General features: G+C 35.9%; 58 protein-coding genes, 1 tRNA gene and 1 riboswitch (1 of these 60 running past the window's edge). Of the genes, 33 read left to right on the forward strand and 26 right to left on the reverse strand.

Annotated features, from left to right (window positions below; translation table 11 throughout):
* Nucleotides 1-20: 20 nt before the first annotated feature.
* A tRNA-Lys gene (locus NQ163_RS15080) sits at nucleotides 21-93 on the reverse strand.
* Between the two features lie 528 nt (nucleotides 94-621).
* Between NQ163_RS15080 and NQ163_RS15085 the strand changes: the two genes are divergently transcribed.
* Complete coding sequence (locus NQ163_RS15085) at nucleotides 622-1,431, forward strand: SDR family oxidoreductase (RefSeq protein WP_268191154.1); 810 nt, start codon at nucleotides 622-624, stop codon at nucleotides 1,429-1,431.
* 124 nt (nucleotides 1,432-1,555) lie between these two features.
* On the forward strand, nucleotides 1,556-2,278 hold the full coding sequence (locus tag NQ163_RS15090; RefSeq protein ID WP_268191155.1) for a sigma factor-like helix-turn-helix DNA-binding protein: 723 nt from the start codon (nucleotides 1,556-1,558) through the stop codon (nucleotides 2,276-2,278).
* 57 nt (nucleotides 2,279-2,335) lie between these two features.
* On the opposite strand, the gene NQ163_RS15095 is transcribed toward NQ163_RS15090, so the two are convergent.
* Entirely contained in the window at nucleotides 2,336-3,346 is a 1,011-nt protein-coding gene (locus tag NQ163_RS15095; RefSeq protein WP_147375967.1) for a YitT family protein, read from the reverse strand.
* A gap of 183 nt (nucleotides 3,347-3,529) precedes the next feature.
* On the opposite strand from NQ163_RS15095, the gene NQ163_RS15100 reads away from it, so the two are divergent.
* The 7 genes from NQ163_RS15100 to NQ163_RS15130 all read left to right on the forward strand — a co-directional run bounded on the left by NQ163_RS15100 (nucleotide 3,530) and on the right by NQ163_RS15130 (nucleotide 9,720).
* Nucleotides 3,530-4,078, forward strand: a complete 549-nt coding sequence (locus NQ163_RS15100; protein WP_268191156.1) for a 1-acyl-sn-glycerol-3-phosphate acyltransferase — start codon at nucleotides 3,530-3,532, stop codon at nucleotides 4,076-4,078.
* Nucleotides 4,079-4,089: 11 nt separating this feature from the next.
* Nucleotides 4,090-4,872 (forward strand): amidohydrolase, encoded by a 783-nt coding sequence (locus tag NQ163_RS15105; protein WP_268191157.1) that lies wholly within the window; start codon nucleotides 4,090-4,092, stop codon nucleotides 4,870-4,872.
* 166 nt (nucleotides 4,873-5,038) lie between these two features.
* A complete protein-coding gene (locus NQ163_RS15110; protein ID WP_120239878.1) occupies nucleotides 5,039-5,413 on the forward strand; it encodes a BlaI/MecI/CopY family transcriptional regulator in 375 nt (124 codons plus the stop codon).
* A gap of 13 nt (nucleotides 5,414-5,426) precedes the next feature.
* Entirely contained in the window at nucleotides 5,427-7,241 is a 1,815-nt protein-coding gene (locus tag NQ163_RS15115) for a M56 family metallopeptidase (protein WP_268191158.1), read from the forward strand.
* 98 nt (nucleotides 7,242-7,339) lie between these two features.
* The gene (locus NQ163_RS15120) at nucleotides 7,340-8,044 is read left to right on the forward strand and encodes an energy transducer TonB (RefSeq protein ID WP_268191159.1); all 705 of its coding nucleotides are present in this window, start codon (nucleotides 7,340-7,342) and stop codon (nucleotides 8,042-8,044) included.
* Between the two features lie 66 nt (nucleotides 8,045-8,110).
* Complete coding sequence (locus NQ163_RS15125; RefSeq protein ID WP_268191160.1) at nucleotides 8,111-8,812, forward strand: energy transducer TonB; 702 nt, start codon at nucleotides 8,111-8,113, stop codon at nucleotides 8,810-8,812.
* Between the two features lie 188 nt (nucleotides 8,813-9,000).
* Complete coding sequence (locus tag NQ163_RS15130; protein WP_268191161.1) at nucleotides 9,001-9,720, forward strand: energy transducer TonB; 720 nt, start codon at nucleotides 9,001-9,003, stop codon at nucleotides 9,718-9,720.
* Nucleotides 9,721-9,798: 78 nt separating this feature from the next.
* Here the strand turns inward: NQ163_RS15130 and NQ163_RS15135 are convergent, their stop codons facing one another.
* Nucleotides 9,799-10,458, reverse strand: a complete 660-nt coding sequence (locus tag NQ163_RS15135) for a B3/B4 domain-containing protein (RefSeq protein ID WP_268191162.1) — start codon at nucleotides 10,456-10,458, stop codon at nucleotides 9,799-9,801.
* A 156-nt stretch (nucleotides 10,459-10,614) separates the two neighbouring features.
* On the opposite strand from NQ163_RS15135, the gene NQ163_RS15140 reads away from it, so the two are divergent.
* The 3 genes from NQ163_RS15140 to folK are packed head-to-tail and all read left to right on the forward strand — an operon-like array spanning nucleotide 10,615 to nucleotide 12,085.
* Complete coding sequence (locus NQ163_RS15140; RefSeq protein WP_268191164.1) at nucleotides 10,615-11,337, forward strand: SDR family oxidoreductase; 723 nt, start codon at nucleotides 10,615-10,617, stop codon at nucleotides 11,335-11,337.
* A gap of 9 nt (nucleotides 11,338-11,346) precedes the next feature.
* The gene (gene folX, locus NQ163_RS15145) at nucleotides 11,347-11,703 is read left to right on the forward strand and encodes a dihydroneopterin triphosphate 2'-epimerase (protein ID WP_268191165.1); all 357 of its coding nucleotides are present in this window, start codon (nucleotides 11,347-11,349) and stop codon (nucleotides 11,701-11,703) included.
* Nucleotides 11,704-11,713: 10 nt separating this feature from the next.
* On the forward strand, nucleotides 11,714-12,085 hold the full coding sequence (gene folK / locus NQ163_RS15150; RefSeq protein ID WP_120239870.1) for a 2-amino-4-hydroxy-6-hydroxymethyldihydropteridine diphosphokinase: 372 nt from the start codon (nucleotides 11,714-11,716) through the stop codon (nucleotides 12,083-12,085).
* Nucleotides 12,086-12,211: 126 nt separating this feature from the next.
* On the opposite strand, the gene NQ163_RS15155 is transcribed toward folK, so the two are convergent.
* Both NQ163_RS15155 and NQ163_RS15160 read right to left on the reverse strand, forming a co-directional pair.
* Nucleotides 12,212-12,472, reverse strand: a complete 261-nt coding sequence (locus NQ163_RS15155; protein WP_326493333.1) for an NUDIX domain-containing protein — start codon at nucleotides 12,470-12,472, stop codon at nucleotides 12,212-12,214.
* Nucleotides 12,469-12,852, reverse strand: a complete 384-nt coding sequence (locus NQ163_RS15160; RefSeq protein WP_268191166.1) for a C-GCAxxG-C-C family (seleno)protein — start codon at nucleotides 12,850-12,852, stop codon at nucleotides 12,469-12,471. Before NQ163_RS15160 ends, NQ163_RS15155 begins: the two co-directional genes overlap by 4 nt.
* 184 nt (nucleotides 12,853-13,036) lie before the next feature.
* Between NQ163_RS15160 and NQ163_RS15165 the strand changes: the two genes are divergently transcribed.
* Nucleotides 13,037-13,732 carry a hypothetical protein gene (locus NQ163_RS15165; RefSeq protein ID WP_268191167.1) on the forward strand — a complete coding sequence of 232 codons (696 nt, stop codon included), beginning with the start codon at nucleotides 13,037-13,039 and terminating at the stop codon, nucleotides 13,730-13,732.
* Here NQ163_RS15165 and NQ163_RS15170 read toward each other — a convergent pair.
* The 3 genes from NQ163_RS15170 to NQ163_RS15180 all read right to left on the reverse strand — a co-directional run bounded on the left by NQ163_RS15170 (nucleotide 13,720) and on the right by NQ163_RS15180 (nucleotide 19,210).
* Nucleotides 13,720-14,136 carry a hypothetical protein gene (locus tag NQ163_RS15170; RefSeq protein ID WP_268191168.1) on the reverse strand — a complete coding sequence of 139 codons (417 nt, stop codon included), beginning with the start codon at nucleotides 14,134-14,136 and terminating at the stop codon, nucleotides 13,720-13,722. The genes NQ163_RS15165 and NQ163_RS15170 overlap by 13 nt on opposite strands.
* A gap of 8 nt (nucleotides 14,137-14,144) precedes the next feature.
* Nucleotides 14,145-16,397 (reverse strand): ATP-dependent helicase, encoded by a 2,253-nt coding sequence (locus tag NQ163_RS15175; RefSeq protein WP_268191169.1) that lies wholly within the window; start codon nucleotides 16,395-16,397, stop codon nucleotides 14,145-14,147.
* A gap of 104 nt (nucleotides 16,398-16,501) precedes the next feature.
* On the reverse strand, nucleotides 16,502-19,210 hold the full coding sequence (locus NQ163_RS15180) for a DEAD/DEAH box helicase (RefSeq protein WP_268191170.1): 2,709 nt from the start codon (nucleotides 19,208-19,210) through the stop codon (nucleotides 16,502-16,504).
* Between the two features lie 138 nt (nucleotides 19,211-19,348).
* On the opposite strand from NQ163_RS15180, the gene NQ163_RS15185 reads away from it, so the two are divergent.
* The 9 genes from NQ163_RS15185 (at nucleotide 19,349) to NQ163_RS15225 (ending at nucleotide 25,276) form a co-directional block, all read left to right on the forward strand.
* Nucleotides 19,349-19,681, forward strand: coding sequence for a CGGC domain-containing protein (locus NQ163_RS15185; RefSeq protein ID WP_120240507.1), 333 nt, complete (start codon nucleotides 19,349-19,351; stop codon nucleotides 19,679-19,681).
* Nucleotides 19,682-19,744: 63 nt separating this feature from the next.
* Nucleotides 19,745-20,110 (forward strand): hypothetical protein, encoded by a 366-nt coding sequence (locus NQ163_RS15190; protein WP_268191171.1) that lies wholly within the window; start codon nucleotides 19,745-19,747, stop codon nucleotides 20,108-20,110.
* Nucleotides 20,111-20,121: 11 nt separating this feature from the next.
* Nucleotides 20,122-20,221, forward strand: a riboswitch (TPP riboswitch).
* Nucleotides 20,222-20,314: 93 nt separating this feature from the next.
* Nucleotides 20,315-21,025, forward strand: a complete 711-nt coding sequence (locus NQ163_RS15195; RefSeq protein ID WP_120239862.1) for a class I SAM-dependent DNA methyltransferase — start codon at nucleotides 20,315-20,317, stop codon at nucleotides 21,023-21,025.
* Entirely contained in the window at nucleotides 21,022-21,819 is a 798-nt protein-coding gene (gene thiM, locus NQ163_RS15200; protein ID WP_268191172.1) for a hydroxyethylthiazole kinase, read from the forward strand. Before NQ163_RS15195 ends, thiM begins: the two co-directional genes overlap by 4 nt.
* Nucleotides 21,816-22,469, forward strand: coding sequence for a thiamine phosphate synthase (thiE, locus tag NQ163_RS15205; protein ID WP_268191173.1), 654 nt, complete (start codon nucleotides 21,816-21,818; stop codon nucleotides 22,467-22,469). Before thiM ends, thiE begins: the two co-directional genes overlap by 4 nt.
* Nucleotides 22,466-23,113, forward strand: a complete 648-nt coding sequence (tenA, locus tag NQ163_RS15210; RefSeq protein WP_268191174.1) for a thiaminase II — start codon at nucleotides 22,466-22,468, stop codon at nucleotides 23,111-23,113. Before thiE ends, tenA begins: the two co-directional genes overlap by 4 nt.
* A 12-nt stretch (nucleotides 23,114-23,125) precedes the next feature.
* The gene (gene thiD / locus NQ163_RS15215) at nucleotides 23,126-23,944 is read left to right on the forward strand and encodes a bifunctional hydroxymethylpyrimidine kinase/phosphomethylpyrimidine kinase (protein WP_268191176.1); all 819 of its coding nucleotides are present in this window, start codon (nucleotides 23,126-23,128) and stop codon (nucleotides 23,942-23,944) included.
* Entirely contained in the window at nucleotides 23,932-24,585 is a 654-nt protein-coding gene (locus tag NQ163_RS15220) for a TenA family protein (RefSeq protein ID WP_268191177.1), read from the forward strand. Before thiD ends, NQ163_RS15220 begins: the two co-directional genes overlap by 13 nt.
* A 124-nt stretch (nucleotides 24,586-24,709) precedes the next feature.
* Nucleotides 24,710-25,276 carry a cysteine hydrolase family protein gene (locus NQ163_RS15225; RefSeq protein WP_268191178.1) on the forward strand — a complete coding sequence of 189 codons (567 nt, stop codon included), beginning with the start codon at nucleotides 24,710-24,712 and terminating at the stop codon, nucleotides 25,274-25,276.
* Nucleotides 25,277-25,400: 124 nt separating this feature from the next.
* Here the strand turns inward: NQ163_RS15225 and NQ163_RS15230 are convergent, their stop codons facing one another.
* Nucleotides 25,401-28,331, reverse strand: a complete 2,931-nt coding sequence (locus tag NQ163_RS15230) for an FAD-binding and (Fe-S)-binding domain-containing protein (protein WP_268191179.1) — start codon at nucleotides 28,329-28,331, stop codon at nucleotides 25,401-25,403.
* Nucleotides 28,332-28,550: 219 nt separating this feature from the next.
* On the opposite strand from NQ163_RS15230, the gene pta reads away from it, so the two are divergent.
* The 6 genes from pta to NQ163_RS15260 all read left to right on the forward strand — a co-directional run bounded on the left by pta (nucleotide 28,551) and on the right by NQ163_RS15260 (nucleotide 37,752).
* The gene (gene pta / locus NQ163_RS15235; RefSeq protein ID WP_120239851.1) at nucleotides 28,551-29,552 is read left to right on the forward strand and encodes a phosphate acetyltransferase; all 1,002 of its coding nucleotides are present in this window, start codon (nucleotides 28,551-28,553) and stop codon (nucleotides 29,550-29,552) included.
* A gap of 50 nt (nucleotides 29,553-29,602) precedes the next feature.
* Nucleotides 29,603-30,811, forward strand: a complete 1,209-nt coding sequence (locus NQ163_RS15240) for an acetate/propionate family kinase (RefSeq protein WP_120239850.1) — start codon at nucleotides 29,603-29,605, stop codon at nucleotides 30,809-30,811.
* Between the two features lie 316 nt (nucleotides 30,812-31,127).
* A complete protein-coding gene (locus NQ163_RS15245) occupies nucleotides 31,128-34,169 on the forward strand; it encodes a sensor histidine kinase (protein WP_268191180.1) in 3,042 nt (1,013 codons plus the stop codon).
* Nucleotides 34,170-34,428: 259 nt separating this feature from the next.
* Entirely contained in the window at nucleotides 34,429-35,334 is a 906-nt protein-coding gene (locus NQ163_RS15250; protein WP_110360079.1) for a bifunctional enoyl-CoA hydratase/phosphate acetyltransferase, read from the forward strand.
* Between the two features lie 57 nt (nucleotides 35,335-35,391).
* Nucleotides 35,392-36,303, forward strand: coding sequence for a phosphate acyltransferase (locus NQ163_RS15255; RefSeq protein ID WP_120239848.1), 912 nt, complete (start codon nucleotides 35,392-35,394; stop codon nucleotides 36,301-36,303).
* Nucleotides 36,304-36,612: 309 nt separating this feature from the next.
* Nucleotides 36,613-37,752 (forward strand): twitch domain-containing radical SAM protein, encoded by a 1,140-nt coding sequence (locus tag NQ163_RS15260; RefSeq protein WP_268191181.1) that lies wholly within the window; start codon nucleotides 36,613-36,615, stop codon nucleotides 37,750-37,752.
* Between the two features lie 32 nt (nucleotides 37,753-37,784).
* Here NQ163_RS15260 and NQ163_RS15265 read toward each other — a convergent pair whose 3' ends face one another.
* The 11 genes from NQ163_RS15265 to NQ163_RS15315 all read right to left on the reverse strand — a co-directional run bounded on the left by NQ163_RS15265 (nucleotide 37,785) and on the right by NQ163_RS15315 (nucleotide 44,809).
* Nucleotides 37,785-38,534, reverse strand: coding sequence for a hypothetical protein (locus NQ163_RS15265; RefSeq protein ID WP_268191182.1), 750 nt, complete (start codon nucleotides 38,532-38,534; stop codon nucleotides 37,785-37,787).
* A 28-nt stretch (nucleotides 38,535-38,562) separates the two neighbouring features.
* Nucleotides 38,563-39,147, reverse strand: a complete 585-nt coding sequence (locus NQ163_RS15270) for a hypothetical protein (protein ID WP_268191183.1) — start codon at nucleotides 39,145-39,147, stop codon at nucleotides 38,563-38,565.
* A 66-nt stretch (nucleotides 39,148-39,213) separates the two neighbouring features.
* Nucleotides 39,214-39,648, reverse strand: a complete 435-nt coding sequence (locus tag NQ163_RS15275) for a hypothetical protein (protein WP_268191184.1) — start codon at nucleotides 39,646-39,648, stop codon at nucleotides 39,214-39,216.
* Between the two features lie 62 nt (nucleotides 39,649-39,710).
* Nucleotides 39,711-40,124 (reverse strand): hypothetical protein, encoded by a 414-nt coding sequence (locus NQ163_RS15280; RefSeq protein WP_268191185.1) that lies wholly within the window; start codon nucleotides 40,122-40,124, stop codon nucleotides 39,711-39,713.
* Between the two features lie 47 nt (nucleotides 40,125-40,171).
* The gene (locus NQ163_RS15285; RefSeq protein ID WP_268191186.1) at nucleotides 40,172-40,753 is read right to left on the reverse strand and encodes a hypothetical protein; all 582 of its coding nucleotides are present in this window, start codon (nucleotides 40,751-40,753) and stop codon (nucleotides 40,172-40,174) included.
* Between the two features lie 30 nt (nucleotides 40,754-40,783).
* Entirely contained in the window at nucleotides 40,784-41,233 is a 450-nt protein-coding gene (locus NQ163_RS15290; RefSeq protein WP_268191188.1) for a hypothetical protein, read from the reverse strand.
* A 106-nt stretch (nucleotides 41,234-41,339) separates the two neighbouring features.
* Nucleotides 41,340-42,059, reverse strand: a complete 720-nt coding sequence (locus tag NQ163_RS15295) for an ABC transporter ATP-binding protein (protein ID WP_268191189.1) — start codon at nucleotides 42,057-42,059, stop codon at nucleotides 41,340-41,342.
* Between the two features lie 20 nt (nucleotides 42,060-42,079).
* The gene (locus NQ163_RS15300) at nucleotides 42,080-43,552 is read right to left on the reverse strand and encodes a DUF5687 family protein (protein WP_268191190.1); all 1,473 of its coding nucleotides are present in this window, start codon (nucleotides 43,550-43,552) and stop codon (nucleotides 42,080-42,082) included.
* Between the two features lie 75 nt (nucleotides 43,553-43,627).
* The gene (locus NQ163_RS15305) at nucleotides 43,628-44,044 is read right to left on the reverse strand and encodes a flotillin-like FloA family protein (RefSeq protein WP_268191191.1); all 417 of its coding nucleotides are present in this window, start codon (nucleotides 44,042-44,044) and stop codon (nucleotides 43,628-43,630) included.
* Between the two features lie 110 nt (nucleotides 44,045-44,154).
* On the reverse strand, nucleotides 44,155-44,493 hold the full coding sequence (locus NQ163_RS15310) for a hypothetical protein (protein WP_268191192.1): 339 nt from the start codon (nucleotides 44,491-44,493) through the stop codon (nucleotides 44,155-44,157).
* Nucleotides 44,483-44,809 carry a hypothetical protein gene (locus NQ163_RS15315; RefSeq protein ID WP_268191193.1) on the reverse strand — a complete coding sequence of 109 codons (327 nt, stop codon included), beginning with the start codon at nucleotides 44,807-44,809 and terminating at the stop codon, nucleotides 44,483-44,485. Before NQ163_RS15315 ends, NQ163_RS15310 begins: the two co-directional genes overlap by 11 nt.
* Before the next feature lie 1,732 nt (nucleotides 44,810-46,541).
* On the opposite strand from NQ163_RS15315, the gene NQ163_RS15320 reads away from it, so the two are divergent.
* On the forward strand, nucleotides 46,542-47,198 hold the full coding sequence (locus tag NQ163_RS15320) for a hypothetical protein (RefSeq protein ID WP_268191194.1): 657 nt from the start codon (nucleotides 46,542-46,544) through the stop codon (nucleotides 47,196-47,198).
* Between the two features lie 656 nt (nucleotides 47,199-47,854).
* On the opposite strand, the gene NQ163_RS15325 is transcribed toward NQ163_RS15320, so the two are convergent.
* The 3 genes from NQ163_RS15325 to trhO form a co-directional block, all read right to left on the reverse strand.
* Nucleotides 47,855-48,460: a hypothetical protein gene (locus tag NQ163_RS15325; protein ID WP_268191195.1), complete on the reverse strand. Its 606-nt coding sequence runs from the start codon at nucleotides 48,458-48,460 to the stop codon at nucleotides 47,855-47,857.
* 575 nt (nucleotides 48,461-49,035) lie between these two features.
* Nucleotides 49,036-50,025, reverse strand: a complete 990-nt coding sequence (locus NQ163_RS15330; RefSeq protein WP_268191197.1) for a tRNA dihydrouridine synthase — start codon at nucleotides 50,023-50,025, stop codon at nucleotides 49,036-49,038.
* Nucleotides 50,026-50,148: 123 nt separating this feature from the next.
* A complete protein-coding gene (trhO, locus tag NQ163_RS15335) occupies nucleotides 50,149-51,189 on the reverse strand; it encodes an oxygen-dependent tRNA uridine(34) hydroxylase TrhO (protein WP_268191198.1) in 1,041 nt (346 codons plus the stop codon).
* 274 nt (nucleotides 51,190-51,463) lie between these two features.
* Here trhO and NQ163_RS15340 point away from each other — a divergent pair, with 274 nt between their 5' ends.
* Nucleotides 51,464-52,510 (forward strand): NAD(P)/FAD-dependent oxidoreductase, encoded by a 1,047-nt coding sequence (locus NQ163_RS15340; protein ID WP_268191199.1) that lies wholly within the window; start codon nucleotides 51,464-51,466, stop codon nucleotides 52,508-52,510.
* Nucleotides 52,511-52,609: 99 nt separating this feature from the next.
* The gene (locus NQ163_RS15345; RefSeq protein WP_268191200.1) at nucleotides 52,610-53,656 is read left to right on the forward strand and encodes an NAD(P)/FAD-dependent oxidoreductase; all 1,047 of its coding nucleotides are present in this window, start codon (nucleotides 52,610-52,612) and stop codon (nucleotides 53,654-53,656) included.
* Between the two features lie 111 nt (nucleotides 53,657-53,767).
* Here NQ163_RS15345 and NQ163_RS15350 read toward each other — a convergent pair whose 3' ends face one another.
* A complete protein-coding gene (locus NQ163_RS15350) occupies nucleotides 53,768-54,331 on the reverse strand; it encodes a hypothetical protein (protein ID WP_268191201.1) in 564 nt (187 codons plus the stop codon).
* Nucleotides 54,332-54,342: 11 nt separating this feature from the next.
* Entirely contained in the window at nucleotides 54,343-54,549 is a 207-nt protein-coding gene (locus NQ163_RS15355) for a hypothetical protein (protein ID WP_268191202.1), read from the reverse strand.
* A gap of 413 nt (nucleotides 54,550-54,962) precedes the next feature.
* Between NQ163_RS15355 and NQ163_RS15360 the strand changes: the two genes are divergently transcribed.
* Nucleotides 54,963-55,202, forward strand: a complete 240-nt coding sequence (locus tag NQ163_RS15360) for a hypothetical protein (RefSeq protein WP_268191203.1) — start codon at nucleotides 54,963-54,965, stop codon at nucleotides 55,200-55,202.
* A 60-nt stretch (nucleotides 55,203-55,262) separates the two neighbouring features.
* Here NQ163_RS15360 and rsgA read toward each other — a convergent pair whose 3' ends face one another.
* On the reverse strand, nucleotides 55,263-56,315 hold the full coding sequence (gene rsgA, locus NQ163_RS15365) for a ribosome small subunit-dependent GTPase A (RefSeq protein ID WP_268191204.1): 1,053 nt from the start codon (nucleotides 56,313-56,315) through the stop codon (nucleotides 55,263-55,265).
* A gap of 527 nt (nucleotides 56,316-56,842) precedes the next feature.
* On the opposite strand from rsgA, the gene NQ163_RS15370 reads away from it, so the two are divergent.
* A protein-coding gene (locus NQ163_RS15370) for a 3-deoxy-7-phosphoheptulonate synthase (RefSeq protein ID WP_268191205.1) crosses the window boundary here: on the forward strand, nucleotides 56,843-57,671 show its 5' portion. Its footprint extends 218 nt past the window's final position; the window shows 829 of its 1,047 coding nt (coding positions 1-829); it begins with the start codon at nucleotides 56,843-56,845; its stop codon lies off the right edge, out of view.

Here is a 57,671-nt window from a genome sequence, read left to right on the forward strand (position 1 = left end):
AAGACTTTGGTTGTCTTTAGTGATCCCTCTGGGGTTCGAACCCAGGACCCCAACATTAAAAGTGTTGTGCTCTACCAGCTGAGCTAAGGAATCATTGTGTAGCCTTTGTTTTCAAAAGCGATGCAAATATAGAGCGATTAAATTTAAATCGCAAACTCAATTTTGTGGAAATTGTAGGTTTTTGCCCCCAGAAACAGGCCCAATTTAATTTATATCCTTGGTTCGTAATTTGATATAAAACCGAAAAGAAATTGAAAAAAAAATACAAACTTTTAAAAACTGCTTTGTTCGCTTATGATAATGCCCGTTTTTAGTGAAAAAATGAGCAAAATTTGTTCTTCTTTTTAATCTCAAAAAATCGAATAAGCTTCTAAAAAACTGTTTAAAATTTATCCTTCAGCTTTTTTATATGAAGAAATGAAGCGTAATTTCGTTAAATTTTATTTGAATAGTGGTTCTATTCAAATAAAATTTGCCTTGTTATGCTTCACTTTTCATCGATAAAAAATTCTAAAAACAAATCTTAACAGTTTCTAAAACCGTAAAAAATAATTCTAATTTTGTGATTCATTATCTAAGTTCATGCAAATGGACTCAAAAATTGCAAAATAAATCTTCCTTATGAATGATAAAATCGTAGTGATTACCGGAGCATCTTCCGGTATTGGTAAAGCATTGGCATTCGAATATGCTTCTCGTGGATCAAAAATTGTACTTGCGGCAAGAAATACTGAAAAGTTAAAAGAGGTAGAAGAGGAAATTCTTGCCAAAGGAATTGAGGTATTATCGGTAAAAACCGATGTTAGCATAGAGGAGGATTGTAAGAATTTAATTGATAAAACTGTTGAAAGATTTGGAGGAATTGATGTATTGATTAACAATGCAGGAATTTCGATGAGAGCCATGTTTGCCGATTTGGAATTGTCGGTACTTAAACAATTAATGGATGTGAACTTTTGGGGAACGGTATATTGTACAAAGTATGCCATGCCTTATATTACCAAATCAAAAGGGTCGGTTGTAGGTGTAATTTCCATTGCTGGATATATTGGCCTACCTGCTCGTACTGGATATTCGGCATCGAAATATGCCATTCGTGGATTTCTGGATACATTAAGAGTTGAAAACCTAAAAACAGGTGTGCATGTATTGGTAGCAGCTCCTGGGTTTACAGCATCTAATGTAAGAAATGTAGCATTAACTGCCGATGGTTCATCACAAGGCGAAACCCCACGTGATGAAAGCAAGATGATGAGTGCCGAAGAATGTGCGCGTTTAATTGCCAATGCTGTTGTAAAGCGAAAAAGAGAATTGATTATGACTTTTATGGAGGGGAAACTAACCGTATGGTTGAAAAAATGGTTCCCAAGCCTGTTAGAGAAGCTTACCTATAACCATATGGCTAAAGAACCTAATTCACCTTTGAAATAAAAAAATGTAATTTGAAGCGAGTTTAAATACTCGCTTTTTTCTTGCGTTTTGTAACATTTACAAGCCCTGCAAGTATATCTACTTTTTAAAACTGGTATCAAGCGATACAACTACTACTTGACTAATGGACAAATCTCACTTCAATACTTTTATCTTTTCCAATGCGAACAAGATATACTACTATGTATTTTGTATTCTTAAGAATTCTGATCAAACCATTCAAATCGTTGAAAAAACATTTGAAGAGTGTTGGAACAAAAGAAAAGAGCTATCTCATTCCGATTTGACTCCTGTTTTTAAAATTGCCAGAGATTTGGCTAAAAACGAAATGCAAGGTAAAGCTGCATCAAAAGGAGTTCTTAATCAAAATACTGAAGTGAGCCCTGTGCTATTGCGTTTTTGCGAGCTGTTGAATGATTTGGCTCCCATTCAAGCTGAAATCTTGTGTTTGCGCTCTTTGTCAAGAATGAGCGTTGATGAGATATCCAAAATTGTTGGACTTGGCTTAAATAATGTACAGTCGATGTTGGCTGAAGTACGAAAGTTAGTTCGAGCACAGGTTGACCCTAAAGGAATCCTAAAGGAATTTTCTTATCACGAATTGCTTACCAAATACTATGCAGGTAGTACAAGTATAGAAGAGGAGGAGCAACTTCGCTTATTTGTATCTCGAATGGACTTATCTGAAATTCCCGAATCAGATCGGGAGGTATTCAGCATGTTTTTAAAAATTGGTAATGCAGAGATTCCAATTACCGGATCAGACATTTTACGCGATAAAATGAAAGAACTACAGACCACAAAATTTCAAAGAGTATTGGCTAAAATAAAAAAGCAATCCAAATGAGGATTGCTTTTTGTGTTTTATAAGGAACTGCATTATTTACATTTGAATTCACCTTAATCATGCAGGTTTATCATCTAAAGATTTAAATCCTTTTCCCAAAATTTCGTTGGTTTCCATAACTGTAACAAAGGCTTCAGGATCAATCGAGTGGATGTAATCCTGAAGCATCGATAATTCGCGACGGTTTACCACCATGAAAATCATATTTTTTTCACTTCCATCATACATACCGGTTCCTTTTAAAAAGGTACCGCCTCTGTTCATATCTCCAATTACCTTGTTTTTGATTTCTTCGTATTTATCAGATACGATAAATAAGGCCTTTTCGTAGGATGAGCCTTGCAAGGTAATATCGGTAACCTTACCTATAATAAATAGTACTACCAGTGAATACAGAGGAATTTGCCAATCAAGTTGGATGTATAAACAACTCAAAACGATTAGGAAATCGATATAAATTACGGTTTGCCCAAGCGGTGTTTTTGCGAATTTAGCAACAATCATTGCCAAAATATCCGAACCTGCCGAAGTGGCTCTTGCTTTTAGAATTAAGCCTAAGCCAAATCCAATAAAAATACCTCCGAAAATACAGGAAAGCAATACATCATCAACCAAAGGAACTAAGCCCCACCAAGCTGTTATTGTATCCAAAAATAAAGCACACAAAACAAAAGACAGTATGGTTTTTATACCAAATCGAGGTCCTAGAACTTTAATTCCAAGAAGGCTTAAAGGAATGTTTATTGCCAAACTTGCAATCCCAACTGGAATTCCTCCTCCAAACTTTCGGAACAAATCGTTCGAATAATCCATGAAGTGGTACAGGATATTCGAGAAGAATCCGGTATAATCAGTAGGATTTAATGCACCAAACAAACCTTGAGGAAACAGACCTTGAGTCAGTTTGTTGATTACAATCCCGATTCCATAAATACTTCCTGGAACCAAATCGTGCGGAACTATAAAGAATACAAAGCCAGCAGCCATAATAAATGCCCCGGCAATAACCAGTGAGTAATTATAAAACCATTTTCCGGAGAAAATTGCGTCTTTTTGTATAAAAGCCAAAGTGAATATGTTTTTAGTGTGTAAGCTTTAATTTAATTGTAAGAATAGTAAGATTTTGCAAAAATAAATAATTTTTAGAGGAATACTTGGCCCAATCTGTGCTATTTTCAGAGATTTTCTTTGAGGAAAGGTTGTTTTACCGATAAAGAATTGATTGTTTTGCATTAGATTCAATAAATAAATATGAGAGCAAGTATCAGTAGGCTGATCATGAGAATGTTCGGCTGGAAATATATAGGAGAGATTCCTGAAGTAAAAAAAGCTGTAATTATTGCAGTTCCTCACACCTCCAATTGGGATTTTGTTTGGGGAAAGTTGGCTTTTTTGTCGCACAATGTGAAAACTACCATTTTAATGAAGAAAGAACTCTATGTTTTTCCATTAAAATACCTTCTAAAATCGTGGGGAGTAATTCCGGTTGATCGATCGAAAAAAGGGAATATGACTGATCAATTGGCCGAAGAATTTTCGAAAAGAGAATCCTTATACATTTCAATTGCGCCCGAAGGCAGCAGGAGTTTAAGACCAGAGTGGAAGAAAGGCTTTTATTTTATCGCTTTAAAAGCAAATGTGCCCATTTACATGGCGGAAATCAATTATGAGGATAAAACCTTAACTTGTGGAGAACCTTTTTATCCAACAGGTAATGTTGATGAGGATATGAAAGTGATAAAGAGCAATTATATAAACTCAAAGCCAAAACATCCTGAGAAGTTTTCTACTGGCTTGTAAATTTGTTTGTTATGTCCGATCTGTTAAAAGTTAGCTTGGTTCAATCCGAATTGATTTGGGGAGATGTAGAAGCCAATTTGAATCATTTTTCTGAATTACTTGGAAAAATTGATAGAGAAAGTGATCTAATCGTCTTGCCAGAGATGTTTACTTCTGGATTTTTAATGAAGGATAAAAACAAGGTTTCGCCATTTGCTGAGATGACAATTCATTGGATGCAGAAATGGGCATCGAAACTTCAAACTGTAATACTGGGAAGCATTATTGTAGAAGAAAATTCGGAGTATTTTAACAGGTTGTATATTGTAAATGCTGGGGGAATTTTAGCTCAGTATGATAAAAGACACTTGTTTCGAATGGGAGAGGAACAAATGCATTTTCAGGCAGGAAAGCAACGTGTGATTTTTAATATTGGAAAATGGCGAATTTGCCCACTGGTATGTTACGATTTGCGCTTTCCGGTTTGGAGCCGAGGGATTGATGAATACGATTTATTGCTATATGTTGCCAACTGGCCAAAGCCTAGAAGAGAGGTGTGGAATACCCTCTTAAAAGCAAGAGCTATTGAAAATCAAAGCTATGTGGCAGGTGTGAATCGGGTAGGTGAAGATGGAATGAATTTATCATACTCGGGAGATTCATCCCTGTTCGATGCCAAAGGAAAGCTTCTTACAAAATGTGAAGATCATAAAACAAACATTCAGACTTACAGCATAAGTTTGAGTCAATTGAATGATTTTAGAGCCAAATTTCCTGTACATCTCGATGCAGATTCATTTCAAATAAGCAAATAATAATACGATTACATAAAGCGATTCAAAGACTTATTAATTTTATTGCTGATTTTTATTCATCAGTATTGGAAAACTAAATATATAGTTCTATATTTAAGTCAGAAGTCATAAAACAAAATTTAAGAAACAAAAACGAATTGTCCCACTTTAAATAATACAAATAATAATGAAAGAATTAACTAGGGCTGAAGAGCAGGTGATGCAAATCCTTTGGGAACTTGAAAGTGCCTTTGTAAAGGAAGTAATTGAGCTCATTCCTGAACCAAAACCAGCTTACAATACAGTTTCAACAATTGTTCGAATTCTTGAGAAAAAAGGATTTGTTGGACATGTTGCATTCGGTAAAAGTCATAGATACCACCCATTAATTACCAAAAAAGAGTACACGCGCAAATTCATGAAAGGATTTGTAAGAAATTATTTCTCGAACTCATACCGAGATATGGTATCCTTCTTTGCAAAGGAAGAGCAGGTTAGTTTATCGGAATTGGAAGAGGTTAAAAGAATGGTTGAAGAGCAAATTAAAAAGCAAAGCTCTTAAAATTTATTGGTGAATGGTAACAGGCGTAATTCTATATTTCTTACAATCAGCAATCTGCATGGCATTCTTTTATGCCTTGTATTGGTTGTTTCTGAAAAGGGATACCTTTTTCAGGATCAACCGTGTGTTTTTGATGCTGACTTTGGCCGCCTCCTTACTTATTCCATCTCTTAAAATACCTTTTCAGGTAGAATCAAATCCGGTAACATCAGACTATGCAATGCTTGATGCGGTGGTATTAACTTCTCAGCAATATTTAAGTGCGAATATGTTGGAGGAAGTTGTGGTTACTGCCGATAATCATATTAATTGGTATCAATATATTGGATTTGTATACCTGATCGGATTATTGCTGCTGACTCTTCGTTTTTTCAAAAACCTGATTCAATTGTTTATTTGGACCAGAACAAATAAAAGAATTCGTGAGAATGGAGTGCAGTTGGTAGTAATGAAGGATGATTATCCGCCATTCTCATTCTTAAATGCAATTTTCGTAAGTAACCAGGACTATAAAAAGCCTGGGTTTGCTTCCATATTGGCACATGAAAGAGTACATGTGGATCAATTGCATACATTTGACCTTTTAGTGTTGGAGGTGCTTACGGTAGTTTTTTGGATTAATCCATTTGTTTGGATGTATAAAAGTTCTATTCAGGAAGTACACGAATATTTAGCTGATGACAAGGTGGTGAATGGTTCGGTTAATCCGAATGAATACAAAATGCATATTGTCAATCAATTTGCAGGAGGAGATTTGTTCCGGTTGGCAAATAACTTTGGTCAATCAACATTGAAGAAAAGAATTTCGATGTTGGGTAAAATTAAAACTCCTAAGATTGCGCTGGTTAAGCTTTTATTGTTGCTTCCAATTGTTTTGGTATTACTATCAGCATTTGCTTTTACGATTGAAGAAGAGAAAAAAAATTCCCAAAACTTTTCATTTAAAGAATTTATTCCTGATGGATTAAAACAATTTTATTCTTTTTCAGACAGAGAATATTCTACTTACGATGATGAATTGCACTTTATTCAAGGGTCAGCTACAAGTGGGATTTCAGCATTAAAGCATAAGGAAGAAGTTAGCCCTAATCAAATTTATAGAATTGCTGATGAAATGCCTGAATATCCTGGTGGTATTAATGTACTGAAAAAGTATATCACCAATGAAATGAGATATCCTAAAGAGGCAGAGAAAAACCAAACGGAAGGAATGGTATTTGTTAGTTTTGTTGTTGGGAAATCAGGAGAAGTTAAAAATGTATATGTAAATAAAGGTGTTTCTCCTGAATTGGATAAGGAAGCATTGAGAGTGGTAAAGGGATTACCTAATTGGACACCGGGTAAGCACAAAGGCAATTTGGTAAATGTGGCTTATACATTGCCAGTTGATTTTAAGTTGAAAGATTTTGCAATTGAACAACCTATATTAATTAGAAAACCAGTTCTTGCAAGAATTAAAAATGCTTCGGATTATCATACTGATAATTTAGCGAAATTAGAAAATTACAATCAAGAATATACTGTTGTTGAGAAAATGCCAGAATTCCCTGGAGGAAATGGAAGCTTAAGAAAGTGGGTTGCCAGAAATTTAAGATATCCGATTTTAGCTGCTGAGCAAGGTTACGAAGGAAAGGTATATGTAAAATTCAATGTGAATAAAGATGGCAGTGTATCAGATGCAAAAATTATTAAAGGTGCGAATGTGGAATTAAATGAAGAGGCTCTTCGTGTTATAAATAGTATGCCTTATTGGATTCCTGGAGAGCAACAAGGAATTAAAGTTAAGGTGAGTTATACAATTCCTATCCGTTTTGCTTTGAATAAATAAAATTTTTTACGTATATTAACTAAGAAATTAGTTCTAGGGACTAATTCTTTAGGAATAACACCCAAAACCAATTTATTGTCTAACCAAAATTCAATGTTATGGAAGTAAAAAAGAATCCCCGTTACGATTTAGAAAAGAAAAGAGGAATGTTTTTACAAATCGGTTTTCTACTCAGTTTTTTAATTGTTTTAGCTGCTTTTGAGTACAAAACACCAGTTGCCGAAACAGAGGAGTTGACTATGGATATCCTTGAAGAAACGGATGAAATTATCCCTGTTACTGTTCAGGATAAGCCAAAACCCAAAGAACAACCAAAGGTAAAGTTGATGGAATTAGCAGAACTTTTATTGGCAGATGACGACGAAGAAATTGAAGATCTTGAGATCGAAGATGCAAGCTTATCAGAAGATGATGAATTTGATATTGTTGCTGTGAATGAAGATGTAGAAGAAGTTGATGAAGATACGCCATTTGTGAAAGTAGAGCAGATGCCAATTTTTAATCCTAAAAAGAACAAAACCTACGAACAAGGACAACGTGATTTGTTCATTACCATGCAGAAAATGACTCGTTACCCTACAATTGCTCAAGAAAATGGTATACAGGGAAAAGTGTTTGTAAGATTCGTTGTGACCAAAACAGGTGAAATTGCAAATATTAAAGTAGTTCGTTCTGTTGATCCATCTTTGGATAAGGAAGCGATTAGAGTAGTAAGTAATCTGCCTAAGTTTAAACCTGGAAAACAAAGAAATAAGCCTGTTAGTGTATGGTTTAGCGGATATATTTCGTTTGTACTGCAATAATTTTTTTATAGATATTAACTAAGAAATTAGTTGTGAGATGTTGTTGAACCTTTAATTCAAAGAGCTATGAAAGAGAAGAAGAATGCTAAATATAATTTGGAGAAGAAAAGAATCATGTTTCTGCAGTTTGGATTGATTTGCAGTTTTGTGTTGGTTTTAACTGCCTTCGAATACGAGGTTCCATTTGATGAGCCCAAAGATATTGTTGTAGAGGTATTGGACGATGTGGATATGTTGATACCAATTACTTATCGTGAACCTGAAAAGCCTAAAGAAGCACCAAAAATTAAGAAAATAGAGTTGCTTACACCTTTATTGGTAGACAATGAAGAAGAAGGAATAGATTATGAGCCTGAGGATTCATTTGGTGATCCTGATGATGAGGTGGTATTTGTGGTTACGGAAGATCCAGAAGAGTTGGTTGAAGAAACACCCTTTGCGCTTGTTGAAGATATGCCGGTTTTTAATCCTGATAAAAATGACAATTACAAACAGGGTAATATGGATCTGTTTCGAACCTTACAGAGATCTGTAAAGTACCCGGTTACAGCTCAAGAAGTAGGGCTGCAAGGTAAAGTATATGTTCGGTTTGTAGTTACCAAAAGTGGCGATATTTCTAATATCGAAATCACTCGTTCGGTTGATCCAATTTTGGACAATGAAGTCATTCGGGTACTTAAAAGCTTGCCAAAATTTAAACCAGGCATGCAACGATTAAAACCTGTTCCGGTATATTATTCTGCTTTTGTGAACTTTAGGTTGCAATAGGTTGAATATCAAAGTGTAGCTGTTCGGTTTTTTCGAAACAATAAAGATCAAAATTCGTACTATTAATAAGTAAAACGTTCTTTGAACTCATCCTCTCATGAGGTACGATTTTAGCATGGTTCTTATTGAATCATGCTCTAAATGCACCTATTGTTGATCGCAATTTGTTACCATTAAAATGAACAGCTATGATTCCTAAAAAGAATCCAAATGTTGATTTGGAAAAGCGGAAATCCTTATTCTTTGAAATTGGGATGGTCGTGGCTCTGGCTGTAACCTTTGTTTCGTTTGAATGGAGATCAAATGTAAAACAAGCTACCCAATTTACTTCGGAAGCAGAATTTACAATTGATGAGGAAATGGTTCCGATTACCAGGCAGGAAGAAATAAAGGCTCCACCCAAACTACCTCCTAAAATCAAGATTGCGGATGTTATCACCATTGTTGAAGATGATGTTGAACTAGAAGAAGAGTTAGAAATTGTTGAGGAAGAAATCAACCAGGAAACAGAAGTGGATATTCAGCCTATTCGAGAAGTTGTAGCAGAAGAAGAGGAAGAGGATGAAGCTCAAATCTTTGTTATTGTTGAAGAAATGCCAATTTTTCGACCTGATATTTGTAAAACCAGGAAGGAGGGCGATGCAGAATTGTACCGACACATATACAAAAGCCTAAGATACCCTGTATTGGCTCAGGAAAATGGAATTACAGGCAGGGTATTTGTAAAATTTATAGTGGGTAAAGATGGTGGTATTTATGATGTTGAGGTATTGCGAGGTGTTGATCCTTCTTTGGATCAGGAGGCAATTCGTGTGATTAAGAATTTACCAAAGTTTTCGCCAGGAAAACAGCGTGGTAAACCTGTTAATGTATCCTATACTTCAGTGATTAAATTTGTATTACAATGAATTAAGGTAAGTGTTACGTTAAATTACTACTCAGACTTGAAAACGAAAGTCCGCATTTGATGTGCGGACTTTTCTACTTTATATGATTCGTGTTTCAATCTTGTCTCCTTTGGCATGTTTTTGTAGTAATGAAACGGCAAAGTCCATTGCTTTTTGTAATTCATGATTTCCTTGAAAGCTTAAAATTATCATTAAAAATTGTGAGCATTCATTGGTAATCGATGTGCGAACAGAATCGCTGGTAGGGCTTCCAAAAGCTCCCAATTCATCTCTGAAAATCGGTAAGAACTCAATATTTAATTCACCACGTCCTATTCCTTTATAAGGTTCATCTTTTCTTCCGATTCCTAACCGAATATCACCATTTATTTTTTCTGCATTATAACCACCAATGGAAAATCCACTATCAATCGAGACCAAATTTAAAAGGTCTACAACATTATTGATTTTATACAAGCCTTTGCCACTTGCAACTCTTCTTAGTAAAGCCTCGGCAGAAGGTCTGTATCTGCTTGGATCCTTACCAATTTTGCGATATCCCAATTTTGTACTTTTTACACTCGGTAATTGTCTTATTTTTTCAGGATCTAATTCTTTTTCCTTTCTCTCAATGAATTCATTGATTTCCTTCCAAAGTTCCGGACAATCCTCTTGTGTTTCAACATTACATTGAATAGCTCCTAGTTTAAGATCAGGCCATGTGCTTTTAAGTTCCTCCTCAATTAGAATATTTATCATTTGTTACCTGTTAAATTTAAGAATAGTTAAATCCAAAAATCAAAAATAGGAATTAAATAATGATATTTTCTGTGAATCTTTAAATTATCTTATCATAAATTTCTTAAAAGCTTGAATATTTTTTAATTTTAATGGAAAGCGATAAAATCATTTGAAATGACAAGAAGAAATGCCCTAATAACAGGAGCTATAAAACGAATAGGAAAAGAGGTGGCTGAACATTTGGCAGCTAAGGGATATAATATTGCACTGCACTACAACTCATCTAAAAAAGAAGCTCTCGAGTTGCAAGCAAAATTGATCAATACATATCCTTCACAAAAATTCAAAATCTTTCAATGTGATTTGAGCAATGAATTGGAATTGGAGCAGTTGATAGACAAGGTGATGAATCACTTTAAGCAATTGGATTTATTGGTAAATAATGCTTCGGTTTTTGATCCTGGTGTTATTCGGGAAACGGATGTAAAGCTTTTTAACCTGCAGATGGATGTGAATTTAAAAGCTCCATTTATAGTATCAAGAGATTTTGTTTTAAATAACAATAGAGGCTTAATTATTAATTTTTTAGATACACGAATTTCTGGGTATTCAAATTCTCATGCTGCTTATAGCATTTCCAAAGTGGGATTGGCACATCTTACAAAAATGATGGCTTTAGAATGTGCACCAGATGTACGAGTAAATGGAATTGCACCAGGTGTAACTTTGCCACCAGAGGGAAAAGGAGAGGAATATTTAAAGAATTTGGCCAATAAAACTCCGATGAAAAAAACAGGAGGAGTAAAACCAATTCTTCAATCGATAGATTACATTTTGGAAAACGACAACTTGACCGGACAGATATTGTATTGCGATGGTGGAGAACAACTCTTATAAAATTAGATTATGGCAATTATTCGCGTTAAAAATTTACTGATTAGAACATACATTGGATTTAATCCTGAAGAACTAAGAAACAAACAGGATGTGGTAATTAATATGTGCATTAAAGCCGATGTTAGTGAGGCCATTAAGAATGATGATGTTGACAACTCGTACAATTATAAAGTGATTACGAAAAAGGTAATTGCTTTGGTACAAGAAGGCAAATTTAAAATGCTTGAAAATTTGACTCAGCAGGTTCTGGATTTGATCATGAAAAATCCCAATGTGGAATGGGCTAAAGTAGAAGTTGATAAGCCTCATGCATTGCGATTCGCTGAATCAGTATCCATAGAACTTGAAGCAAATCGAAAAATCTAATTTAAAAAACATGAACTCGTGCATTATTGGAATAGGATCAAATATAAATCCCAATGAAAACATCAAAAGAATGTTATGTTTGCTTGCAAAAGACCATAGGGTGGGAAAGCATTCATCATGGGTTAAAACTGCACCTATAGGTATTACCGATCAGGATGATTTTATTAATGGAGCGGTTAAAGTAGAAACGCAACATGATATTGATGAATTTCGAAACTACCTGAAGCGACTGGAGGATAGGATGGGAAGAGACAGAAGCTTGCCTAAATTTGGTCCGAGAGTAATTGACCTTGATATTGTGGTGTGGAATGGAGATATTGTTGATGAAGATTACCATACCAGAGATTTTTTACGTGATTCGGTAAATCAATTGCTTGATTGAAGATGCTCAAGAAGTAAATCGACTAACTTGATATCGGCAGGAGCCCAATCCATGTCTTTCTATTCATTAACATGTATCCACTTGATATTTTGATGTACTCGTTTTTGAAATTCTCCCGATACATGTTCAACAAAAAAAGCTTTTAGGCAAACGATTTTTTTGCCATAGTTGTGAGTGTTTTGTTAGATAGAAGGTTGTTACTATTGATTGAATGCCAAATTCTTCATGAAGTTCTCGAACCATGCATTCTTCATCAGTTTCGTTTGCTTCTATTTTTCCACCTGGAAATTCCCATTTTAATCCTAAATCATCGTGATGATTTCTTTGTGCGACCAAAATAAAATCTCCTTTTCGGATAATTGCAACAGTTACCTGAATGGCTTTCATTCAGAATCTTTTTTTTCTGAATCAATTTCGTTCAGTAGGTTGGCAGCAAGTTTTACCAGGTTTTTACATGACATTGTGTAATTAAACCTGATGTCGAAACAAGTCAAATGATCTGATTTTTCTTGAAATCTTTTGGTAAATTCATCTTTTAAATCAGGCTTGTCTTTAATCAGTTCCAAAGCAGCAAAGTAAGCTCCACAGTATCCATTGGGTGCTTTCCCATTGCCAAATTTGGCAAGTTCAACAATCTGATTGTTTGTGATTTTGTATTCCTCCTGGAAGGCTTTAAAAATTGCTTGGGCGCAATTGTAATATCCGGGAGGTTTATGAAAATATTTTAAAGCAGTATCTGCTTTTGTTCTCTTATGGAAAAAACTCATTGTAAAGGTTCAAGTTGGTTATCAACAAATGTAGCGGTTTCCTAAATGAAACACCAATTAAATTAGGTCTTTTAGAACATGAAATTTGTCATATGCATGTAATAATCACGGAAAAATATTATATTTAACTACATTTAATATATTATTAGAATTATAGTATAAGTGTAGCTAAATCAGTAATCGTATGAATAAAATTAACCCATGGGCTTTTGGAATTGTATTTCTCTCTTTTGTTGCTTTTTATGCATGGAATGGTTTTAAGTTGCCGATTTTCTTTTGGGGTAAAACATGTAAGCAAGATGCTGTAATCTATGATACAAAAATTCATACCGTTTCTTTTGGAGGACAGGTGAATTGGAAACAAACGGTAAGATATTTTTACCAGGTTGATAATGGCTGGTATGATGGTTCTTATACATTAAAAGGAGCGCAATCAAAACAGAGGATTGGAAATCTTATTTCTCTTGAAGTCTCAAAATCCAGGCCAGCAAAACATCGGGTTAGAGCTTTTTACAAATCCGATCGGAATATTTATAATTTGGAAAGGCATTTTGAAACCAGACAAATATCTGGTTATAAAAAGCTTAATCTTGCCAATAATGTTTTTAGTTTGATTGATTTTAGTGTGCAAGAAGATTCAGTATCAAAGTATTATGGAGTCTTACATGTTAAAAATGACTCGATAAAAGAATTGATTCCAATCATCCATTATTACAAATCTAAAACTTACCTTGAATATCAACTTGTTGATGATGATCTGAGGAATCAGTTCCATAAGAAGTATCAACAACTGGAATTTGAAAAGAAAGATAATTCAATTCGAATTGATCCCCTTGAGGAAGTTTTTTATCAATCCTACCGAAATGCTTACAACGAATGATTCAATTTCTTTTCAAGCAAATTAATTCTCTGTTCTAATCTTATGGAAAAATTAGTTGAATTTTCAGCTACAAAACGAAATAGAATTAAAGATTTCTCGTAATATTCGTTTGCGAGGGCTTTTTGTTCTTTTGCGTTTTGTATTTCGGCTTCAGCATAAAATAACTCTGCTAACACTTGCAAGTGTTCATCGGTAAAATTGTGTTCTTGTAATAAACTATTGGTTAGCTTTTCTTTCGGTATACTCTTAAAGAAAGAAGCATCTTCCTTCAGAAAATCACGATATGCATTCTCAAGAATCTGAGATGCTTTTTTTGTATTCTTTTTATTCAGTAAGCCTAAAATTTGAGCAATCAATTCACCGATCATCTCAATCATTCTTAAAACATAGTCTTTTTGATACATATTTCTCTTTATATTTTAACCAATGGAGCCCAAGCTGAGGCAAAACTCTTTTCTCCAAATTTACCAAAATCACAAACTACATCCTGCTCATTGCAAGATTTAATTTCGCCGGTTCCATATTTTGGATGCTTTACTTTTGTTCCAACCTTCCATTTGGAACCATCATTCGATTCTACTTCCGGAGAGTTTTCTTCCACAGAATTCCGGACAGGAACGCTGCTTACTTTTTCAACCAAAGCACTTGGAATCGAATTCAAGAAATAGGAAGGTCCATCTTGTGCATTCCATGCACTTGATTTGGTATGCCAGGATATTTCCATGTGATTCTTTGCTCGCGTAAGCGCAACAAACAGTAGTCTTTTTTCTTCTTTTAAATGATCGTATCCTGCTTTTTTGCGTTCCAAGGGAATAATTCCGCTGTTGGCTCCACTTAAGTATACATGATCGAATTCCAATCCTTTTGCAGCATGAATGCTAAGCAAACGTACTCCTTTCTTTTCCTCTTGTAAGCCCGAATTAATTTGAAAATGTCCTTCCAAGCTTACCAGGCTCATGGCCGCCCGGTAGATTTCCAACCAATCGCCAAAATAGTTTTTTGATGTATAACGATCCAATTCGTTTAATGCATTCTTGATATCCGCAACATCATCCTTATAGTTGATTGATGTTGGCTTTAAAAAGAAATCGAGCGATAAATACTGGTACAGGTCAACATCACTTTTTTGAGATTGCAAGTAATTTGCCAATCCCATTAGGCGTTGACAAAGCTTAATGTATTGGCTGCGTTTTTTATATTTCTCTGATAAGAAGCATGAAAAAGCTTCCAGTTTTGAGGCAAACTCTTTTCCCTCTGTGAATTTGTTGAATGCTGATAATAATCTTTTTCCAGCTTTTAGGCAACCGAAATCACCAGAACTAAATACACGCAGAATGCTATCTATATCATTTGGATGTAATCCTGAAAGGAGAATATTCTTTAACCAAAAAAGAGCTGCTTGTTCTCGCAATTTGGTTTTGCTTACCACTTCGCAAGGAATGCCTTCCAATTGAAAAATCGATTCGAATATGGCAATTTGCTGTCGGGTGCGAAACAAAATGGCAATTTCAGTATAAGGCGTTCCTTTTTGGTGTATTTCTTTAAATTTTTGTACATAGTAATAGGCTTCCTGATGATCATCGAAATGGTTTCGGATAATCAGTTTTTTTCCTTGGTCACGAGTAGCCTGCAATGCATCATTATCCTGTTGCAACAGGCAGGAAGCGGCATTAAGCAATTGTCCTGATGTTCTGTAATTCAAAGGCAATTTCATAATTGCACAGGATTGATCATCTATGTAATTCTGAAAGATTGCATTCGTACTTCCTCGCCATGCATAAATGCTTTGATTGGGATCGCCAACGGCAAAAAAATGATTTCCTTCATCACTCAGGTTTTGAATCAGTTCAATTTGTTCTTCATTACAATCCTGAAACTCATCTACAACAATCCATTGGGGAACAAATGTTTTTTTGAGTTTTAACAACCAGTTTGCCACCGATATTAAATCATCAAAATCCATCAGGTTGTTGGCTTGTTTCTCTTTGCGCGAAACACCTAAAAGCTGCACCAAATCATCTGGGTTTTTCATGTTTCCATAGATAACCTGCTTTTCGATTCGGTACAATTTTAATCGTTTGTCCAGTTTGTTTCGATATTTTACATCTAACTCGTGACTTACAATTAAGCGTTGCAAAAAATCTTCTTTTGCCTCCTGATCCATAATTGAAAAAGTAGGAGTGAAGCCCAATTCCTGCAAATTGGGATGTTCCTTAATCAATTGGCGAGCAACCGAATGAAAAGTGCCAAAGTATCTCAATTCACCACTACCTGGCAGTGTTGAATTTTCGTAGAAAGATAGTATTCTCTCTTTGATTTCACGTGCGGCCTTATTGGTAAAAGTCAGTACCGCCATTTGCGATAGGGGAACTGCTTTAATAAAGTGTAGGTACAATACTTTATGCGTGAGTACTGTAGTTTTTCCACTTCCTACCATCGCCGAGAGCAATAGTTTCTGATCCTCAGAAAATACAGCTTGTTGCTGATACAAATTGAGTTTTTTTAAAGCAGAAGCCAATTGTGGCTTTTTCGCTTCCACTTTCGTGACAATAGCGCTGTAATCCTCCTTTGGTTCGGTATAGCGTTCCAAGGGAATGATATGGTGATTTACAGGAGTTTCGAAAGATTCGAATGCCGAAATCGGGTCGAATTCTGAATTTTCCAATTCACTGTTCTTTAATTTTCTATGTAGGTGTTTTAAGCTCAATCTTAAATGTATTGTATGATCTGTTTTATAGGTGTTTTTATCGGCCTTTAATAAGAGTTTCTCTAATTGTTCATATACCCTTTACCATTACTCATCATGCGTTGCAGCTTTAGCTGATTTTTTAAATTGGCCTCTCCATCATCTGGTCGCAAAAGCAATTCAAAATGCTTTGGTAAATCAATTACTTTCGATAACTCGGATTTGATTCCTTCTATCACTTCAGGCTTTTGTGCCAATTTTAAGCTGCTGTCGGAATAATACAGAATCAATTGAGAATCTTTAATTTCTGATGCACTGCTTTGCTTTAGAAATCGCGAGCCAAATAAATTTTCCTTTTCAAATCGATTTAAAAGGATCTGCCAATTTTCCTTTAAACTGTTCCAGTCTATTTTCGGTGCAGGAGAGTTTTTGTAATTCGTTAAACCATCAATTTTGATGTCTTTTGGCAAATCAACTTCCTTGTAAAAGGAACGAAGTGCCCACAGAATTAGATGCTTGTTAATTCTATGATCTCCTACGCAAGCCGGACAACCTTCTTTACAGGAGCAATTTTTTACCAATTGGCCTGCGCTTTTGATAATCTCATCGATAAATTCGAAAGCTTTCTCCGAAAAACCAAGACCTCCAGGATACTCATCGAATAAAATAACAGCATGCTTGTGTTTGTGCGATTTAGGATGTGCAAAACCAAAAATATCACCACCCAAATCGGAATGGGTAGCCATAACACGCATGGCTGCCGCGGCTTTTAAACAATGTACCAATCCTTCGGTATAATCGAACCGAGGAATACTTTTGTCTTCGCCCAAAGGCTTTTGAGGCTCTAAACTTGGAGCTTTACCCGTTGCGACAAATACTTTTACCACATTGTCAGGAATTTGTATCCAACAGGCTTCGGTTTCCATTTGAGTTTGTAAAATCTGCGATAGCCCTTCGTAGCCTAGATTTTGATGTGTATTGAACTGAATCATTTTATAGCCCGATACCAAAACACTTACTCGAACATCGCCAAAACAGGAATAAATTCGGTGCTTCTCACTTTGTTCATGTTCCATTAAAATGTCTATTGTGCCTGGTTTATGAGGCTCTGTGTAGTAATTCGAATCTACCTCTTTCACCCAAGCGGTTTTGCTTTCCAAATCCAAATCAAGACTCTTGTACTGTATGCTATCGTGCAGATAAATGGCACCAGGGTAAAATTCCTTTTTTGCCTGAACCAAATCCACCGTAGTGATGGTTTTTTCCTTTTCGCGATCAACCACTTTAATGGTATCGCTGGTAATGTTTCTTAAGCTGATTTCGTGTGCTGGTGATACCTGACCACTCCATTGATATTGCGCATTGTGCTCGCTAATTTCACCCTCTTTTTGTAACAAGGGGATGATCTCTCCCAAATCAGGGAATGTGGCGAGATCATCTATGCTAAGAGGCAGTTCGGCCGAAGCCGCGCGAATGTGTGCCAACTGTATGTATAAATTGTTCTTATCGATTACAGCATTTTCCGATTCCGATTGCAATAACCAGTTCGGATTCATTCCTACGTACTGATCCATTGGTTTTTCCTTCAGCATTAGAACAGCATAGGCTTTGTTACCCTTTCTACCTGCTCGTCCCAATTGCTGCCAAAAACTAGCTCGAGTTCCCGGAAATCCACCCATTACTACCATATCCAAAGCACCAATATCGATTCCCAACTCCAATGCCGAAGTTGATACAACACCGTAAATATTGCCTTCTACCAAATCCTTTTCAATCTTGGCTCTTTCCAAAGGAGTATATCCACCACGGTAAGCCGATATTTTATCCGAGAAATCAGGACCTAGTTTTAAAGGATCTTGTGCCAAAATATCACGGCACTCTTTGGTTACCACCTCGGTTTCTCTGCGCGACATGCAAAAGGTGATTACACGAGTGCAATTTTCTATTAAATCGGGTAGCACACCTTTTAACTCTTCGGTTACCGATCTTTTTCTTTGTGCCTCTTTAATGAATTCGGGTTGCCAAAAAAGAATTTCTTTCTCAGGTGCTGGCGATCCATCTTTTTCAATTAATTCGAAAGGCTGGTGACAGATGTTCTCAGCCAGTTCAGCCGGATTGGCAATGGTAGCTGAACTGCATAAAAACTTGGGTGTGTTGCCATGATAATTGCAAATTCGAAGCAAACGGCGCATTACATTTGAAACATGTGAACCAAAGGCGCCACGGTAGGCATGCAGCTCATCAATTACAATAAAATCGAGATTGGCAAACAAATGTGGGAAACCATATCGATTGTGGTTGGGAAGAAAAGTGGCGTTAATCATATCCGGATTGGTAAGAATGATATTGGCCTCCTCACGAATTCTGGATCGTTCGTTGGCAGGAGTGTCTCCATCGTAAATGCCTGCTTGTATGCGATGTTTGCCAAAATACTCTACAAACTCAACAATATTTCGGAGTTGATCTTTGGTTAAAGCTTTGGTAGGATAGATAAAAAGAGCTCTTCGGCTAGGGTTCTCAAGTATTCTCTCAATCACCGGAAGGTAAAAGGATAAAGATTTTCCACTGGCTGTTCCGGTAGTAATTACTACCGATTTCCCTTGCATGGCCTCCTTGTACATTTCAGCCTGGTGAGAATACAATTGTTTGTAGCCCATTTGCTGTATGCAATCTTTCAATTCTTGATTCATTTCATCAGGAATGGATGAGAAGCTGGCTTTACGGGCTGGCAATATTTTTTTTGATAGAATTCGATTGGCGTATGTTGCCAATATTTCTTGTATTGTATGCATAATCTAATGAGTGAAGCTCCAAAGTTAATCTAAAACAAAGGATTTTTATATTGGAGAATTGATTTCAATAGAAATCGTTTGATGATGAGAGAACAATATTTTATTATTGTGTTTTAATTTATGGGTAATTATAAGTTGATGAAGAAAGTAGGAATTATACGTTGCCAGCAAACTGAGGACATGTGTCCTGGTAGTGCAGATTTTAAGGTGGCTAGCTCCGGAAAATTAGCATTTAAGGAATATGGACCTTGTGAAATTACAGGCTTTGTTACTTGTGGAGGCTGCCCGGGAAAAAAAGCTGTAACAAGAGCAAAAATGATGATAGAAAGAGGAGCAGAAATTATAGCCATGGCTTCATGTATCAAGAGAGGAAATCCGATTGGATATCCTTGTCCGCATTTCGAAACAATGAAAAAGGCCATAGAGAAACAAGTTGGTGCTAAGGCAATTCTCCTGGATTGGACTCATTGAGCCATTCACTTGTTTTTTAGTAATGATAAGCTTAAATTTAAATCATAATCAAATCACAATGTTATGAAGTCAATAAGTGCGCTATTCGTTTTTTTGTTGATTGCTTTGTCCATAGCTGCGCAATCAACAAATGAAGATGAATACCTGAACAAATGGCAAGAATACAAGGAACAGAAAGCTCCTTTTAATTTTGATGTAAAAAAGGACGTGATCGTATTAGAGGATCATATGGAATTTAAGAGGCCAAATTTGGGTAATTTAAGTTACCAGAAAGAATCGTTTACTGTTGGACAGGAAGTTTTAGGAGTTGCATTACATCTTACAGAAGCATTTTATGAAAGTGTTCGTTATCACGAACGAATAGCCCAGGATCCAGCCAAATATTTTATTCCGGGTTATTATACAAATACAAGAGATTTCATGAAATAATTTTACCTTTGTCGAAACGTTAGGGGTGCTTGAATCATGTATTCAGGCTGAGATTTTACCCTTTTACCTGATCTGCATAATAGTAGCGTAGGGAAACGATTTGTCTGATATAATTTTTAAGATATAGATACAACCGTTTCACTTTCGTGGAGCGGTTTTTTTGTTTCCTGCTGTTGTGCAAAATACTTAAAACAAAAGCATAAAATGGGATCAAAATTTAATCAATATGCATCGGATTATGATGCATGGTTTTTGGAAAATGAAAATGTTCTTTATTCGGAAGTAAAATTGGTGGCACATTTCTTAGAAAATGCAGGAGAAGTATTCTCGGTAGGATGTGGCAGTGGTTTGTTCGAAACCATTTTGGACAAAGAATTCGGTATTAGCATTAAGAATGGTATTGAACCTTCAGAAGGAATGGCAGCTATTGCCAAAGAACGAGGTTTAAATGTTGAAATTACCACGGCCGAAGAAATGGAATTGGGTAAAGAAAAGTTCGATACAATTCTGTTTAATGGTACTCCAAGTTATATTACCGATTTACAGAAGGCTGTTGAGAAAGCTTATGAAGCATTGCGTCCTGGTGGTAAAATTGTAATGATTGATGTTCCCAAAGAGAGTTCTTATGGTGTTCTTTACAACTTGGCCAAATCAGTGGGCACCTGGGATCATGAATTATTAGGAGGAGTTCATCCAAGAGATCCATATCCAATAGAATTGGTTAAAGTTGCCAAGTGGAGAACCACTTCAGAGAAAATCGATATCATAAAAAATGCTAACTTTAAGAATCTTCAATTTGCACAAACACTAACCAAGCATCCTCTGTATTCAAATCAGGTGGCCGAAGAACCAATTGAAGGATATGATTGTGGTGATTATGTAGCGATTTGTGCTGTGAAAAACCAGATGCTATGAACCCAAAAATGATTACAGAAAACCTGGAAGCAATCAGGAAAAATTCTCCCTTAGTACACAATATCACCAATTATGTGGTGATGAATAATACTGCCAATGCACTTCTTGCCATTGGGGCATCGCCGGTTATGGCACATGCCCAGGAAGAGGTAAAGGACATGGTTGGAATTGCTTCTGCTTTGGTGTTAAATATGGGAACCCTATCAAAAGAATGGGTTGAGTCGATGATTATTGCAGGCTTAAGGGCCAATGAAAGAAAAATTCCAATTGTCTTCGATCCTGTAGGCGCTGGAGCTACAGCTTACCGAAACGAAATAGCAACGAGAATAATCAACAATTGCAATCCGGAAATTATCAGAGGAAATGCATCTGAAATCATGGCCTTGGTGAATCAGGAAATGAAAACCAAGGGTGTTGATAGTGTTGTATCTACAAAATCAGCTCTTGATTCTGCCAAATATTTGGCTCAATTGCATGAGTGTATTGTTGTAATCAGTGGAGAGGTAGACTATATCACCGATGGGAATCGAGTTGAAAGGGTTGCTTTTGGAAATTCGATGATGGAAAAGGTAACTGGAATGGGATGTACGGCAACTGCTTTATTGGGAGCTTTTATTGCTACCAACGATAATTTGTTTGAAGCAGCCGTTAATGGAATGACAGTAATGGGAATTACCGGAGAACTGGCAAGTGCAAAAGCAAATGGACCTGGAAGTATGCAAATGCATTTTCTGGATTGTTTGTATAAGCTGAGCGAAGTTGAAATTGAACAAGCATTTTGTGCGGTAGAATGAACAGAGAAGATTTAAACTTATATCTGGTAACAGATAAGGAATTAGCCAATGGTAAAGCGCTTGAAGATATTGTTGAAGAGGCAGTAAAAGGAGGTGTTAGCATGGTGCAAATCCGAGAAAAGGAGGCAAACTCAAAAGATTTTTACCAGCTGGCTGGCTCAGTCAAGAAAGTGCTTGAAAAATATAAAGTGCCTTTAATTATTAATGATCGATTAGATATTGCTTTGGCGGTAGATGCTGATGGTTTGCACATTGGTCAGAGCGATTTGCCATATCATGTGGCTCGTAAAATATTAGGGCCAAATAAAATTATCGGACTTTCGGTTGAGAATATTGAACAAGCAAGGCAAGCAAACCAACTTGATGTTGATTACATTGGTTTATCTCCGGTATTTTCTACTCAAACCAAGAATGATATTGCCAAGCCTTTGGAATTGGATGGTGTGAAGGAAATTATGAGTTTTTCAAAGCATCCGGCTGTGGCTATTGGAGGAATCAATTCGACAAATACAGCAGATGTCATTAAGGCTGGAGCAGATGGAATTGCAGTTGTTTCGGCGATTGTTTGTGCTGAAGATCCATGCAATGCAGCAAAAGAACTGAAGGAAATCGTTAACAAGAGTTTATCACTTAAAGAAATTGATTCATGAAATGGTCTGAAGAAGCCTGGAGAAGAATTGAAGGAATTTATACTCAAATACTGGAGCATCCTTTTATAATTGAACTGATGAGTGGCGAATTGGATAAAGAAAAATTTAAATTTTATTTGACTCAGGATTCACTTTATTTGGCAGAGTTTGGTAAAGTACTGGCAGGAATTGCTGTTAAACTGGAAGACTCAGAACAAAGAAAAGACTTTTTAAACTTTGCCAGTGATACTGTTGCGGTTGAGCAAGCATTGCATCAGTTTTATTTGAAAGATCAAAAACAGAATGGTAGTGTATCACCTTCTTGTTTGCTTTACACTTCTTTTATTCATAAGCAATTGGCTACCGCCTCGGTTGAAGAAGCCGCAGCAGCAGTCTTACCTTGTTTTTGGATTTATAAAAAGGTGGGAGATTATATTCTCAAAAATCAGGATCAAAAAGACAATCAATACCAAAATTGGATAGATACCTATGGAGGTGAAGAGTTTGCTCAAGCGGTTAAAAAAGCCATAGAAATATGCGACCATTTGGCTGCGAATACTTCCATTGAGAAGAGAAGAAAAATGTGGAATGCCTTTGTAAAAGCATCTAAAATGGAATGGATGTTTTGGGACAGTGCCTACAAAAAGGAAACATGGCCAGTATAAAAAAGTAAATTAATGAAATACAATAAAGTTTTAAGCATTGCAGGAAGCGATTCTGGCGGTGGAGCAGGAATACAGGCTGATATTAAAGCCATTTCGGCATGTGGCTCCTATGCAGCAACTGCTATTACTGCAATAACAGTACAAAATACAGTGGGTGTAAGTAATGTGCATGCGATTCCCAATCAGATATTAGCAGAGCAAATAGATGCGGTTTTGAGTGATATTGGTGCTGATGCCATAAAAATTGGAATGTTGCATTCTTCGGAAACCATTCATGTTGTAGCCGATGCTCTAAAAAAATATCAAATCAAAAATGTGGTTCTCGACCCTGTAATGGTGGCAACCTCGGGTGATAAGTTGTTGTTGGATGAGGCCATTGTAACTTTAAAAGAGGTGTTGATCCCAATGGTGAAGGTGATCACTCCCAATATTCCCGAAGCAGAAATTCTTTTGGGAAGACAAATCCCAACACAGGAAGATGTGTTTGAATGTGCTGCTGAGCTGTCGAATCTATACAAAGTTTCAGTTTTGCTTAAGGCAGGACATTTGAATGAGGATGAGTTGATAGATGTGTTTTTCGATTTTGAAAAGCAGGAAAGCGTAGAGATGAAATCTCTTCGCATGATCACAAAAAATACTCATGGAACCGGGTGCACAATGTCATCGGCATTTGCTGCTTTCCTTTCGCAAGGATACGATCTTCAGGAATCTGCTAAAAAGGCCAAGGATTACATCAATAATGCAATAATTGCAGGAGCAGATTACGAAATAGGAGAAGGGCACGGACCTGTAAATCATTTTTACCATTTTTTGGAAACATGCAAGCAGTAGGCACTTTTACAAAAGAACTTTGGGAAGCTGCTTTCCCTGTATATCAACAATTAATTTCCTGTCGCTTTGTGAACGAACTGGCGACAGGTACATTAAGCAAAGAGAGTTTCTCACATTACCTGACTCAGGATATTCTTTATTTGAAAAAGGATGCCGAAGCGCTGGGAAGGGTAGCTGCAAGGAGTAAAAGTGATGTGGATAGAGATTTCTTTAAAAGTCTGGAAAAGGATGGTTTAGAAGTTGAGTTTGTGTTGAGGAATGAGTATTTAAAGCATTTTAATCTGCAAGAAGCTAAAAATCAGTCTAAGGCTTTCGCCGATTATTCCAATTTCTTGCTGACTCATGCGCAGAACTCACCTCTGGAAGTAGCTTATGCTGCATTATTGCCTTGTTTTTGGATTTATGGTGCTGTTGCAGATGTCATTATTCAAAAGAATGTTAGCAATAATCCGTACCAGAAATTTATCGATACCTATGCTGGTGATGAGTACCAATATTACACTCAAAAATTTATTGAAATTGTTGAGTGTAATTCTGTTGAATCGGAATGTAAAAAACAAGTGAAAGTAGCTTTTCTTGAAGCCTGTAGGCATGAATTGGCTGTTTTCGAAGAACCTTATGAACTTTCAGTCAAAGGGTAACTAATACTCAAAAATATTATAAGTCACCCTTTGACTTGTTAAAGGAACTGGTAATGCAAAAGTTTTTTTTCAACTTTAGGTGTTTTTAACCCTTGATTCGTTATAGTAGAAAAGATATTAAAAGATGAAAATAGACCATAAAACAGCATTGCTATTAATCGATCTTCAAAAAGGATTTGAAGATATTGAGTATTGGGGTGGAGGAAGAAACAATCCGGATGCAGAACTGAAAGCCTCAAAAATTCTAAAAGTCTGGCGCGATAAAGGCTTGCCTTTATATCATGTTCAACACTGTTCTACTACTAAGGGCTCACCTTTGGAACCCAATATGCCTGGCAACGAGTTCATGGATTTAACAAAACCAATTGAGAATGAACCCATCATTCAGAAGAATGTAAATTCGGCCTTTATTGGCACTGATTTGAAAAAGCAACTCGATGAAAAAGGGATCTCAAAATTGGTGATTGTTGGTTTAACTACCGACCATTGTATTTCTACCACAAGCAGAATGGCAGGGAACTTTGGCTTCGAAACCTATTTAATCGAAGATGCTATTGCCACCTTCGATAAAATAGGAGTGAATGGAGAAAAATATCCTGCTCAGCTGATTCATGATACGGCATTGGCCAGTTTGCATGAGGAGTTTGCAATGGTAATTACCTTGTCAGATTTATGGGAGCAGCTTAAGTAGTGTGAATCGATCTTTCCAAAGACAATGGAATACCCTTACCAAACAGTTTGGAACTATGATTCCATAATGCTTGAAATTAGAATTACATACTTTTGTAATATTGTTTTTAATTATGGAATAGTATTTATTTTTTCAAAGCCTCCCACAAAATCTCAACCGGATGTTGTGCTTCCCGCTCAGTTTCATCTTTAATCTGATGACGACAAGAAGTTCCTGAAGCTGCAATTAAAACAGACTGTGGTGTTCTTCGAACTTCCGGGAGTAAAATTAACTCGCCTACCTTTTTGCTTAAATCGTAATGCTCTTTTTCGTAACCAAAAGAGCCAGCCATACCACAACAACCTGATTTTATTTCAATGGCAGAGTAGTTTACAGGGAAACTCAATATCTCTTTAATTGGAAGAGTAGAAGCCAATGATTTTTGATAACAGTGAGCATGAAATTTAATCTTTTTTGATTCTTTGGTAAATTGATTTGGACTAATGTTTCCTTTCTGCATTTCATTGTGTAGAAATTCTTCAATCATGAATACATGATTTGCCAATTGTTTTGCCGATTCACGCATGTTTTCAGGTACCAAATCGATATATTCATCTCTGAATGTAAGAATCGCTGATGGTTCTATTCCAATTAGAGGATTTTCTTCGCTAATGATATCTTGCAAGAGGTTTACATTCTTAATGGCAAGGAATTTGGCTTTTTTCACCAATCCTTTAGAAAGATAAGTTCTCCCACTTTCCTCATGTTTAGGTATAATTACATCATACCCAAGTTTTTGAAGCAACTCAATGGTTTTTATTCCAATTGGTGTGTCATTGTAATCGGTAAATTCATCGGCAAACAGATAAACCTTTCTTTTTGATTCAATATTGCCATTATTGGAATGCCATTTTTTGAGTGTTGTATGATGCAGCTTCGGTATGCTTCTTTCTTCTGCAAATCCCAAATTTCGTTTTACCAACTTTCCGATTATTGGATGCTGATTCACAAAATTGAAAAGGGAAGGAGCATGGCTACCCAATTTATTTATCCTGCTGATATTTGCAATAAGTTTGCTTCTTAAGGGAACAGGATTCGAATCGTAATACTGTTGCAAAAACTCGGCTTTCAGCTTGGCCATGTCAACATTCGAAGGACATTCCGATTTACAAGCTTTGCACGAAAGACACAAATCTAAAATGTCGTACAATTCTTTATGATCGAATGGATTCTTCTGTTCAGAATTACTAATGAATTCTCTAAAAAGATTTGCCCTGGCTCGGGTGCTTAGCTTTTCATCTAAACTGGCCTGGTAACTTGGACACAAAGCTTTCCCCGTTAAGTGAGTGTTTCTGCAATCTCCAGAACCATTACAGCGCTCTGTTGCACGAACAATTCCCATATCGGACGAGAAATCAAAATAGGTGTTTATTTCTTTGGTTTCCTGATTGGGTTCATAGCGCAAATGCGTATTCATTTTTGGTGTATCAACAATCTTTCCAGGATTGAAAATATGATTAGGGTCCCAGGCATTTTTGATATCCCGAAGAAGTTCATAATTCTTTTCGCCAATCATTATAGGAATAAACTCTCCTCGCAAACGTCCATCGCCATGCTCTCCACTTAGAGATCCTTTGTACTTCTTCACAAGCTTGGCAGAATCCAGGCCAATGGCATGGAACTTTTCCTGATCGCCTTGATCTTTTAGGTTTAATACCGGTCGCAAGTGAATTTCTCCACTACCAATATGAGCATGAAATACACAGCTGATATCGTGCTTTTTCATTAGCTCCTTAAATTCTGCAATGTAATCAAACAAAACCTCTGGCATTACCGATGTGTCCTCAATTAAGGAAACCGGTTTGGCATCACCTGGCATATTGGAAAGTACACCCAATGCAGATTTTCGCAAATCCCAAACTCTTGCAATGTTCTCGGCTCCTGTAACCATGGGAAAATGATATCCTAACGAGCTGGCTTTGAATTCATCTTCCATTTTGTTGGCAATCTCTTCGATTTCAGCTGTTGTTTCTCGTGCGAATTCTATAATCAATAAAGCTCCGGGATTTCCTTTTAGGAAAAATCTGTTTTTTGCCTGTAGAATGTTTCCTTCTGTAAGTTTAAGGATTTGATCATCCATAAGTTCTACCGCACCAGGTTTGTATTTTAGGGCAATAAGATTACCTTCAATTGCTTCTTCAAGACTTTCGAAGTGGGCACATATTAAAGCTTTCTCTTTTGGAGGAGCTGGAACGAGGTTCAACTTTATTTCAGTCGTAAAAGCCAAAGTTCCTTCAGAACCGGCCAGCAGTTTACTAAAATTAAATTGGTCACCGCCCTTTGTATACAAATTAGACTCAAGCAAAAGGTCAATTGCATAACCAGTGTTACGCCTTTTAATATTAATATCGGGATATTCTTGTCGAATACCTTTCTGATTTTCCTGATTGGAAAGAATGGAGTGTATATTATTATATAGTTTAGACTCTAAATTGGAGCCTGCACACTTTTGCTCAAATTCATTTTTGTTCAGATCTCCAAATACAGCTTTGCTTCCATCACTTAAAATGGCACTTACTTCCAGGGTATGGTCTCGAGTGCTTCCATATATAATAGAGTGGGAGCCACATGAGTTGTTTCCAAGCATACCGCCCATCATGCATCGACCTGAGGTAGAAGTTTCCGGACCAAAAAACAAATTGTAATCTTTTAAATACAGGTTCAGTTCATCCAAAATGACGCCTGGTTGAACTTTTACCCACTTTTCTTCGGTATTTAGCTCTAATATTTTTGTAAGATGTTTTGATATATCTACCACAATTCCATTCCCAACAACTTGCCCGGCCAGGGATGTTCCGGCTGCTCTGGGGATTAATGATAATGATTCCTGATTGGCAAACTGAACCAATGTTTTGATATCCTCTTCATTTTTTGGATAAACAACTGCCAAAGGCATTACTTTATATGCCGATGCATCTGTAGCATATAAAATTCGTGTTGTATTATCGGTAAAAACCTCTCCTGAAATTTGTTTTTGTAATTGGATAAATCGATTCGAATAATTATCGGTGTTCATAGTAAATAAGCCAGTTTTAAGCAATTCTAGTGCCTGTGTGATTCTCAAAAATTGAAGTTACATTTTTATTTTTGAACCGCGCCTTATCAAGAATGATTATTTATTAAAAAAATGAAGCCAAAACTGACAAAAATTATGAATTTAGAAATCTACAGTTTACTTTTTATTCCTAAATTTGCAATGTCGAGATTACAAAACTGATTAATATATTGATCTACAATGGACTTATTGCAAAAGATTAAAGAAAACGCCAAACTACACAACAAGAGAATTGTTCTTCCGGAAGGAACTGAGGAAAGAACTTTGCAAGCAACAGATATCTTATTGGAGGAAGGTATCGCACAAATTATTTTGATTGGTGCTCCTGAAGAAATCAAAGGAGAAGCTGATCGTTTAGGATTGAAAAACATCGATAAGGCAATTATCGTTGATCCTAAAAGTCATGACAAAATGGAAGCTTATGCTGAAATTTTGGTTGAATTAAGAAAGAAAAAGGGGATGACCATGGAACAAGCTATGGAATTGGTTCAAGATCCTCTTTATTTGGCTACTTTAATGATAAAGGCTGGTGATGCTGATGGAGAAGTTGCAGGTGCATTAAATGCAACAGGGGATGTATTGCGTCCAGCATTCCAGATTGTGAAAACTATGCCAGGTATTTCGGTTGTTTCTGGTGCTTTCATTATGATTTTGAAAGACAAGAACTACGGAGATGATGGTATGATGGTATTTGCTGATTGTGCTGTTCATCCGAACCCAACAGCAAGCGAATTGGCCGAAATTGCAGTTGCAACAGCTAAAACTACAAAAGCAATTGCTGAAATGGAACCTCGTGTTGCAATGTTGAGCTTCTCAACTATGGGATCAGCAAAACACGAAATGGTTGATAAAGTTGCAGAAGCAACTCGATTGGCTAAAGAAATGGCTCCGGAATTCCAGATTGATGGTGAAATGCAAGCTGATGCTGCAATCGTAGAAGCTATTGGTGCGAAAAAAGCTCCAGGTAGCAAGGTTGCTGGTAAGGCAAATGTATTGGTATTCCCAACTTTGGAAGTAGGAAACATTGGATACAAATTGGTACAACGTTTAGCAGGTGCTGAAGCAGTTGGTCCTGTTCTTCAAGGTATGGCAGCTCCGATTAATGACCTATCAAGAGGTTGTTCTGTAAGCGATATCGTAAATCTTGTTGCGATTACTGCAAACCAGGCAGCAGGAATGTAAATGAATATTAAGTAGTAAAATCCAAACTTAACAAATAAACAAAAAATCTAATGAACGTTTTAGTTTTTAATTGCGGTAGTTCTTCTTTGAAATATCAATTGCTTCACATGGGTGATGAGGCTACATTGTTAGCTAAAGGTCTAGTTGAAAGAATTGGTTTAAAAGAGGGAGTATTAACTCACAAGCCAGAAGGAAAAGATAAATTTGAGTTGGTACAGGATATTCCAAATCATAGCGTAGGTATTGATTTGGTGTTGAAGGCGTTGGTAAGTCCAGAGCATGGTGTGATTTCTGATTTGAAAGAAATTAACGCAGCGGGTCACCGTGTTGCTCATGGTGGTGAGTTCTTTAAAGACAGTGCATTAATCGACGAAAAAGCTAAAGAAAACATAGCAGCTTGTTGTGAATTGGCTCCACTTCACAACCCAGCGAACCTTGAAGGAATTCTTTCAATGGAAAAATTACTTCCAGGTTTACCACAGGTTGCAGTATTCGATACATCATTCCACCAAACTCTTCCTGCTGAAGCATTTATGTATGGATTACCATACGAATGCTACGACAAGTACAGAGTTCGTAAGTATGGTTTCCACGGAACAAGTCACAAGTATGTTGCAAGCAAAGCTTGTGATATCTTAGGGTGGAACATTGAAGACAAGAAGATTGTTAGTTGTCACTTAGGTAACGGTGCTTCTGTATGTGCAATTGATGGTGGTAAATCCATTGAAACTTCAATGGGATTCACACCAAATGAAGGTCTTTTAATGGGTACTCGTACTGGTAACCTTGATTTGGGTGCGCTTCTTTATATTGCAGAGAAGAAAAATCTTTCTATCGAAGAAACGAATAAGTTAATTAACAAACAGTCAGGTTTGGCTGGTGTTTCAGGAATTTCATCTGATATGAGAGACCTTGAAATTGCTGCTGAAGGTGGAAACGAAAGAGCTCAATTGGCTTTAGATATGTTCGCATATCGTGTGAAGAGATTTGTAGGTTCTTATTCTGCATCAATGGGTGGTGTTGATTTGGTTCTTTTCACTGGTGGTATTGGTGAAAACGATTCTGTTTCTCGTGAGAAAATCATTAAAGATTTCGGTTATTTAGGACTTGATTTCGATGCTGAAAAGAATGATGGTTTAAGAGGTAAAGATGCTGTGATTTCTAAAGAAGGATCAAAAGTAGCTGCTATGGTGATAACTACTAACGAAGAGTTGGTAATTGCATCTGATACTCAGAGAATCTTGAACGGATTGAAATAAGATATCCTTAAGATATATTTTGGAAGCCTGGCGAATAGCCAGGCTTTTTTTATGCCATTTTCTGAAAAGTATTGCATTTATAGTACTTATGGAATTTTTCTGTAGTAAGTTTCATGCTGTCAATTGTTTTTGAAAATCAAAAAGTATGAGATGAAGTGTTCGTTTCATGATTAATTGCTTTTAATCACGTGTGAAGTTGATATTTAATTTGATGAATAGTCGATTTTGCCGTATTTTATTGTAACAAATCAGAAGGATTGCCGTTTAGTGCATTGATGACACACTAAATTGGCTGGGATTCTTTAAAAATGACTATATGACCAAGCTGCTACCTTTATATAAATTTTTGATTACAACACTATTGATGATTGTGTTCTGTGAGATTTATGCCCAAAGAACCAATTTTCGATTCCATGAATACAATAAGCAGAATAAATTAAACGAAGAGCTTGTTAAATATACAGTTCAAGATTCACTTGGGATCTATTACTTTGCTACAGATGCCGGAGTATATTCCTTGATCAATGATAATTTCTATTTATACGAAGTACCAGAAGGAAAATCACAATATTTTAAAGAGTTAATTAGGCTACAAAGTGGCAACTTATTGGCTTTATCTGATGATGCAATTTACAAGATCAAACCTTCTTTTGATGCCAATGATTTGGAATTGATACTTGAATGCAACCTGGATCCTGCGTCACCAAAATATCCCAAACATGTTTTTGAGGACAAGAAGCAACAGGTTTGGATTTCAGATTACAATCATTTGTATAGATTAAATAATGGCACGGTTGAGAAGTATCATATGGATGAAAAAAACTTGACGAGCTCTTATGCAAGATCTTTTCAGTTTTTGGAATGTGATAATGGCAATCTAATCGTAGTTTCTCAAAAGGGATGGTTTTACAATTTTAACCAGAAAAGTAATTCATTCGATAAATCAGCATATCAACCTGGTTTTTTAGTTCATTCTTCTTTTAAGATTGGTTCCAACGAATTTTTACTGGGTACATCATTGGGAATCATAAAAATCATTTTTGATTTTAAGGGAAGAGTAGTTCATACCGAGACCATATCGAAGGATATTATTGCTTCTTGCTTTGAACAGATTAATGAAAATAGGGTAATTGCAGGAACATGGTTTCAGGGATTGGTTGAAATTGAATTGAATGATGAACACAAATTTTATCCCGTTGGAGGATTTCCATACTTTACTGTAAATGATTTATACAGAGATGATTTTGGTAAATTATGGGTTTCCACAAATTCAGGGGTAATTGTTATGGAGAAGAAGTTCTTTACTTCCCAATTTCTCACTGCCAACTCAGAATATGTAGCTAGCATAAGAAAGTCGCCTGATGGTCAATTGATTTGTGCCGGCCGAAGTCATTTCTTTAAAGTTGCCGATGAACAGCACATTGACATACTCGATATAGAGTTTGAAGGATCTTTGAATGTATTTCAGCAATTTGAGGAATATACTTTAATTGGAACCGAACAAGGACAACTCTTATTGTATTTGAGAAATGAATTACTGAAAACCATACAAGTTAGTACCCAAAGTATTTCGGAAATCGAGTTTGATAATGCTAATATGGTTTGGGTTGTGGCAGACAAAGAATTATTCCAGGTAAACTTGACTGAAGGTACAATTAAAAGCTATCTCAAAGATTTTAAGGAACGGAGAATTGTTCAGGATGTCTTTATAAATCATAACAATACACTATTCGTTGGTGGGGAATATCAACATTCTTATTTGTATCAATACAACCGTAATAAAGATAAATTTGAAAATATTAGCATTGATATTCCTGATGTTGGCAATATGGATTTTTGGATTCGGGACATGTGGTCGGTAAAGGATACATTATACATTGGCAGCTCTTCAGGATTATTTAAATATTTTGATTCTAATATTAATCAAGTTCACCTTGGTGATTATACCAATAGCGAAATTAATGCAGTGGTAATCGACCAATATAATGCAATATGGCTTACTACAAGTCATGGAATAATTCGAAAACGCAAAGACGAGATCTCCTTATTTACTCCAGACCAAGGTTTACCATCAAAAACTTTTACTGTTGGAAATCTATTAATCGACGATAAGGGTTTTCTTTGGGTTGGCACGTCTAATGGTTTGGCTTTTGCTCATATTACTGATACCATCCCCAATACGCCTAAACCAATTGTACATATTGCTAAAGAAGAATCCTGGTTTATTCAGCCGAATAGTTCTCTTGAGGTAACTGCTGGCTCAATGTTACTAATGGATGTAACCGCCATTATCTATCCTCAGAAGCAAAATCAGTTTCAATATTGTGTAATGAGAGGTGATAATAAAATAAAGGATTGGAAATCTCTCTCAGATAAGAATCAGGTAATTGTGTCAGATTTAGAACCTGGTGATTATGAAATTTGTATTCGTTGTAAGCATGAAGGAAACTACTCCTGGAGCGAAAATAGGATTATTCCTTTGCGAGTAAACCAGGTTTGGTATTTGCGTTGGTACACTCTTCTCACCGAAATGATACTAATACTACTGATTGTGTATTTATCAAGTCAATACAGTAAGCGAAGAGCGCAGCAACATATGATAGAACTGGAGAAAATTGTTTCAGAGCGCACTGTTCAGCTTCAAAATGCCAATGAGAATTTACTATTGGCCAATAAGGCAAAAGACAGATTTTTGTCAATAATAGGTCATGACTTAAGAAATCCATTTAATGCCATTCGTGGATTTTCTAAAATGCTGATACGCGATGAAGATATGTTATCGGAAGAGGAGAAAAAGGAACTTACCGAGATGATATATAAAAGTTCGGATGATACCTTCAAGCTATTGGAAAGTTTATTGGAATGGGCAAATGTTCAGAAAGGGAAGTTCAAACTTAATAGAGTAGAGTTCGATCTGGCTGAGGTATTGCAAACAAACATAGAGCTTCATAAGAGTCAGGCTTCGCTAAAGGATATTCATGTAGAGGGAGATTTTACCAGCTTGCAAGTAAATGCTGATAAGTCGATGATAGATACGGTGATCAGAAATCTAATGTCGAATGCAATTAAGTTCTCTTATGCCAACCAAAGCATTTTATTAAGAGCGATTAAGAAAGAAAATTTTGCCATTGTCCAGGTGAAGGACGAAGGTACCGGAATGACAGACACGCAAGTTAAAAATCTGTTTAAAATTGATACAGTGGTAACCAGTGAAGGAACTGCCAATGAAACAGGAACTGGTTTCGGTTTGATGTTGAGTAAAGAGTTCGTTGAATTGAATGGCGGGCAAATTCGGGTTAGTAGTGTTAAAGGAAAAGGCACTTCGTTTTATTTTTCTATTCCGCTTAAGAATGACTAAAACAGTTATCAGTTATCAGTTATCAGTTATCAGTTATCAGTTATCAGTTATCAGTTGCGCTCAATATTTGAACGTTTCTAATTGCTCATTGCTTCTGTTATTAAAATGTCACATTGTTAGAATAATTTTAATATTTGTAATTAATCGTAAGTTTTATTTGTAGTATTAGATATGATTCGTAATTATTTCATATTTTTGCCTTACAACTAAATCAAGCGGGAATTAATTCCTGAAAACAACACTAAAACACATAAAGAAGATGATTACACGTTTGGAGCAAATCATTGACGTTCTGAAAAGTAACGAGAAAAAACGTTTGGTAGCTGCTTATGCTAACGATGCACATACCATTGAAGCGGTTAACAATGCTGTAGAAAAAGGGATTGTTGATGCTACATTAGTAGGTGATGAAGAAACCATTAAGAAGACTTGTGCTGAGCACAATATTGATGTTACTAAATTCACTGTAGTGCATGAGCCAGTTGAAATAAAAGCTGCTCAAAAAGCAGTTGAATTGATTCGCAATGGCGAAGGCGATATGATTATGAAAGGATTGGTTAGTACAGATAAGTACATGAAAGCAATCTTGAACAAAGAAACTGGATTGATGCCTCCAAAAGCCGTTTTGAGTCACGTTACAGTAATGGAGAATCCAAACTATCACAAACTATTGGTATGTAGTGATGTTGCTGTTATTCCTCAACCAGACCTAAACCAAAAAGTTGCATTAACAAACTACGTAATCAATGTAGCAAGAGCTTTAGGTATCGATACTCCAAAAGTTGCATTGGTTGCTGCTTCGGAACAAGTTTTGCCAAAAATGGAAGCTTGTGTTGACGCTACTATTATCTCTAAAATGGCTGATCGTGGTCAGATTAAAAATGCTTATGTTGATGGACCATTGGCAATTGATGTTGCTATCGATAAGGAATCAGTAGAGATTAAGAAATTAGAATCGAAAGTTGCTGGTGATGCTGACTGTTTGGTGTTCCCAAATATCGAATCGGGTAATGTTTTCTACAAAACAAATACCAAATTGGCTAAAGCTGAACTTGGTGCATTTGTAGTTGGTGCAAAATGTCCAGCTATTCTTTCATCTCGTGGTGATAGTGTTCTTACAAAATTATATTCGATTGCTTTAGCAGCTTTAGTTGCTTCAAAATAATATATTTCATGTAGAGACGTACGACCGTACGTCTCTAACTATTTAAACTAAAAATATATGTCCCCAATTCGTTCCCTTGACCAAATGGTCGACCATCTTCGCGAAAGCGGAAAGAAAAAGAAAATTGCTGTTGCTTACGCACAGGATCCTAATACAATTGGAGCTATTGCAAAAGCCATTAACGAAGGTTTTGTAGAAGCTGTAATGATTGGTGATGAGAAGGAAATTCGTTCAAAGGCTGAAGCAGAAGGAATCAATCCGGAAATCTTTACCATTGTTCATATTCCAAATGATGTTGAAGCAACAACAGAGGCTGTACGTATGGCTCGGGAAGATGAGGCGGATGTTGTAATGAAAGGTTTGGTAGGAACTGATAAATTCCTTAAAGCAGTTTTAAACAAAGAAAAGGGATTGTTGCCTCCAAAGGCTGTAATGAGCTATGTTTGTGCTCTTGATTTACCGAAGTATGACAAGCTTCTATTTGTATCCGATACAGCAGTTTTACCTTATCCTGATTTGAATCAGAAGATTGCAATGGTGAACTATTCGGTAAAGATGGCAAAACGATTTGGAATTGAGAAACCAAAAGTAGCTTTGATTTCAGCTACTGAAAAGCCAAATCCTGCTTTCCAGGGATCAGTGGATGATTCAATTATCTGTAAAATGGCTGATCGTGGTCAGATTAAAGATTGTATTGTTGATGGACCATTGGATGTATTCCTTGCTTGCGATCCTGCATCGGTGGAAATCAAGGGAATCCCAACTCCAATTAATGGAGAAGCAGATTGTTTGATTTTCCCATCTTTGGAAGCATGTAATTCATTCTACAAAGGATTGATGTTATTTGGAGGAGGAGAACTTGGAGGATTGATTCAAGGAACAACCAAACCAGTGGTAGTAATGTCGAGAAGCGAGAGCGAAAAGTCGAAATTCTACTGTATCGCATTATCCGTTTTAATGGCAGATTAAGACAATTGAGAGTTTATCAATTAATAATGATAAGAAGAGATGCGATATTATCGTGTCTCTTTTTGTTTAACCACTATGGTTGGCTAAGGATTTCAATAGGTTGCACAAAGGAATAAACCTGAAAGGCTGTTGGCAATTGGTACAGGGTGAAGCCTTGTGTGCAGTCATGAGTATGTAAATCCGTCGCATTGAAACAAATTGAAAGTGGAGTTGTAGTTGTGCGACCGAAGGCTAGATTTGCAATTATGAAATATGTTTTTTTTAGATTCGAGTAATTTGTGAAACCAGTGGTTTACCTATCTTTGCCCCATGACAAAACAAACCCCATATTGCTTAATGCCTTGGATTCACTACCATGTAGGAAATGCAGGAAAAGTAAGGGCCTGTTGTGTGGCCAATATCCCTTACGGGGATTGCAATACGCAAAGCTTTAACGATATCTGGAATGGAGATGAAATCAATGCGATTCGTGAGAAATTCATGAAAGGTGAAGCAGATAACAGATGTGGTGTTTGTCAAAGATTGGAAGCAACAGGAGGGATGAGCATCCGACAAGAAACCCATGAGAAGTTTGGAGATCTGTTTGAAAAAGAATATCCTCAATTACCCATTTACTTCGACATTCGTTTTTCCAATGCCTGCAATTTGGCTTGCCGCACTTGTTGGCATGGAGCTAGTTCTGCATGGTTTCCAGAAGGCAAACAACTGAAGCGTAACCTGGGGGAAATCGCTTTGCTACAAAATATTGCTGATTTTGATAAGTTTATTGCTGAAACCGGAGGTGCCTTGCTGCAAGCCAAAGAAATTTATTTTGCCGGAGGCGAGCCTTTGGTTACCAAAGAGCATTATCAATTGTTGGATTGGTTGGTAAAGAATAAGGCAACACAAATGAAATTGCGCTACAACACTAACTTTTCGGTTTTGAAGTTTGGTGAATATGATGTGCTTGATTATTGGAAACACTTTCCCGAGGTGGAAATTCTTGCGAGCATAGATGCACATGGAAAATTAGGCGAATACATCCGTAAAGGTTTCAATTGGAAGCAGTTTCAGGAGAATAGAGAAGCAATTCGATCTTTGAAACACATTCGTTTTGTTATTGCTCCAACCATTTCTGTTTTATCCATTAAGAATTTACCTGAATTGTACCGTACCTGTCTAATGGAGCAGATCATTGAACCTGATGGACTTTACATTAACATGCTGGATAGGCCACTGTATTACAACACCAAAGTAATGCCTGAAGACCTGAAACAAGCTGTTGTTGTAGAATACCAGGAGTTTTACGACTGGGCGAAAAAAAAACTAATTCCAGAATCAGTAATTAATCAACTTAAAGAGTGTGAGGCATACATGCTAAGCGAAGATCTATCGAAACACTGGACACAGTTTATTAAAGAAACTAAACTGTTGGATGAGATGAGGGGAGAAAATCTCATACAAATGTGAATTACCAATGAACTCATTTTGTTTTTAACTTCTTATCTTTTAATGTTCTCAATATGTTTATGCAATTTATTGTTATCAATTGTGTAAACCCAAACGGTATCTGTGTACATGTACGATTTTACGATGCTTTTTAAATCAGGAAAAATAGCTGGTCTTGAACGGCCATTTTTAGAATAGAACAAACCTTCTTTGTAATAAATACCATGATTGATCCTGTCTTGTTCTTGTAAAGCTAACAATGCCTCCTTGGGCATGTTGTGTTTATTCTTTTTGAACTCTTTCCATGAAATTGCCTTACTTTCCAAATTGATAGCGTCCAATACAAGAAGGTAAGTTTTGGAACCAATTAAGGTTTCAGAATCGAAGTAAGGATGGGGGTTAATATTGTTATGCTTGAAGAAATTCTCCAAGGCAAAAGAAAAACAAGTTTGTCCATCAAATTTATGTGATCGAAAATAGCTTGCTGAATCAACTTCAACTTGTGGAAAATATTTTCTTTCCTTCAGTTTATCTATATCGGTTTTATGTTTTTGAAAATCCTTTTCAGTATCTCTAATAAACTGATGAATTTCAAGTACCGTATCGAGAATGTGATAATTGAAAATGCTATCAGACTTTTTAACTTTTACAAGCTCTTTGTCTTTGTTTTGTTTGAATTGGTATTGGTACGAAATGTCCTCTCTTGTTAAATTATCGACATATTGGATTTGTGATTGTGGAGAACAAGCCAACATAAATAATGTAAGCGTTGCTTGAAGGAATAGGTTAAGATAGTTTCTCATTATTGGGTGTTTTGCTTAGGAACTATATTTATTCATTGTATATCTTTAAACTCTCCTCTTCAACTTTTTTCCATAAGGCTTGATTATCAGGATCGGCCCAGGCTTTCTTAACGGCTTCTACATATTCTGGATGTTTTCTGTGTCTGATTTCCAAAATGCTTTCTTTGGGAGTGATGGTGAAAAGAAGTCCGAAAACTCCAATAAGGATAATTCGTTTTAAAATATCAACGTAGAATTTGTCTTTGCCTATTGAATACTTAATTATAGAAACTATGGCAGCAATTAATAGTCCTAATATACCTGTAAGCAAATTTATGTCTGCCATTGGATACAATTGCAATTTGAAAAGCATTCCAATAAGGCTAAATGATAAAAACATTCCGGTGAGAACTGTTCCGAAAATCTGTAATTTGGTACTATTCAGGTAAGCTTCTTTCTTTAATATTCTCGTGAAAGGAATTTCGTTGAATAAAGCAAAACTTAAATACATGTACAAAAGTGCTAAAATGGTAAAGCTCAATACAGATATAACCCCACCAAAAGGCACATGATTCATGCTAAGTATTATAGAGGTAAAGGCAATTACAGCTAGTATTTTTTCGATTTTTTTCATGTAAGTTTTATGTTTTGGTAAATTTGCTTAGCATCTCCAGGATGCTTTGCAAGTGATGCAAATAATTTACTCCATTAACTTTAATCTTTCCTCTCGGCGGAAAATGATCTTTGCAGAAGGAGTGAGGCCAATTTCCAATTCAATCTCCTCCAGGTTCATGCTGTCAATCTTTACTTCCCCTTTTATTTCAACGGCTTTAAACAGACCTATTAATATAAAATTGAGAAACTTGTTCTTTTTGGTTTTGGTAAGAATAGCTTCTTTCTCTTCGTCGCTAATTTGATGCACTTGCTTAAATCGTGCAAACAATCGGGGCAGAAGAGCAATGTCAACATCCAAACGAACCAAAACAAAACCTGCTTTCTCAATATCAGGCAGAGCGTCGTTTAGTTTTTGTATCCCAATTTTTAGTTTATCCTTCCCAGAGCTTTTGATATTGCTCCAAAGTTCAGAGCCTTTCTTTTTAGCATCGTCTAATAAGTCGTCCAGTCCGTTTGCCATGGTGTAACTATTTTAATGTTTTTGATTTAAATAAATATAGGTGATAGAATTGTACTGTCGTCTTATAAATTGACCAATATTGCAATAAAGGTTAGGACTCCAATAATTGTGGTAAATATTCCAGTTTTCCTTGATTTGGTCCAGCCAGAAAGAGCGATTAAAACTGAAAGAGCAATCACTCCCAATATAAAAGCTATAAAACCAATGATCTTTGGAAGTGCAAGATCAGCATTTTCAAATTTGAAAGGGAAGCCATTGGTTGTCATCATTAGAATTTTAGTCATGGCAAACAAGGTGATTAAAAAGCAGGCTGCTGCAATGGTCGTAACTTTTAAAATATGATTTGATATTCTTTTTTTCGTACCGCTAACCAATAGATTCGCCATTACTGCAATCGAAAAGCCGCTCAATAATGAACTAATGACAATTAACTGATTGGCAATTTTGTTTAAATACTCAGGTTCTAGTTCTATCATGTTTTATGCTGTATTTGTATAAGTTTGAATAGTAATTGGTATTATTTCTATTTCATGATACCATTCACTTTCTTAATATTTCTTTTTAGTTTAAAAACATCAAAATTTATTCTGATTAATAGATACAAGCTAATTGCTAATACAGCTACCGGAAATTTATTCCAAATTGGATTCAAATCGAATACTTGAAAAAAAGCGGCCAGCATGATTACGATCAAAGGAATTCCGGTAATGTATATGTATTTCGTGCGATCATTCAGTTTGGAGATCATGAATTCTAAATCCATATTTACTTTTTCATTAAAGCTGATGTTTGAACCTTTAATTTCCTTCGCATGCTTCTTTAGCAAAACTTCCAGGTAAGCAAAAGGAGCCTTAAATGCAAACAGCATGGTAAACTGAACCAGCAATGCTGCATTATCCCACTTTTTAGATACAAAATCATACTCCAGGTAGGCAAACAAACTTGCATATATTACCAGGCAAAGCAATATCATTACAAATCCATAATCAAGAAATGCATACTGCCTAAGTTTTTTATCTTTTTTCTCCTGATTTTTGCCTTTCCATTGGTATGCAGGTTTGAACCCTTCGATAACTTTTATTCGTTTCTCTATCGATTTTGTCATGTTTAAGCTTTTTATTTGATTATTATGAGTTTACAGGTTTGGATTTGCAAATAAATTGATTGCATTTTTTACTTCCTGCACCGAGCCATAATCTAATTTCGATAAAGCCATTTCAATACTTTCTTTATCAGTTAATATACGAATGCAACTGTTGTTATAATCTACCGATCGAATGTCTTCCCACCTTACCAATTGCTCCTTTTTATAAACCTCCAATTTAATTCTCATGCATGTATCATCTATAGCAATAAAGGCACTACCAAAAAGCTTTTGAATCGGTACACCAAGTCCTCCCAGAATATGAAACAGAGCATTAAGCGCAAATATTCCGAAATAAAACCAATCAAAAGCCCCAATGGCATCTTGCTCCATTAGTTGCATGCCAATCCATGCAATTGCTACAAGTAAAAAGGCTAATCCAATTCCTATCCTAAGTTTCGATTTGTGTTGTTCCTTTAAGAAATCTTTATGGTAATTCATTGGTTAAAATTTAATGCTTGTTTATTATTCATGCTTAAGATCGAAGTAACACATGCCAGGCACCTCAACGATGCCAGACATGTTTAGATCTATTCAAAGTTTTAGCTTAACTTTCTGACTCAACAGTAGCCTCCGGATTGAAATATCCTTCCAATTCACCCAGAGTATCATCAGAGGTTAATAGGTCCTTAACCACCTGACCTTTTTCCAAAATTACGATGCGTTCACTTACTTCGGCAATATGATTCAGGTCGTGACTGGAGATGATCATGGTCAAGTTTTTTTTCTGATGTAAATCCTTCAACAACATCTTCAGGCGTATCTGAGAGGAGGGATCCAGGTTGGCAAAAGGTTCATCCAGAATTAAAACTTCGGGTTGACTAATGATAGCACCAAAAATGCCAATCTTCTTTTGATTTCCTTTCGAGAAATCGCGAACATACTTGTTCTTATTCAGAATTTCATCACCAAAGAAATCAGCAAAAACATTGTAAAATGCTTTTAATTCTTCCTTGGTAACGCCATTAATATCAGCAATAAACTTAAAGTATTCCTCAGGTTTTAAGAAGTCAATTAAAAAGCCTTCGTCAAGAAACGAACCCGTATAGTTTTTCCATTGACTGTCGGCATGTACAGCAATATTTTTACTCAATACCTGTCCTTTGTCTGCCTTAATCAAATCCAGTATCAGTCGGAACAATGTGGTTTTACCTGCTCCATTATTCCCAACTAAACCAAACGATTCACCTTGTGGAATCTCCAATTGTTCTATGTCTAGAACCTTAACTGTGTTATATGCTTTGCTTAAATTATCGATATGTATCATGATATTAATTTCTTTTTAAATTACTTATTTCTAAATCCTTCCGACATTTGGTATCGCTTCTCAATAAAACGTTGGGTAATGATATCCAGCAACTTTTCGCGGAACAGTAAACCCAATACACCTAGTATGCCGATAACAGCGAAACCCAAATTGGCCTGATCGAACAAACCAAAAGGCAGGTAAATGAACAATGGAATCACCAACAAAGGAATCATTAAAACAAAATGTCTTCCGCCAACACCTTGATAATTAAATGCCGAACCTTTCGAAAGATCCATGTGTTGATTGTTGTTGGTTGCAAAATAGAGAAGCAACAGGCTATTAATACCTATGTTAAACAAAAAGCACATGCTGTTTATAATCAGGATATCAATACCATAAAAAACATAGAATGTCGAAAAAAGGTAAATCACCGTACTGGTCGACATCATCAAATAGTATTTGGCTTTGATGTAATCCTTATAAGTATTATTGGCGGTCAGCACCAAATCAAAATGTCCCGATTCCCAGGCAAAGAAGTACAAGCCAAAGCTCATCATAAAACCACCTGATATGAATAAGCCTACAAAAATCAGAAAACCATTCATTTCGAGATATTTCGGATCATTGTAAAAGAACAATCCATATAGTAAGAACAGAGGCGCCATAAACAGCATGGTTCTGGTACGTTTGTTTCTTACACACATTTTAAGTTCCAGTAGGGCAAAGGTTCCTATTTTTCCGAAGCGATCCAGGTAGTTCAGATTCTCCAAACTGCTTCTCTGGTTGGTATCGCCTTTTCCAAAGTCTTCCAACGAAAAATGATTGTATAGCAATTGGAAATTCAGGTAATAAGCCACAACAAATAGCAACAGACCGAGCAGTAAGTACAATGGCTGTGCAATTACTTGCATAAATACAAGGGAAGAAAAAGCCTGAAGATCGATAATGGCAAACTGATCCAGAAAAAGCAAAGCACCAACACTGGCAAGAAACAGGTAAAAGACGTATTCATGCTTTATCTGCACTCTTTTAATGTAGATAGACAGATAGTTCATAAACAAATCGCCAGTCATAACAGTACCAACAAGCACCCAAAAGGTATAGGCTTCCATCTGTTTGTGCAATCCAAGTGTAATTGCCAAAACAAAACTAAGCGGAAGTATGTTAAGACTGTTAAACAAGGGTTTGGTTAACATGAAGTTCACCAATTTGCTTTTTTTTATGGGCAGAACCAAATAAGGCTTTACCATAAAAGTGGGCAGTTTCTGAAGCATGTAGCGAAACAGAAGAATAGCCAAAAAGAAATACAATCCATAGCGCATTAAATCGGCAATGGGATTTGTTGAACTTTCGGCAAGTTTTGAGCCCACGTAAAAGCCTCCTCCCAGTAACTCAAGGAATAAAATAAAAAACACAAAGCCCATAAAGACTTTGATGCCAGCACTCTTGGAAGCCGACGCCGATCGGGTGGCTGCTTTCCATTGATGGCTTAGTAATGTGAATTTTTCCATATCTCTAATTATAAAATATTCTTGTTTTGATTCATGTTAAGTTATTCTATTCGTGTTATCTATTAGGAATAAACTTTACTCAAAAATCTTCTCTTCTTCTTTTCGTGATTCCACTTCTTTATGCACTAACTTCACCAAATCGATGCCTTTAAAGTCTGATGAGCATGCGTTTTTAAATGACAATTTTAATCCAGCGTGTTTTGCGGCAATTAATCCATTTATAACATTAGCAGTATTACCTCCAGCTAAGGCATGAGCTTCCAATTCAGTTCTGTTTATTGGAATACCACCTTTGCTTGCTGTAATCAAACCCATTACAATATCCTGAACAGGAGATTTTCTCAGTCGCATAAATATTAACTCCATCAAAGAGAGATTTACCCCTGATAGTAGTGCAGAAAACCAGAGTGCAACTGGGACTAAATAGAAAAATACGGGTATCCCAATTAATATGAATACGATTAATAGAATAATTGTGCTTATGTCGTTCATTGTTTAGTTTGATTAATAGTGAGTGTTTTTATTTATTTACTGTCAATATTCTGAGCTTTCAGCTCCTTTCGCTACCGCATGAGTCCTCTCGTGTGGTCATAGTTTGGTTTTTAATGTGTCTTTGTAATATATTTTCTCTTTATTTCCTTGTCAATTACATAAAGTAGGAATAACACTATCCCAATAGGTCTGTAAAACACAGTTAATAGTATTGAATATTTACAATCAAGATTTTCTTTTTTACTATCAGAAAACACAAATACAGCTGTTATGGCATTCAATAAAAAAGGAAAGAGGTTGCTTGCAATTAATAAATATGTTTGGAATCCAGTATCTATTGAGTCCTTTATTAATTGAGAGACAAGATGATTTGTTAGTATTTGTATTCCAGATAAAATACAAAGTAATAAGGCATATTTGCCTATTAATTTTATTGCTCTATTTTCCATGATTGTAAATTTTCTGATTTAAATATTTTTCAAGCAATACAAAGCAAACTCCAAACACAGGCATTAAAAAACCAAGTAGTGAAATCAAATATTTATTCTTGGCATACTTAAAGGAATCAAAAACAATGAAAATGCCAACAATTGCATTTGAAGAGTATCTTAAAATATGGGTGTAATAAAAGTTGATATCTTCTAGCTGTAAAGAATTTATGGCATCAAAATAGTAGGGCTGCCCAGCAATTAATAGGAAATTAAATAGGCCAACTCCCATGCCAATTAGAAAATATTTAATCACCAACCTGTTAAATTCTTTCATACTTCGAATAGATTGTTTTTAATATGTCCTTTTACTATCCAACGAGTCCTTTGGTAAGATTCTATTTTTCAAGAGCGGGACATAAGTATACAAAACCAATTTTATGCCTATCAAATCTAATAAATCTATTACACAATAACATTTGTTTTATGGTAAAAATGTATAAACCTTATGTAATTTTGGTTGATACTAAATAATAATGGCTTTGTATGATTCATAGTGGGTAATTCTTTAGAATTATCATTGCTGACCTTTATTTTTCTCCAGAGCCCACAGTGGGCATTGGAAGGTCAAGCTGCTTAGACGTAGAAAAATTTTTAGTAAGACGGGGAAGCTAAGAACTTGTTCGAAGATCACCCCGCCGCACTTAAATTTTTCAAGTATAAGAAGTTTGATCTTACGCGCCCTAGATTTTTTGCTGACTTTTTGATCAATGCAAAAAGTCAGAGCCATGCGGCTTGAGCAAATTCAAAGCTTAGGTAATAATAATATTCTAATTAAATGAATTTGCTTTCTACGATATTTCATATGGTATTGTAATGCTAATGTCTTTATAAGTCTTGTGCCTTCACAGGCATAGCGAGTTTTGAAGTGTAATTCTAAGTTTAGAATAAGAAAAACTGCATTTTAAGAGCTATTACAATCTGTTAGTTAGAAAGATTAAGAAGGGAGGGAGAAGAGAAGTCTATTTAAAGACATGCCCAATAAAAATCACAGTTTTCCATGTATTGTGCATTCCATTTTTGTGGCAAATAACTCACTGATAGAGCAAAACCTTTCAATGAAAATTTTTTATGTAATCATTTATTCTTAAATTAAATGTGTTTTTAGTGAAGCGTATTGTGCTAACTAGAATATTGAGTCAGAACAATTAGAAACGAGAGATTTTTAGGGGAGAGAGTTTATTCATCTTTTAAAGAATCGACGATGTCAGACCAACAAACTTTATTCGAATATCCGGTAGAAAACATTGTACTACCCGAAATCACAGACGAACAATTGTTTGAACTCCTTAGCACCATTGCCTGATGGACCAACAATCATATATTGTAAGCTAAAGCTATAAAACAAAGCATTCATGTTTTATGCAGCGATACGCATGATATGCCAAAAGACAGAGTGGATGTACAGGATCATGCCACCCCTGACTGCAAATCAGGGATTATGGAGTAATGAATTTTAATTTCCATTAAAAAAAATAAGAGCACTTCTTAGCCAATGCTCCCTGCACCTGCCTATATTATTTTTGCCTTTCTGGCAAAATCTTCTTAATTCTGACTAATTATTAAATTTCAATGTGAAATGGTTGAATATGCGATGATCCATTCAAGTCAGTTCGGTATGAGGAGTACAGGTGGCCTACCTATAGGAGAAAGTGACGATTAAAAGCAAATGCTTATCTGTATCATAGCCTTCTGTCTGTAGGCATTTGATTCACACTTGCTCATTTTCAATTGTGTTCATGAGCTCCGCTTTGCCATGGTTCTCCTAAAAAGGTGAATCTCCGAATTAGTAAAATTAAGGATTTCGATCGGGAGCGATTCGAGATAAACTGTTGCAATGGAATGGCGAGTAGTATCCGATTGGTCTGACTTTTTTTTACATAAAAGTTATTGCTGATGCCTTTATCGAGAATCAAAAGATACGAATTAGTTGATCAAATAATTATTTTATTAAATTTAAATGCCAATTCTAAAATCAATTGAAACCAACTAATCTAAAATCACAGACAATGAACACAGGTAAACTTTTATTGGGCTTATTGCTCCTATTGCAATTTGGAACAAGCCATGCACAAAACGAAAAGAAAATTCATCTTGATTATCAAATCCTTGATACCTTAGAAACAGAATATAACACACATAGGTACAAGGTAACTTGGTTAAAGGATACATTTGTTCTTGGTGTTGAAGAAAAGAATCAAAAGATTTTTGAAAGTTATGTGGCCAATTCTAATAAACAACTTAGCGAAAAAAAGCTAGCCAATATAAAAGAAACATCGGAAATGTTTAATTCTGCTCAAAACTGTTTTTCATATGCTATTGAATTCTATTTTAAGTACGACAGCATTTATTCGCAAAATATATTTACTAGTAGTTCAAGCTTACAAGGAGATGGGATAGAACGATTGTTAAACAATTCCTTCAAATCCATTGGCGAATTTACAACAAAGCCCCGAAAAAGCTTAAAACAATCAATGCCTGATCATGTTCTATTGGCCTTTATAAACAAATTCAGTAATGTCTCTCATCTGGTATATCACAACAAAGGCGTATTCTATTCAAAAAATGGCATGTGGAAAGCAACCCAAGAACTTACTTTAAAAGAACTGGTAGTTGATCACTATTGGGATACTCAAATCATACGCATGTATCGTTACGTAAACTAAAAATAGGTTCCATTTCAATCAAAAGATACACCTTTAAATTAGCAATAGCCATTCAAGTTAAAAGGTATGAAAAATCAGGATGTAATGACTATTGAAATAAAGTACAAGTCTTAATGCTTGTGGAGATCGGCATCATCTACGCAAGTGGGGCCCCATAGGCAGAGAAAGCGACAAATAGAAATGCTGTCGAGCGAAGAATGAGTGAGACTATCTATTTCTATTCGCTTTTGAGCCGTTATGGGTCACTGAGTAGGTGCGCCGTAGATTCTTTGCTTACTTTCTCATCAATGGAGAAAGTAAGAGCCTGTCTGGCTTAAAGACAAAGAACATTACCTGAAATAACACAATTATGGATTTAAGCTTTAATAAATGTGTAATCGATGCAGGTCACAATAAGTATAGGGATTTGTTACTTTCTCATCAATGTAACCGACCGAAAGGAGCTCATGAATGCCCACTAAAATTATAAATGAATAAAAGTAAGAGTTCGCCAGGATTGAAGACACAGAATTAAAATACTATCATCGCAACAAGCCCACTTAATCATATATCATTACCTGTTACAAGAATATCAATTCTAAATCATAAACCCAGGGCCATGGCCGCTAATGCTTCCTTCCCCTGGACGATATGATTTTTGCCTTTCAGGCAAACCCTTACTTAAACCTATAAGTAACACCATCAATTGTCGCAGTTTGAATGGTGTCACCCAATCCCCATGCATTCGAAAAGCTGTTGATTTCCCCTATACCAGCAGCAAATACGATGGTATGCTCTTCATCAACAATTAACATTGCATTGTAGAAGAATCTTTTACAGTTTTCCAATTCGGTATCATCAAACTTGAAAGTAATTTCGGGAAGAGATGTAACTGTCCACTCATCATCTCTACCATTTGAGTTGTTAGTGTATGTCCAGCTATCATCAGCATTTAAGTTAAAGTCGGCAAATAAATACTCTCCCGATTGATCACTGTTTAGTTGGTATACCTTATGGTCACCTGTGCTTCTAAAGTAGGTATTGTAGGTATAATATAAAGTATCAGCACGATAGGTTTCGTGCGTAATCACCCTGTATTCTTTGTTGTTAATCATTTCCGATCCGCTAACCTTTCGGATATGATCTTTATACTCCCAGGTATCGCCAATGTGTAGTGGAAAATAATCTGTCGATTCAATTTCCGGGATATTGGTATCATTATCGCATGCAGTGAACAATGCAATAAGTACAAATACGAATGGTACAAGTATTTTGGCTTTCATTGGGCATCTGTTTTTGTAAAACTTACATGAATAATACCGATTATTAATTTGTATAAGCCATTAGTACGCTTCACTTCTAATGTCTAACAAATTATATATCGGCATTATACCTAAACTATTCGAGAGCTTAAAATAGCTCTCTGTTTTTGTATATTGTATAAGATGCAGAAAACACAATTGGTTGCGTGAGGGGTATTATAAATTCATTATTAATCTTTTTTACTGCTAACTGATAACTGCAAAGTATCGGGATCAGCATAGCTGGAAGTGCAAAAGTAGCAAAGTGGAAAAGTTAAAAAGTATAATCCCGAAGTATCGGGACCAGCAAAGCTGGAATTTAAAAAGTAGAATAGTTAAAATGTTAAATCCCGAATCCTCACCTCCTCATTATTAATTATTCATTGTTAATTGCTAACTGATAACTGTTCACTGCTAACTGTTTACTGATAACTGCAAAGTATCGGGACCAGCAAAGCTGGAGGTCAAAGAACCAACTTCATACAACCTACCATTTTATTATTTATTACTAATTATTCATTGTTAACTGATAATTATTAATTGATCATTGTTAATTGCTAACTGTTCACAGTAAACTGTTTCACTGCCTCATAAACCTCCTTCGCATTTCTGGTGTTCATCAAATCATTACGCAGGGAAGAAGCACCACGAAATTCGTTGGTATAAATTTTAAAGAAACGACGCAGAATGGCAAAGTTTTTTGAATTGCCCCAGGTTTTATCAAACAAACGCGTGTGTTCCAACATCAGGTCAATCTTTTCTTCCATTTCAATCTCTTCCTTTTCGGGATGAAAGAACCAGGGATTCTTGAAAATTCCTCTGCCTATCATCACACCATCAACGCCATAAGTCTTGCACTTGTCCAATCCTTCCTGGTACGATTCCACATCGCCGTTGCCAATTAGTTTGATGTGTGGAGCCAACTCATTTCTCAATTGCACCGCTTTCGCGATTTCGTTCCAGTCGGCGATTCCTTCCGACATTTGTTTCTGAATTCTACCATGAATGGTCAATGCATCAATAGGCGTTTGCAACAAATGAGATACCCACGATTCGGTAACTACCTCTTTAAAACCAATTCTGGTTTTTACGCTCAATGGCAAATTGGTAGCTTCCTTGGTTGCCAGAATAATCTCTTTGGCCAAATCGGGTTGAGTAATCAAAGCAGAACAACAACCATTTTTCACCACATTCTTCACTGGGCAACCCATATTGATGTCTATGCCATCAAAATTGGTCTCGTTCGCAATGTATTGAGCTGTTTTGTAATACTTTTCAGGATCTTTTCCCCAAATCTGCGCAATCAGCTTTACATTCTTCTCTTTCAGCAATTTCTTTTCCGATTCATTAATCTGCAGACGATGCTTCACCTTCTCGTGTCCAACTGGGTGACACATGCCTTCAACCGAGGTAAACTCAGAAAACAGAAGATTGAGCTTGCCATTTGCTGCACTTTTTAAAACAACCTCACGAAAGGATGTATCCGTAACATCTTCCATTGGAGCAAGCGAAAAGTTTGGTGTTTGTATGTTGTGCCAGAAATTCATTTTATTCAGTTATCAGTTAACAATGAGCAGTAAACAGTTATTAGTAATCAGATGATTTTTGATTCTTCCCCTTTTAGGGGAAGTGCCGACAGGCGAAGGGGTGCTTGTTATACTTTATCCTTATTACTTTGTACTTCTTTTTAGCTTTGGCCTAATCCTCTGTCTGTATATCTGACTCTTGCTATACTTATCGTGGAATTTTGAACGCAATTTAATTCTTTCTTCCTCTGGCAATTCAATTATCTCCTTGCACTCATCGGTACAACATCCGTTGTAATGCTCACGACATTCATCACACTGAATAAACAATAGGTGACAATCATCGTTGGCACAATTGGTGTGCGTATCGCATGCTTTTCCACACTGGTGACATTTGGCAATTACCTCATTATTGATGCTTTCGCCCAGGCGTTCGTCGAAAACAAAGTTCTTTCCCCTGAATTTCGATTCCAATCCAAGCTGTTTGATCTCTTGTGCATAGGCAATGATACCACCGTGCAACTGGTTTACATCTTCAAATCCATGATGCTTTAAATATGCACTGGCTTTCTCGCAGCGTACACCTCCGGTACAATACAATAAAAACTTCTTGTCCTTATTTTTGGCATAGTCACGAACTACCAAATCAATCTCTTCACGAAAAGTATCCACGTCAGGACAAACGGCATTCTCGAAATGGCCTACTTCACTTTCGTAATGATTTCTCATATCGATAACAACGTTGTCTGGATTGCTTAGCTCCTCATGAAATTCAACAGGAGATAGATGTGTACCTACATTGGAGGTATCGAATGTGTTGTCATCCAAACCATCGGCAACAATTTTAGGGCGAACCTTAATGGTAAGTTTGTAAAACGATTTTCCATCATCTTCAACAGCCCATTTTATAGGCATGTCAGCCAATTCTTTTCGGCTATTCATATCCGTAAAAAAGGCATCTAAGTTATGCTCAGGCACGCTCATTTGTGCATTAATTCCTTCCTTGGCAATATATATTCTTCCTTTGCAGTTCAAAAGGAACCACTTCTTGAACAACTCATCGCGGTAAGCTTTTGGATCCTCAAAATTCACATATCGGTAAAATGAAATGGTTTTGCGCGTAAAATCTTCAGCTTCCATTTCCTTCACTAGTTCTTCTTTGCTCAGTTTATTATACAGTTGCATAATTTAAAATATCAAATATTCAATCTCCAAATTCTCAATTGGAGTAGGTTATCATTTTCAAATGTTTGGTGCTTGTTTTTTGTAATTTGGAGTTTTTGTTATCGCTATTTAGAATAAATAAACATTGCAAAAATAGTTCATTTGGATAAATCACAAAGCAATTGGCAATAAAAAAGGATCTTTTACTCTTTATTTAATGGAAAATGTTTAGGTTTACTTATGAAATCCTTAACTTTTATATCAAAAAGTACCAATCATCAATCCACAGAATCAAATGAATAGACAGTTTTTAATTGTAGGGCAAGGCATTGCAGGCTCATTGTTGGCTTACAACATGTATAAGGCAGGTTTAAGCTTTAAAATCATATCTAGCCTTGAGCTTCGTAAAGCTTCTGATGTTGCTGCAGGTTTATTCAATCCGCTTGTGTTTAAACGATTAACAAAAAGTTGGATGGTGGATGATTGTTTGCCTGTAATGTTTGAAACCTACCGTGAGTTGGAAGAGCTGTTAGGGCACAAGTTTCTGTACGAGAAGGATATTCTAAAGCCACTATCGGAGCATGAAAGCCTAATGTGGAAGGAGAGGAGAGCTCAGGATAATTTTGGAGATTTTATTTCTGATATATTGGTTAATAATGTAGGCAAAGGCATCAAAGGGATGCATGCGTATGGGAAAGTAACTCAGGCGGGCTATGTTGATTTACCCAAGATGTTAAAGAAACTGCGTAAGTTCTTTAAGCGCGAGGGACTAATTGTTGATTCTTATTTCGACTACAAGGATTTGGGCTTTATCGACAATCAAATCTCATGGCATGGATTAATGGCCGAAACCATTGTCTTTTGTGAAGGATATCGGGCCACCGAGAATCCATACTTTGGTGACCTGGCTTTTAAACCAACAAAGGGAGAGCTACTCGAAATACATTGTGATGAATTGCTGGAGGATTACATCCTGAACAAGAAGTTGTTTGTTATGCCTGTTGGCAATCATCGTTTCAAGGTAGGAGCCACCTACGATTGGACACAGCTGGATGAGGAAACAACCGAAGAAGCAAAAATGGATATCATATCCAGGCTGGACGATTTGATTGATTTGCCTTACAAGGTGATTAATCAGTGGGCAGGAGTCCGACCAACAGTTTCTGATCGTCGTCCTATTTTAGGAATACATCCTTTGCATGAACACATTGCCATTTTTAATGGTTTGGGTACGAAAGGTGTTATGCTGGCACCTTACTTTGCACGTGAAATGACACGTTTTCTTTCAGTCAGCGATTATCCTTTGGCTCCTGAAATTGATATTCGACGATTTTTGAAGTAGTTGGCATCCATTGTTTTTTGTTTGTCTTTGCTGCGAAATAGTAACATTTTGTTAGATGCGGCGTACATAAAACACAATTGACTTAAACTACAAATTCCTATGGATAATCAATTCCTGATTGTTGGGCAAGGCATTGCCGGTTCTCTTCTTGCTTACGATATGTACAAAGCAGGTCACAAATTTAAGATTGTGTCAAGCCCCGATGAAAATATGGCTTCAGATGTTGCAACCAGAAGATATAATCCCGCCATTTTCGACAAGCTTGCTAAACATTGGAAGGTAGATGAATTGCTGCCGGTAATGACCAATCTCTACAGAGATATAGAAAATGAACTTGGACATCAATTTTTACATCCTGTTGATTTTACACAAGCACTTAGCGAAAATGAAATTCGAGTTTGGAACGAACGAATATTCGATGGAGACTTTTCGGATTATATGGAAAGTGCCGATACCAGTTGGATTAAAAGAGGAATTGACAATTTTAGCCTGTTCGATAGAGTAGAGAAGTCGGGTTATCTTGATTTGGCAAAGCTTTTATCAGAGTTGAAACAGTTTTTTAAAGAAAACGGCAATCTAATCGAAGCTAATTTTAAATATCAAGACATTGGATTTATAAACGGGCATATTACCTGGCGTGGTGTAAGCGCCAAGACCATTGTGTTTTGCGAAGGTCATCATGCAACGAAGAATCCTTATTTTAAAAGCATCCCATTTATACCTACAAAGGGGGAACTGATTGAAATAGAATGTGAAAAACTAGCTGAAGATTACATCATAGACGAGAATTTATTTGTGATGCCAATGGGTAATTCTCGTTTTAAAGTGGGTGCAAGCTACGATTATTCAAAACAAAATGGCAAAACGGTTCTCGATACCAGAACAAATCTGTTATCTCGATTGGATAGGCTAATTTCTTTGCCTTATAAGATTATTAGTCATTGGTCTGGTATTCGTCCTGCAGTGAGCGATCGCCGTCCTGTTTTAGGAGTGCACCCCAATAATCAACACATAGCAGTTTTTAATGGCTTGGGTACAAAAGGTGTGATATTAGCACCTTATTTTGCTCGTGAAATGATGTGTTCATTGGTAAATAAAAATTACATTCTTGATAAAGAGATTGATATTCACAGATTTTTAAACTAATCATTTCATCAAGCTTATTTATAGATAAATCAATGGAAGGTAGTTTGTTTACGTTTATTTCAAATCTATCACGATGATAAATTTAAAAAGGTGCAGATACTGCACCTTTTTTTAATCTTCTATTTCCTCTTTTTCGGTTAGTTTTTTTGCTTTCTTAATTTTTTCTTCTAAAGCTTTTACACTTTTTTCAGCCTTTTCAATTTTTTCTTTCTTTTCATTGAACTCTTCCTCAGAAATTTCTCCTTTATCTTTTGAGGCCTTTAGTTTTTCTTTCGACTTTTTAATTTTATCCTTCGCTTCTTTTATTTTTTCATCCTTACTTTTAATTGTTTCTTTTAAAGCCTTCGATCGTTCTTCACGAATCATTTTAGCCTGTCTTGCTCTTTCTTGACCAAACTCTTTTCCTTTTAATTCGCCTTTGTTTTTTCCATAAGCATGACCCTTTTTCTCCATTTCTTGCTTTAAAGAATCTTGTTTCTTTAGAGCTTTTTCCTTTTGTGCTTTATGTCTTTTTTTTACATCTTTTTCGAGGCTGTCTTTTTTGACTTTGTGAACTTTCTCAGTTTTATTTTTCTTTTTTCCTTTATTTCCATCTTTTCCTTTCTGAGCTAGAAGTTCTGTGTTTGCAATCAGAATGAAGCAAAATGACAATAGAATAACAATGTATTTTTTCATGCAAATAGATTTTAAATTTCTTCCAATAATTTATCAACTTCTTCCGAAGCCTTCTCGATATCTTCTTTTGTGTTTTCAAGTTCAACGGCTACAGAATCTGCTTCCACTTTTTCTTGTTTAGGAGGAGGAGGTGGTACCTGTTTGTCTTTTTGTTTTGAATCGCCACAGGATTGTAAGATAATAAATGCGAAACTTAACAGCATAATGATTTTCTTCATAGTTATTTTCTTTTGATTAAGAATAAGATTCTTTAAAATAAGAATAATTTATAAATAATCATCTGATTAATAAGAATAAAATAATTTTCACAATGTAATGAGAAGCAAAAACAGCAATGAAAGTTATTCGTTATAGTTTGATTTTATGAATTACCTGAGCTCTCTTAATTGCTTCATGCCAATTTGGTTGAATTTAGGTTTAACTGAAAGTTGTAATCATGTCTGTAGTGTTGATTATTATGTGCTTGCACTAAAATCTGAAAATCATATCAATACATAAAACTAAAAGGGATATTAAGTCAACTTTACTTATTGATTTGAAATACAATTAAATTATGGAAATTTTAGACTTGACGGATGTGATAAGTAAAAATTATAATGTTAATAGTGTAGTGAGATATATATAAGTTTTGGTGCATATTTTAAATGTTAATTTGGAAGGAGTAGAGTTTTATGCTGTCAATAAAAATTATCCGGAAGAAGTTTTTGATGGAAATATCAGTCGAAAAATTAAAGCGGATATGTATATTGATGATATGAATTTTGGTGGTTTACCTGATTGGGGGCAAATCTTTGATAGCATTTGTAATGGTAACAAATCAATGCATTACAACAATAAGCGAAAAGGAATTTTAAGTAGAATTTTTGCTTAGATAAAAAGAAAGAACAAAGGGCCTGGATTTATAATCTGAGCCCTTTGTTTTTAATGACGCTTAACTTTTATAACCCGATTTCTTCATATTCTTAATGATTTTGGAAAGCTTCTTTCCTTTCTGTTTCCGATCTTGTAAGCTACTTTCATAATGTTCCATTTCCCGATTCAAGCGCATAAAGCTTTCGTATTCATCTTCTGAAATATTTTCAGCTTTAACAGCCTTTAAAACTTTACAGCCTTTTTCGTTGGTATGTGTACAGTTATGAAACTTACAGCCTTTTGCAAGCTCATTGATTCCATGAAAACCAGATGATCCGGATTCTGAACCTGGAGCTGTCAATCCAAATTCCCGAGTGCCAGGCGTGTCAATTACAAGTCCACCATTTTTTAGGATATACAAGTCTCTCGAAGTGGTTGTATGTGCTCCTTTCATTGTGGATTGACTAATTTCTCCTGTTTTTAAATCATCTCCTTCTTGCAAAGAATTGATGATTGAGGACTTTCCGACACCTGATGCTCCAATAAAAACATAGGATTTACCAGTTAGAATCATATCCTTAAGCAAATTCAAATTGCTTCCAATATTAGCACTAATTGGAATTGCCTGGTAAGTGTCAATCATGAAATTCATGATTTCTTGTTGTTCATTGTCAATAGGTAAATCTGTTTTGTTGATCAGAACAATGGCTTGGATATTGCAGTTTTGCAATTGCACAATTGTACGCTCTAATCGTCTTAGGTTTAAGCCAATTTCAAGACATTGAACAACAACCGCATAATCGATATTTGAAGCTATAATTTGCGCTGCAATTTCTTTTCCTGATTTTTGTCTGGAAAGGCAATTGTAACGTGGCAATACTTTCGATATGATCCCCAAATCGCCATAGTCAAGAAACAATACCCAGTCGCCTGTTTTGGGCTTCTCATTTTCTTCTAGTCCAAACATTAAATTTCCTGCTAACTCGCAGGTTTTAATTCCATTTTCATGGATTACGATACAATTCGACTTATTTACAGTTGAAACACGACCAATGGTCATATTTTGTTTTTCTTCTGAACTAAGAGATGATTCAAAAAAATGAGACCATCCCAATTTATATAATGTATTCATTACATTCGGTTTAACTTTCAGCATAGCAAGTGATAGCTGAAATTAATTCACTATAAGAAAGTATTGAAAAAGCTATCAATGCAAACAAGATCCAGGCAAAAACTATTGAAAAAACACAGCTTACTGTAGTAAGTGAGTATTTTGATGTAATTTTTAACGAAGATATTGACAGCAGAATGGTTTTTGCAATTTCTTTCTAAAATTTACGGTATAAAAAAACAGGCATCAAATAAAAATGATGCTATAAGTGAAGTGTCGGCAAGTTGATTCGAAACAAATCCAATGACTTGCCTATAATGCGGACTCCGAATGATATGTAGAAGTTGTTCTTTTAATCATGAACTGCAAAAATAGGAAAAATATACATTGATGCCTAATTCAAAATTTAAATCGTTTTTGTTAAAAGACCATAGAATCAATTATTCTTTGTGTAATATTTTTCATTCACTAAAAAATAAAAACTAAATTCAGATCGAATCAAGATACATCTGTATTCATTAACGATATTGACCAAATAGAATGTCCCTATGGTAGATCCAAGAATTGAAAACCTAAATGTAAGCGTAGAACAAGCCATCATAACCCCAATTGCTTTAAAAGAGCTGTACCCTTTAACCGAAAAATGTATCCATACAGTTCATAAAGGTCAAACTACCATAAAAAATATACTAAATGGGCGAGACAAGCGAATATTGGCTATTGTTGGTCCTTGTTCCATTCACGATAGTAAGGCGGCAAAAGAATATGCTCAAAAATTAAAGCTTTTGGCGGATGAGTTAAAGGATAAACTTTTTATTGTCATGCGGGTTTATTTTGAGAAGCCAAGAACAACAGTAGGCTGGAAAGGTTTAATCAACGATCCCCACATGGATAATTCCTGTATGATACAGGAAGGATTAAAACAGGCAAGAGAACTTTTGGTATACATTGCAGAATTGGGTTTGCCGGCAGCAGGAGAAGCATTGGATATTGTTACGCCACAGTTTATTCAAGATTTATTTTCGTGGACTGCGATTGGTGCCAGAACAACAGAATCGCAAAGTCATAGAAATATGGCAAGTGGATTGTCTTCGGTTGTAGGCTTTAAAAATGGCACAGATGGTAATATTGATATCGCTTTAAATGCAATACAAGCCGTTGGAACTCCGCAAAATTTTGTGAGTATTAATCCAAATGGAAATGTATCGGTGATAAGAACCAAGGGAAATCCAAATACTCACATCATACTTCGAGGAGGAAAGGAAGCAAACTATAAAAGCAAATTTGTTCGGGAAATAGAAGACAAGTTGAATGGATTGGGAATAGATCCGAAAATCATGATAGACTGTAGTCATGCCAATTCAGCAAAGCAGGCCA

The sequence above is a fragment of the Marinifilum sp. D737 genome, from assembly GCF_026672275.1.
Classification (GTDB): domain Bacteria; phylum Bacteroidota; class Bacteroidia; order Bacteroidales; family Marinifilaceae; genus Marinifilum.

Bases quoted from the DNA above. Each gene is read 5' to 3' on its own strand.
- NQ163_RS15290 (WP_268191188.1), bottom strand. From the start codon at position 41,233: ATGAATTACCATAAAGATTTCTTAAAGGAACAACACAAATCGAAACTT.
- NQ163_RS15090 (WP_268191155.1), top strand. From the start codon at position 1,556: ATGGACAAATCTCACTTCAATACTTTTATCTTTTCCAATGCGAACAAG.
- NQ163_RS15355 (WP_268191202.1), bottom strand. From the start codon at position 54,549: ATGAAGAAAATCATTATGCTGTTAAGTTTCGCATTTATTATCTTACAA.
- NQ163_RS15130 (WP_268191161.1), top strand. From the start codon at position 9,001: ATGATTCCTAAAAAGAATCCAAATGTTGATTTGGAAAAGCGGAAATCC.
- NQ163_RS15120 (WP_268191159.1), top strand. From the start codon at position 7,340: ATGGAAGTAAAAAAGAATCCCCGTTACGATTTAGAAAAGAAAAGAGGA.
- NQ163_RS15170 (WP_268191168.1), bottom strand. From the start codon at position 14,136: ATGTATCAAAAAGACTATGTTTTAAGAATGATTGAGATGATCGGTGAA.
- NQ163_RS15260 (WP_268191181.1), top strand. From the start codon at position 36,613: ATGACAAAACAAACCCCATATTGCTTAATGCCTTGGATTCACTACCAT.
- NQ163_RS15255 (WP_120239848.1), top strand. From the start codon at position 35,392: ATGTCCCCAATTCGTTCCCTTGACCAAATGGTCGACCATCTTCGCGAA.
- NQ163_RS15220 (WP_268191177.1), top strand. From the start codon at position 23,932: ATGCAAGCAGTAGGCACTTTTACAAAAGAACTTTGGGAAGCTGCTTTC.
- NQ163_RS15160 (WP_268191166.1), bottom strand. From the start codon at position 12,852: ATGAGTTTTTTCCATAAGAGAACAAAAGCAGATACTGCTTTAAAATAT.
- NQ163_RS15105 (WP_268191157.1), top strand. From the start codon at position 4,090: ATGTCCGATCTGTTAAAAGTTAGCTTGGTTCAATCCGAATTGATTTGG.
- NQ163_RS15250 (WP_110360079.1), top strand. From the start codon at position 34,429: ATGATTACACGTTTGGAGCAAATCATTGACGTTCTGAAAAGTAACGAG.
- NQ163_RS15270 (WP_268191183.1), bottom strand. From the start codon at position 39,147: ATGAAAAAAATCGAAAAAATACTAGCTGTAATTGCCTTTACCTCTATA.
- trhO (WP_268191198.1), bottom strand. From the start codon at position 51,189: ATGCAACTGTATAATAAACTGAGCAAAGAAGAACTAGTGAAGGAAATG.
- NQ163_RS15190 (WP_268191171.1), top strand. From the start codon at position 19,745: ATGAAGTCAATAAGTGCGCTATTCGTTTTTTTGTTGATTGCTTTGTCC.
- NQ163_RS15225 (WP_268191178.1), top strand. From the start codon at position 24,710: ATGAAAATAGACCATAAAACAGCATTGCTATTAATCGATCTTCAAAAA.
- NQ163_RS15110 (WP_120239878.1), top strand. From the start codon at position 5,039: ATGAAAGAATTAACTAGGGCTGAAGAGCAGGTGATGCAAATCCTTTGG.
- rsgA (WP_268191204.1), bottom strand. From the start codon at position 56,315: ATGAATACATTATATAAATTGGGATGGTCTCATTTTTTTGAATCATCT.
- thiM (WP_268191172.1), top strand. From the start codon at position 21,022: ATGAACCCAAAAATGATTACAGAAAACCTGGAAGCAATCAGGAAAAAT.
- NQ163_RS15300 (WP_268191190.1), bottom strand. From the start codon at position 43,552: ATGGAAAAATTCACATTACTAAGCCATCAATGGAAAGCAGCCACCCGA.
- NQ163_RS15125 (WP_268191160.1), top strand. From the start codon at position 8,111: ATGAAAGAGAAGAAGAATGCTAAATATAATTTGGAGAAGAAAAGAATC.
- NQ163_RS15350 (WP_268191201.1), bottom strand. From the start codon at position 54,331: ATGAAAAAATACATTGTTATTCTATTGTCATTTTGCTTCATTCTGATT.
- NQ163_RS15325 (WP_268191195.1), bottom strand. From the start codon at position 48,460: ATGAAAGCCAAAATACTTGTACCATTCGTATTTGTACTTATTGCATTG.
- folX (WP_268191165.1), top strand. From the start codon at position 11,347: ATGGCAATTATTCGCGTTAAAAATTTACTGATTAGAACATACATTGGA.
- NQ163_RS15135 (WP_268191162.1), bottom strand. From the start codon at position 10,458: ATGATAAATATTCTAATTGAGGAGGAACTTAAAAGCACATGGCCTGAT.
- NQ163_RS15265 (WP_268191182.1), bottom strand. From the start codon at position 38,534: ATGAGAAACTATCTTAACCTATTCCTTCAAGCAACGCTTACATTATTT.
- NQ163_RS15100 (WP_268191156.1), top strand. From the start codon at position 3,530: ATGAGAGCAAGTATCAGTAGGCTGATCATGAGAATGTTCGGCTGGAAA.
- folK (WP_120239870.1), top strand. From the start codon at position 11,714: ATGAACTCGTGCATTATTGGAATAGGATCAAATATAAATCCCAATGAA.
- NQ163_RS15295 (WP_268191189.1), bottom strand. From the start codon at position 42,059: ATGATACATATCGATAATTTAAGCAAAGCATATAACACAGTTAAGGTT.
- NQ163_RS15240 (WP_120239850.1), top strand. From the start codon at position 29,603: ATGAACGTTTTAGTTTTTAATTGCGGTAGTTCTTCTTTGAAATATCAA.
- pta (WP_120239851.1), top strand. From the start codon at position 28,551: ATGGACTTATTGCAAAAGATTAAAGAAAACGCCAAACTACACAACAAG.
- NQ163_RS15140 (WP_268191164.1), top strand. From the start codon at position 10,615: ATGACAAGAAGAAATGCCCTAATAACAGGAGCTATAAAACGAATAGGA.
- NQ163_RS15305 (WP_268191191.1), bottom strand. From the start codon at position 44,044: ATGAACGACATAAGCACAATTATTCTATTAATCGTATTCATATTAATT.
- NQ163_RS15320 (WP_268191194.1), top strand. From the start codon at position 46,542: ATGAACACAGGTAAACTTTTATTGGGCTTATTGCTCCTATTGCAATTT.
- NQ163_RS15230 (WP_268191179.1), bottom strand. From the start codon at position 28,331: ATGAACACCGATAATTATTCGAATCGATTTATCCAATTACAAAAACAA.
- NQ163_RS15155 (WP_326493333.1), bottom strand. From the start codon at position 12,472: ATGAAAGCCATTCAGGTAACTGTTGCAATTATCCGAAAAGGAGATTTT.
- NQ163_RS15245 (WP_268191180.1), top strand. From the start codon at position 31,128: ATGACCAAGCTGCTACCTTTATATAAATTTTTGATTACAACACTATTG.
- NQ163_RS15115 (WP_268191158.1), top strand. From the start codon at position 5,427: ATGGTAACAGGCGTAATTCTATATTTCTTACAATCAGCAATCTGCATG.
- NQ163_RS15285 (WP_268191186.1), bottom strand. From the start codon at position 40,753: ATGACAAAATCGATAGAGAAACGAATAAAAGTTATCGAAGGGTTCAAA.
- NQ163_RS15315 (WP_268191193.1), bottom strand. From the start codon at position 44,809: ATGAAAGAATTTAACAGGTTGGTGATTAAATATTTTCTAATTGGCATG.
- NQ163_RS15275 (WP_268191184.1), bottom strand. From the start codon at position 39,648: ATGGCAAACGGACTGGACGACTTATTAGACGATGCTAAAAAGAAAGGC.
- NQ163_RS15340 (WP_268191199.1), top strand. From the start codon at position 51,464: ATGAATAGACAGTTTTTAATTGTAGGGCAAGGCATTGCAGGCTCATTG.
- tenA (WP_268191174.1), top strand. From the start codon at position 22,466: ATGAAATGGTCTGAAGAAGCCTGGAGAAGAATTGAAGGAATTTATACT.
- NQ163_RS15310 (WP_268191192.1), bottom strand. From the start codon at position 44,493: ATGGAAAATAGAGCAATAAAATTAATAGGCAAATATGCCTTATTACTT.
- NQ163_RS15165 (WP_268191167.1), top strand. From the start codon at position 13,037: ATGAATAAAATTAACCCATGGGCTTTTGGAATTGTATTTCTCTCTTTT.
- NQ163_RS15280 (WP_268191185.1), bottom strand. From the start codon at position 40,124: ATGATAGAACTAGAACCTGAGTATTTAAACAAAATTGCCAATCAGTTA.
- NQ163_RS15330 (WP_268191197.1), bottom strand. From the start codon at position 50,025: ATGAATTTCTGGCACAACATACAAACACCAAACTTTTCGCTTGCTCCA.
- thiE (WP_268191173.1), top strand. From the start codon at position 21,816: ATGAACAGAGAAGATTTAAACTTATATCTGGTAACAGATAAGGAATTA.
- NQ163_RS15195 (WP_120239862.1), top strand. From the start codon at position 20,315: ATGGGATCAAAATTTAATCAATATGCATCGGATTATGATGCATGGTTT.
- thiD (WP_268191176.1), top strand. From the start codon at position 23,126: ATGAAATACAATAAAGTTTTAAGCATTGCAGGAAGCGATTCTGGCGGT.
- NQ163_RS15185 (WP_120240507.1), top strand. From the start codon at position 19,349: ATGAAGAAAGTAGGAATTATACGTTGCCAGCAAACTGAGGACATGTGT.
- NQ163_RS15085 (WP_268191154.1), top strand. From the start codon at position 622: ATGAATGATAAAATCGTAGTGATTACCGGAGCATCTTCCGGTATTGGT.
- NQ163_RS15345 (WP_268191200.1), top strand. From the start codon at position 52,610: ATGGATAATCAATTCCTGATTGTTGGGCAAGGCATTGCCGGTTCTCTT.
- NQ163_RS15180 (WP_268191170.1), bottom strand. From the start codon at position 19,210: ATGCATACAATACAAGAAATATTGGCAACATACGCCAATCGAATTCTA.